Below are 55981 nucleotides of genomic sequence, written 5' to 3' on the forward strand. Positions count from 1 at the left end.
CAGGCTGGCACGTCGATGGCGACGGCATTCTGAAGAAGAACGGCCGGCCCTTCAGTTTCGAGATCGTGCTGCAACAGGGCGCGGCCGAGACCCAGAGCGTCGTCGATATCTATGTCGAGGCGCTCAAGAAGCTCGGGATCTTCCCGAAAGTCACGGTGATCGACGATGCGCAATATTCGCAGCGCACCAACGCCTATGATTTCGACATGGCCTGGTATTGGCGCGCGCTCTCGCTGAGCCCCGGCAACGAACAGATGCTCTACTGGGGGTCGAAAGGCGTGACCGAGCCCGGGTCGCGAAACTGGATGGGGATGAACTCTCCCGCCGCCGAGGCGATGATCCGGGCGATGCTGAATGCGCGCAGTCACGAGGATTTCGTGGCCGCGACCCGTGCGCTCGACCGCATCCTCACGGCGGGGCGCTACGTGATCCCGATCTGGTATGCACCGGTTGACCGCATCGCGCATATCAAGCAACTTCATTTCCCGGAGAAGACCCCGCTCTACGGGGCTTGGCCCGGGTTTCAACCCGATGTTTGGTGGTATGACGAGGCAGGACAATGAAGAAACTGATCCTTTTCGCCGCGCTGGCCGCGGCATTGGCTGGGTGCAACACGGTCGCGGGCGTGGGCGACGACGTCTCTTCGGGCGCGCGCACGGTCCAGAGCTGGTTCTGATAACCGTCCGGTGAGCCGGACGCGATGGAACCAAGCAACCGATAATTTCCTTTTGCCTTGCAAACCTGCCCGCGCGATCCTTTCTCAGGAAAGGAAGGCGCGTCAGCCGCGCTCTGCGCTCAGGATGGAGAACACACATGAAATGGCATCATATCGAGGAAAACTGGGCGGCCTTCTACGAGGCGATCGTCGACAAATGGCCCGAGGCCGACGAGGCCGAACTGGACGAGATCGACGGTGACCAGCGCGCCTTCGTGAAATATATCGCAGAGCTCACCGAGCAGGAACTGGCCGACGCACGCGAAGAGATCCTCGATTGGATGCGCGGCGAGCTGCCTTCCGACGTGGTGATGGATCCGGGCCATGACGGGCATTCGATCTCGCTTTCCGCGAAATACGTGGGCGAAGGCGAGGACGAATATGACGACGACGCACGCTTCGGAGATGACGAGAAGGAGTGAGCGGCGTCCCGGCGGAGAGGTCGAGGGGGCGCTGCCCCCGCATGCGTTCCGCATGCCCCCCGGGATATTTTCACCAATTCGAAGGGGCATGGCGCTTGCTCGCACGCAGCGCCCGGCCTAGCTAGGCGCTATGGACTCGCTTTATCGCACCGCCCCGATCCCCGCCCCGCCAGCCGCCTTCAACATGGCAGCCCATGTGTTGTCCGCTGGCATGTCCACGCCCGACAAGCTCGCGATGCAGATCGTGAAGCCTTCGGGGGCCGAGCGCTGGTCCTATGCGCGGCTGAACGCTGCGGTGCGAGGCGCCGGAACGGTATTCCTGCGCGCAGGGCTTGTGCCCGGTGACCGGGTCCTCCTGCGGCTGGGGAACGGGCCTGAATTCCCGGTGGCCTTTCTCGGCGCGATCGCGGCGGGTCTGGTTCCCGTGCCCTCCTCGTCGCAGCTGACCGGGCCCGAGATCACCAAGCTTGCGCGTGACCTCGCACCCTCGGCCGTCGTTGCGGGCGCGGGTATCGCGCTGCCCGATCATCCGGCGCAGGTGATCGGTGCCGATGCATTGCGGCGCGCCGAGGAGATCGAGCCCTGCGCTTTTGATCTCGGCGATCCGAACCGTCTTGCCTACATGATCTTCACGTCGGGCACGGGCGGCTCGGCGCGCGCCGTGATGCATGCCCATCGCGCGATCTGGGCGCGGCAGATGATGTATCGCGGCTGGTACGGGATGGGGTCCGAAGACCGGCTGATGCATGCGGGCGCGTTCAACTGGACCTATACGCTCGGCACCGGGTTGATGGACCCCTGGACCCTGGGAGCAAGCGCGCTGATCCCCGCCGAGGGTGTCGAGGCGCGGGCGCTCCCTCTGTTGCTCAAGCGCTTCGATGCGACGATCTTCGCGGCCGCACCGGGGGTGTACCGTCAGATCCTCAAACATCACGAGCAACTGTCCTTGCCGAAGCTACGCCATGGGCTGAGCGCGGGCGAAGCCCTGCCCGAGCCCACGCGCGCAGCCTGGAATGCCGCGACCGGGACCAAGATCTACGAGGCGCTCGGAATGTCGGAATGCTCGACCTTCATCTCGGGCAGCCCCGATCATCCCGCGCCCCCCGGCACCACGGGCTATCCGCAGGAGGGGCGCACCGTTGCGGTGCTGGGCGAGAATGGCCAGCCCGTGCCGCGTGGCGAGCCGGGCCAGCTCGCGATCCATGAGAGCGATCCGGGGCTCTATCTCGGCTACTGGAACGCCCCCGAGGAAACAGCCGCCCGGCGCGTGGGTGAATGGTTCGTCACCGGCGACACGGTGTCGATGGCGGAAGATGGCGCGATCACCTATCTCGGGCGCGGCTATGACATGATGAATGCGGGCGGGTTCCGGGTCTCGCCGATCGAAGTTGAGGAAGCGATGCATGACTGCCCCGGCGCGGGTGACGTGGCCGCCGTCGAGGTCGCGGTGAAAGCCGATGCGACGGTGATCGCCCTGGCCTATACCGGCGAGGCCACGCCCGAGGCGCTGGAGGCCCATGCGCAACAGGTGCTGGCGCGGTACAAACAGCCGCGGATGTTCCGCCATGTGGACGCCCTGCCCCGCAACCGCAACGGCAAGATCCTGCGTTCGGAGATCCGCGCGCGGCTGCAAGAGGAGATGATCACGTGATCACGCTTGATATCTTCGCCGATCCGGTCTGCCCCTGGTGTTTCATCGGCAAGGCGCGGCTGGATCGCGCGCTGGAGCAGCGCCCCGGCCATTCCATCGTGCGCAGCTGGCAACCTTTCGAACTGAACCCGACAATGCCCGCCGAGGGCATATCGCGCGCAGCCTATCTGCAGGCGAAATTCGGGCAGGATGGCGCCGCGAAAATGCATGTGCAGCTCCTCGAGATCGCCGAAGCGGAAGGCTACGATTTTCACCCCGAGCGCGTCACCCATCAGCCCAACACCCGCGACGCGCATCGCCTGCTCTACTGGGCCGGGATCGAGGAAGCGCAGGAGGCGGTGATGGAAGGGCTGCTGAGCGCCCATTGGCGCGAGGGGCGCAATATCGGCGATCATGCGACGCTGGGCGCGATTGCCGAAGCCGCCGGGATGGACCGCCGAATGATCCAGCGCCTGCTGGCCTCGGATGCCGATCGCGACACGATCATCGCCAAGGAGGACTATGCTCGCGAGCGCGGCATCACCGCAGTCCCCAGCGTGATCGTCGCGAATGCCCATCTGGTGAGCGGGGCGCAGCCGACCGAGCTTTGGCTCAAAGTGATCGACGAGCTGTCCGGCGCCCCGCCCGAGGCCACGCGACACTGATGACCTCCGCGTGAGCGCACACGGGTCTGCGCGCCCTGCCCTCTGGCCTTTGGCACGGATTTGCCTATTGTCGCGCCCGTACCAATCCGTCTTGCGGAAAGATCCCCCGTCATGGCCCAGATGACCGACGCGCCGCGAGCGCGCACGCCCCTTTCGCTGCCTGAACTCACTGTGATGCTGGCTTCGCTCACCGCGACGGTGGCCTTTTCGATCGACGCGATGTTGCCCGCGCTGCCGCAGATCGCGGCCGAGCTGAGCCCCGACGCGATCAACCGCGCACAGCTGGTGCTGACCGCTTTCGTGCTGGGCATGGGCGTGGGCACGTTGTTCGCCGGACCGATCTCGGATGCGATCGGGCGCAAGAAGACGATCACGGGGGGAATCGCGATCTACCTCGTCGGCGCCTTCGTCGCGGCCCATGCCCAAAGTCTTGAGGCACTGCTTGCCGCGCGCCTTTTGCAAGGGATCGGCGCGGCCGGTCCGCGCATTACAGTGATGGCGCTGGTGCGCGACCTGTTTGCGGGACGCGAGATGGCGCGCGTGACCTCCTTCATCATGATGATCTTCATTCTCGTGCCGGCCGTGGCCCCGTCGATCGGCGCCATCGTGATCGGCTTCGCCGGATGGCGCGGCGTGTTCTGGGCCTTCATGGTCTTCGGTCTGGTCGGGGTGAGCTGGCTCAATATCCGTCAGCCCGAAACGCTTCCGCCCGAGTATCGCCGCCCGCTGAGCGTGAGCAAGCTTAGCGCCGCCGCGCGCGAGGTGCTCGCGCATTCCGACGTTCGCCTCTACATCATCACGATGACGCTGGGCTTCGGGCAGATGTTCGCGCTGCTTTCGTCCGCCCAACAGCTTTATGCCGCCCATGGCGTGACCGACACCTTCCCGGTCTGGTTCGCCATCGGCGCGCTGCTGGCGGGCACGGGTTCGATCTTCAATGCCCGCTTCGTGATGCATCTCGGGATGCGCAAGATCGTCAAGGGCAGCTACATCATGCAGATCATCGTCTCGGGCGTGATGCTGGTGCTGGTGCTGACCGGGATGACCGAAGGGGTGACGGGCTTTCCGCTGATCTTCCTCTACACGGTCAGCGTGTTCTGGATGGCGGGCGTGACCTTCGGCAATCTCAACGCACTGGCACTCGAACATATGGGCCATATCGCGGGCATGGCGGCCTCGATCGTCACCGCGATCGCCACGGTCGGCGCGGTGCTGATCGCCGCGCCCGTGGGGCTGGCCTTCAACGGCACGGCGCTGCCGATCGTGGTCGCGACCTTCCTGTGCTCGGCGCTGGCCTGGTGGCTGATGCGGAACACGAGCAGCGACAGCTGAACCCTCTGCCCCAGCGTCACAACTGCCGCGGGCTTGGGAGTTTGCCCGATCGTTGTTATCTTGGATCAAGGGAGACCGGAGATCCAATCATGACACGCCACCAATTGAGCCACAGTTTTCACGAGCATTTCGCCGACGGGATCGTCCATGTGCTGGGCGTCGTGTTCGCCGTGGCGGGCGTGAGTGCGCTGATCGTCTGGGCCTCGCTCGCAGCGCCTGCGGGGCGGATCTGGCCGCTAGCGATCTATTCGGTGGGCCTGATCGCGTCGTTTTCGCTCTCGGCGGCCTATAACCTCACGCTGCATGCACCCACCCGTGCGGTGCTGCGCCGCTTCGATCACGCCGCAATCTACCTGCTGATCGCGGGCACCTATACCCCGATGGCGCTGATCGGGCTCGCCGGGGTTGCCGGCTGGGTGCTGACCGCGACGGTTTGGGGGCTCGCGACGGTCGGGATCGTGATGAAGCTCGGCTTCTTTCACCGCTCGGAGCGCGCCGGGTTCTGGCTCTATCTCGCGATGGGCTGGCTTGGGATGATCGCGGTCTGGCCGCTGGTCTCGGCCCTGCCGCTGCCCGCGTTGATCCTTCTGGTCGCGGGCGGGCTGACCTACACGGTGGGCGTGATCTTCTACCATGTCGAGCGCATCCCCTTTTCGCGCGCAATCTGGCATACTCATGTGCTCGCCGCCGCCGCGACCCATTATGCGGCAGTGATCCTTATCTCGCATAACTGAGCGGACGCGGCCGTTTCTCCGTCCAGTTCCCTAGTGACGGGAACGCGGTCTGCGGAGACGCCTCAAGCGACGTTGCTGCGCGGGCTGAAAACCGGCAAACGCGTTTCGTTTTCCTGAAGATATTCGCGACGGACACTGGGCCCCTCAACGCCACACGGCTTCCCGGAGCCGGGAGCCCGCGCCCCGATCACCTGCGCCCGTCCCGACAATCCTTAGCGCGTGGCCACGAAGGTCACGCCCCGTCTAGCCAGATCAGAGCGGCTCGATATCACCCATCGCACGGGTCTCGTGGAACTCTGTCACGAAACGCGCAAGTTCGCCCTCAGTGATCGCCGCACGCAGGCCCGCCATCAGTTCCTGATAGTAGTGCAGGTTGTGCCAGGTCAGCAGCATGCCCGAGATCATCTCGCCGGCGCGGAAAACATGGTGCAGATAGGCGCGCGAGTAATTCGAGCAGGCCGGACAGCTGCAGGCCTCGTCGAGCGGACGCGGATCATCGGCATGGCGCGCGTTCTTGATATTGACCTGCCCGCGACGGGTCCAGGCCTGCCCGGTCCGCCCCGAGCGCGAGGGCAGCACGCAATCCATCATGTCGATACCGCGCTCGACCGCGCCGACGATATCATCGGGCTTGCCCACGCCCATCAGGTAGCGCGGCTTGTCGGCAGGCAACATCTCGGGAGCGTAATCGAGGACGCCGAACATCGCCTCCTGCCCCTCGCCCACCGCGAGACCGCCAACCGCATAACCGTCAAAGCCGATTTCCTTGAGTTTCTCGGCGCTTTCCTCGCGAAGCTCACGCGTCACGCCGCCCTGCTGGATTCCGAACAGCGCGTGACCCGGACGATCGCCGAAGGCATCGCGGCTCCGCTGCGCCCATCGCATCGAAAGCCGCATCGATTTCGCGACCTCTTCTTCCGTCGCGGGCAGCGCGGGACATTCGTCGAAACACATCACAATATCCGAGCCCAGAAGTTTCTGGATCTCCATCGAGCGTTCCGGGCTGAGCATGTGCTTGGAGCCATCGACATGGCTCGCGAAGGTCACGCCCTCTTCGGTCAGCTTGCGCAAGGAAGACAGGCTCATCACCTGGAACCCGCCCGAATCCGTCAGGATAGGTTTGTCCCAGTTCATGAATTTGTGCAGCCCGCCCAGACGCGCGATCCGCTCGGCGCCCGGACGCAGCATCAGATGATAGGTATTGCCCAGCAGGATATCGGCACCGGTCGCGGCCACGCTCTCGGGCATCATCGCCTTCACGGTCGCGGCGGTTCCCACGGGCATGAAGGCAGGCGTCTGGATCTCGCCGCGCGGGGTCGAGATCGTACCCGTGCGGGCTCGGCCATCGGTAGCCTTGAGAGTGAAGCTGAATTTCGTCATCCGGGCGCTCCTGAGCGGTCAGGGCGCGGGTTTAGACCGAAGTGGTGCGAAAGAAAAGCACCGGCAAGGATTGCGCCATTCCGCAGCGCGAAGTCGATTGACACGCCCGCGGGCCGTTCCGAGAATGCGGCCATGGCAATTTGACCCGCGCATCGGCCCTCCCGCTGATTTCCAAACCGGATTTTCGCCCCTCCGACGCGCCTTCACGAGCATATGATGGCAGAGACCTCCCCTCCCGAACAGCCGACGCAGGCGCATGCGATCTGTGTCCAGCAAGGGTTTGATCCCGCAGATGCGCTCAGCACGCAGTTCCTGCTCTGCGAAAACCCCGCCGAGACGCTTCCCGGTCTTGAGGCGATCGAGCTCGACCGTTTCACGCTCCAGCTCGGGCGCGAGATGCCGCGGGTCGAGATGCGCGACGAGAAAGGGCGCCTGTTCGGCGTGTTCATGGGGATCGGCGTCGATCCCGACGGCGCCTTGATCACGGATGGCAGCTTCAGCCGCTTCAACCTCGATGCGAAAGATTTCGTCACCGATCTCGAGGCCTATATCGCCTATAGCGCGGGCCGCTATGCGGTCGTCATCGACTGCCCCCGCGCCCACGAGATGCTGTTCGATCCGGTCGCCCATCTGAGCACCGTCTACGACCCGCAGACGCGGCGCGCGGCCTCATCGGTGATGCTCGCACTGACCCGGCCGATCATCGAGAACCCGCTTTTCGACACCACGGCGATCGGCAACGGGCGCGCGCGGGGCGATACGGAGATCGCCTATCTGCTCGGGCATAGCCGCGACGCGCAGGTGAAGTTCTGCATGCCCAACCACCGGCTGAACCTCGACAGTTTCACACCCGAGCGGATCTGGCCCTTGCCCGACAGTTTTCCGCCCTGCGCAGCCGATGAGCACGAAAAGCTCGTGGGCGAAATGGTCGAGCGGCTTCGCGCGATCCTGCATGCGCTCGTGGACAACCACCCTTCGATCATGCCGATCTCGGGCGGGACGGATTCGCGCAAGCTCGTCGCCTGCGTCACCGACAAGCTCGACCAGATCGGTGAACTCTTCGCCTTCCAGCACACCCGCTATGCCGATCTCGACGCAACGACGGGCGAATATGTCGTCACCGAACTGCTTGGCCAGCCCTTCCGGCGCTATACCGAACTCGATGCCGCCGATCACGCTGCCAAGCGCCCCTTCGAGAAACGTCAGGCGAAGCGACTCTTCTGGATGCGCACCTCCTCGGTCGCGCCGCCCCCGAACGAACACAGCCGTGGACTGACGTCACTGACGCCTCCGGGGCATCTGCACCTTCGCGGCAATGTGATGGATGTGATGCGCGGGGTCTGGTGGGGCAGCTTTGCCAATCGCGCCGAAATGGTGAGCCTCAATCTCGAACAGGAGATCGGCTCGCTCTTCCTCACGGGATCGCCCTCGAAGGAGGTGATCGCGAAATGGGCCGAGGACTATATTCGCTGGAAGCTGACGCTGCCGGAAAACGCGCAGGCGCTGGTCTATGATTTCATCTTCCTCGAGTTGTTCCTGCATGTCTCGAGCGCGAAATATTACGGCTATGAGCGCAATTTCTACATCTGCCCCTTCTCGGACCGAAAGCTGATCGAGACCTCGCTGCGCTTCCCCGTCGAGGTTCGTTTCGCCGGAACGCTCAACGAGATGTTCCTCGAAGCGGCCGATCCCCGACTTGCGAACCAGCCCTATCGCGGCGGGGTGCGCGATCTGATCAAGGCGGGGAAGTGGACGCCGAAAACGGCAATCCGAGAGGACGCCGCCGAATGAGAAACGCGCCCCGGAGCCCGCAAGGCCGCCGAGGCGCGTAAATTCATTCAAGTCCAGGTGAACAACTCTCAGAACGGCAGGAGCGATTTCTTCGGTTTGAACTCGACCCCGCAGCTTTCGAAGAACGCACGCACTTCCGGGGTGAGCATCCCCTTTCCGTTCGAATATTGCGGCAGGTCGAAGCCACCACCGGCATTGATTTCCACCACGACCGGACCATCCTCGGTGATCGCGATATCGGTCGACTGGTAGCGGATCGGGGCAAAGCTGCGCGCCGCACGTTCGTTGATTTCGAGAACTTCCGACCAGAACGGCAGGATCATCCCCATGAGCCCCGCCTGATCGGGGTGATCGTCGAGGAACTCGACCTCGATCCCGCGCCGCGCAACCGTCCGAATCCGCCCCGTCGCAACCTCGATCCCGCAGGCGAGGTTGCCCGGGCGCCAGAACGCATCCGCGATATTGTCGCCCTGCGGCAGCTTGATCGCCGCCATCGGCACGCGCAGCCCGTCATCGGTGATCAGGTTCACCATGCGGATCGTCGCAAGCGCGGAGGCAAACGGCCTCAGCGCGCTGTGGTTTTCGATGACCGGCTGAAGGATATAGGCGTTCTGCGCCAACGTTTGCGCCGCGAAATCCCCGTAGCTCATCGGTTCGTGACCGGAGCAATAGACCATCTCGGCATCGGCTTTCTCGATGCGGAACGCGCCGAAGCTGACCATCCCGTCATTGATCTTGCCGAAGAATTGCTGGCCCGGGCGCGCCAAAAGGAAGGCGCGAAGTTCGTCTGCCCCGGTGATCCGTTCGGCACCGCCGGGATAAATCCGCTGCGAGCTGTCGAGCACGGCAACGATCTCGGGCACCGGCACCCCGGCAGCACTCAGCAGCGTGGTCGCGACGGATTTATCTTCCGCCGCGCTATACCAGCCGCGATTGTTCACCTTGTTGGCGATCGGCCAGTGCAGGTCGTTGGAGAGGAATTCCGCGCGTGCCTGCGCCTCGAAGCGCGCCTGATCGTAAAGGCCGAAGCGGACATATTCGACGAGATTGATCCGGGTTTCCGATTTCGCCATCTGACGATAATCGCGCAGAACCTGAAGCACGGACCGGCCGGATTTCTTCGCCGCATAGACGAGAAGATCCTGGAAGGAACTGTCGCGCGCGGCCGTGTAGTTGCTTTCATCGAGGGTGGCGAGGGACATATCGGCTCCGATAGAAACAATCATGGGGGCATTGGGTTGATTTGATCCTAATGCGAAACACGGCAGAAATTGGGCGCCTCGATGTCATTTTACCGTTTCGGCTTCACAATGCGGGCGCACGAAATTGGGTTCTGAAGGCCTCGATAGACCGGAATCGGCTTTTTCGATTACGCTGGGTCAAAGGAGACCCGCCATGTTCCGAGTTGCCCTCACCCTGATATTCGCCCTGCTTGCCCCGCTGACGGTGCAGGCGCAAAGCCAGCGCATCAGCCATTGCATCGCGATCGCGCAATCCGCCCCCGGGATCGACTACCTGCACAAGGCCAGTTGGACCGACCCTGTGCCCGCGCAATCGGTACGGCTCCATTACATCGACCACTCGATGTTTCTCTTGCAAACCCAGGGCGGAATCACGGTCATCACCGATTACAATGGCTGGGTCGGCGGTTCGCGCTTCGCGCCCGATTACGTCACGATGAATCGCGCCCATTCGAGCCATATGAGCGAGGACGTCCCCGATGGCACGGTAGCGCTGAAAGGCTGGTCGGACCAGTTCGGCATCGCCGCCGAGCACTATCTCGACCTGGGCGAATTGCTGATCCGCAACGTGCCCACCGCGATCCGCAGCTTTGGTGGCGTCGAGGAGAACGGCAATTCGATCTTTATCTTCGAGGTGGCGGGGTTGTGCATCGGCCATCTGGGCCACCTCCATCACGAACCGAACGCGGCGCAATATGCGGCACTTGGGCGGCTCGACGTAGTGATGGCGGCGGTGGATGGGTCGATGACGGTCGATCAGCCCACGATGATCCGCATTCTCGAACGGCTGCGTTCCCGCATCGTGATCCCGATGCACTGGTTTGGCGAACCGACCTTGCAGAGCTTCCTTGACGGGATGCAGAGCGAATTCGTGATCGAGCGACCTTTGTCGAGTGATCTCGTGGTGTCCCTCAAGACACTCCCGCGAGAGCCGACCGTAATCGTGCTGGAGCCCGAGAGGCTGCGGTGATCCGCTCGAGCGTTGCGTGGGGCCAGATCGGAGGCCCCCATCGCCCTCTCAACTCTCCGCTTTCTTCTCCCAGCGGCCGCCCTCTTCGGACCAGTAGATCGCCTTCGCCCCCGCTCCGGTCAGCGCCTTCCACTGGCCGCGCGCATGTTGCACCGCCTCTGGGTCGTTGCCGTCGAAGAGGATCCAGAGCCGCTTATGCGCGTCCGTTTCCTCAGCGGCGATCTCGGCGCCATCGACGGCCATTATCGCTTCGCGCCCGTCACCCGCGGGCCTGGTGCCCAGCAGGATCGGTTGCAGCGCATCATGCGGGCCACCCGCGAGACCGTGCGGCAGGAAGCTCTCATCGCCCATCAGCCACAGTTTCTGGTCCAGCCAGTCGAGCCGATCGGGATTTCTCCCGCGCAATTCCACCTTCCAACCCTGCTCGAGCGCGCGCGAGGAGAGGTTGAGCACCACCTCCTCGACGCTCGAGTGGGTCAGATGGTAGAAATTGACCTGCCCCATCCCGGTCTCCGCCTCAGGCTTCGAACTTGTCGCGGATCAGCCGGTCGAGCGTGCGCACGCCCCAACCCGTCGGACCTTTCGGCGCAAGCGTGGTCTCGGAGGGCGGCAGGGCGACGCCCGCGATGTCGATATGGCACCACGGCACCTCGGGCTTCACGAAACGCTTGAGGAAAGCGGCCGCCGTGATCGAGCCGCCCCAACGCCCGCCCACGTTCTTCACATCCGCAAGGCGCGACTTGATCAGCTTGTCATAGGCGGGTTGGAGCGGCATGTGCCAGGCCCCTTCGCCCTCTGCCTTCGCCGCATCAAGAATATCCGCTACGAGTTTGTCATCATTGGCAAAAAGACCCGCATTCTCATGACCGAGCGCGACGATGATCGCGCCGGTCAGCGTGGCGAGGTTCACCATCGCCTTGGGCTTGAAGCGGTCCTGCGCATACCAGAGCACATCGGCCAGCACGAGGCGGCCTTCGGCATCGGTATTGATCACCTCGATCGTATCGCCCTTCATCGAGGTCACGATATCGCCGGGACGCTGAGCCTTGCCGTCGGGCATGTTCTCGACGAGCCCCACCAGCCCCACGACATTGGCCTTGGCCTTGCGCAGCGCCAGCGTGCGCATCACGCCCGAGACGACCCCGGCGCCGCCCATATCCATCGTCATCTCTTCCATGCCCGCGCCGGGCTTGAGCGAGATCCCACCGGTATCGAAGACCACGCCCTTGCCGACCAGCGCGAACGGGGCCTCCCCCTTGGCGCCGCCATTCCATTGCATGACAACGAGTTTCGACGGCATCTCGGAGCCCTGCCCCACGCCGAGCAACGCGCCCATCCCGAGCTTTTTCATGTCCTCTTCTTCGAGGATCTCGACGTCGAGGCCCAGTTCGTGCATCGCGGCGAGGCGGGCTGCGAAATCGTCGGTGGTGAGGATGTTCGTCGGCTCATTGATCAGATCGCGGGTGAAGAACACGCCCTCTGCCAGCGCCGCATGGGGGGCGGCGGCAGCGGCGACCTCCTCGGGCTTGGAGGCCATGATCGTCACCGGGCCGAAGCCCTTCTTGTCTTCGCCCGTGTGATAATCGAAGCGATAGGCGCGCAACGCGAGCCCGAGCGAGAGATCCGCCGCGCGGGGATGGCCCTGCGCCACGACGAGCGCGCCCTCCGCGCCCAGTTTTGCCCCGATCGCGGCACCGGCCTTGCGGGCTTCATCGGCGGAGGACTTGCGGTCGAGACGCACCACCTGCACCGCCTGCGCCTCGATCCCCGCGGGCCAGCTCAGCTCCATTGCCTCGCCCTGCCCCAGACCTTTGAACGCCTCAGAGCCGACCGCGCGGCTCAAAGCGCTCTTCATCGCACGGTCGAGCTTGCGTCCCGCAGGCCCGAGCTTGCCATCCCCGCCCACGATCAGCGCGATCCGGCCGGTTTGCGAGGCGAAAACCTCGGGATCGGTTTCCTTGAAGGCGATGGCGACAGGCTGTGTCATGGAGTTCTCCCTTGGCAGGCCGACCCGGTGCAGTCTGCACAGCGAACGGGCCCGCGATTGGCATCAATTTGCGCGCGAGCCTAACGGGGCGCCCGGAAAATGAAAAGCGCTCCGAACGTGGTCTTCCCTCACCCGATCCGACAGGCTAGAGAGAGGAGAAACCGCCGCGGGGATAGGAAAACAAGTGACGCGACTGGACAGATATGTCTTGTCAAAGCTGATGGCTCTGTTCGGGTTTTTCGCGCTCGTGCTGGTGTCGGTCTATTGGGTGAACCGGGCTGTGATGATGTTCGACAGCCTGATCTCGGATGGGCAGACGGCGGCAGTCGTACTGGAATTCACCGCCCTCACCTTGCCATACGTGATCCGCATCGTCCTGCCGGTGGCGGCCTTCGCGGCCACGATCTACGCGGTCAACCGGCTCGATCAGGACAGCGAACTGGTGGTGATGCGCGCGACCGGCACCTCGAACTGGCGCCTAGGGCGCCCGGTGCTGGTCTTCGGATTGATCGTGTCGCTGATGATGGCGGTTCTGGTGAATTTTCTCGTGCCCGCCGCCAAGGCCCGGCTTGCCGATCGCCAGCAGCAGGTGTCGCAGAACATGACCGCGAAGTTCCTCACCGAGGGCACCTTCCAGCACCCCGCCAGCGGCATCACGATCTATATCCGTCGGATCTCGGATCTGGGCGAGCTTTACGACCTGTTCCTCTCGGACCGGCGCAATCCGAAGGCGCACACGATCTACACTTCGGAAAAGGCGCTGATCGTCAAGACAGAGACCGGTCCGAAGCTGATCATGTTCGAAGGCATAGCCGAGACGCTGCGCCCGGATACGGGCCGCCTCGAGGTGACCCGGTTCTCCAATTTCACCTATGATATCGGCAGCTTCCTGAGCGGCGGCAAGGCCCGCAAACCTAACCTCGACGAGATGATGACGCCCGAGTTGCTAAAGGGCGGCGCCGCGATCGCGGCGCTTGGCGAGGGGGTTGAGCCGCGCGTGACGCTGGAGCTGGCACGTCGCATCGCGCAGCCGCTCCTTGCGCCGATCGCGGCGCTGATCGGATTCGCGGCCCTGATGATGGGAACCTTCTCGCGCTTCGGGATGTGGCGGCAGATGACGCTCGCGATCGGCGGGCTGATCTTCGTGCAGGTCCTGCAAAACGCCGCGGAAAGCGCGACCAACCGCGATCCGACGCTCTGGCCCGTGTTGTTCGTGCCGACGGTGGGTGGCGCGGTGATCGCGCTCTTCATGCTCTGGTGGTCGGGTCGGCCGCGACGCATCCGGGTCATACGGGAGGGCACCGCGTGACGATCGCTCTCTACCTCGCCCGCCGGTTTGCCAAAAGCTTCCTCGTCGTTGCAGGCAGCTTCTGGGGGATCCTCTTCCTGATCGACATCGTCGAGGAGATCCGGCGGTTTTCCGACGAGGGCCTGACGCTGGTGCAGCTGGCCGTTCTATCGGCGCTCAACATCCCTTCGACGGTCTACAATATCCTGCCTCTGATCGTGATGCTGTCGGCGGTGGCGCTGTTCATCGCGCTCGCGCGCAGCTCCGAGCTGGTGGTGATCCGCTCCGCCGGTCGCTCGGCACTGCGGATGCTTGCAGCCCCGCTGGGGGTCGCCCTGATCCTTGGGCTGCTTGCGCTTTTCGTCGGCAATCCGCTCGTCTCGGCCACGTCGAAACGCTACGAGAGCCTTGTCGATCACTACACGTCGGGCGGAAATTCCACCGTGTCGATCGGGCGCGAGGGGGTCTGGATGCGCCAGAGCGCGGGCCTCGGCTCTGACGGCAAATCGCTCGCACAGGCGGTCATTCACGCCGAAACCGCCAATGGCGATGCCACGACCCTGCGCAACGTGACCTTCCTGATCTTCGATCCCGAGCGCGGACCGGTGCGTCGGATCAATGCGAAAAAGGCCGTCCTCGAGCCCGGAGAATGGGTGCTGACGGATGCCAAGGACTGGGCGCTCGGCGCCTCGACCAACCCCGAGCGCGACGCCAAGGAAGTGGCGAGCCTGACGCTGCCTTCGGATCTGACAGTCGCGCGCATCCGCGACAGCTTCGGCAAGCCCTCCTCCGTGCCGATCTGGCAATTGCCGGGCTTCATCGCCTCTCTCGAAGAGGCAGGTTTCTCGGCCCGCCGCCATATCATGTGGTTCCAGATGGAGCTTGCGCTACCGGTGCTGCTGGTGGCGATGGTGATGGTCGCGGCGAGCTTCACGATGGATCACGCCCGCTTTGGCGGAACGGGGACGAAAGTTCTTTTAGCGCTCGCCGCTGGTCTGGGCTTGTTCTTCCTTCGCAATATCGCGCAAGTTCTGGGCGACAACGGACAGATTCCGATCCTTCTTGCGGCTTGGGCGCCGCCGGTGATCGGGCTGATGCTGCCGCTTGCGCGGCTCTTGCACCGGGAGGATGGTTGATGCGGTCGCGGTTGCGCTCTGAGCCCTGGGCGGGGCGGGTCAGTGCTCTGGCGCTTGCCTGCGTGCTCGGGCTTGTGGGGTTTGGCCCCGCCCCGGCGCAGGTCACCGACACCAAGGCCGCGCATGATGTCGCCGACCCTTCCGCCATTCCCGCGAGCGAGGAGCTTGCAACGCTGCTGGCCGATCGGGTGCGCATCGAGGATGGCGGAAAGCTCGTGGCCGAGGGCAATGTCGAGGTTTTCTACAAGTCGAACCGGCTCTCCGCGACGCGGGTGATCTACGATCAGAAGGAAGACAAGCTCTATCTCGAAGGGCCGATCCGGCTGGTGCAGCCGGGGCAGTCAAACGCGGTGATCCTCGCCTCGTCGGCGGAGCTGTCGACCGATCTGCAAAACGGTCTGTTGCTGAGCGCGCGCATGGTGATGGCGCGCGAATTGCAGCTCGCGGCGGCGAAGATCGAACGGCGCGACGGGCGGCTGACGGTGATGGACAAGGTCGTCGCCTCCTCGTGCCAGGTCTGTGCGAGCAACCCCACCCCGCTATGGGAGATCCGCGCGAGCCGCGTCATCCATGACGCGCAGACCCGCCAGATCGTCTTCCGCGACGCGCAGCTTCGCGCGATGGGCGTGCCGATCGCCTACATCCCGCGCCTGCGCATGCCCGAACCCGGCGTCAAGCGCATGTCGGGCTTCCTCCAGCCCGAGTTCCGCACCACTTCGGGCCTCGGGCCCGGCCTCAAGATCCCCTATTTTCTTGCGCTCGGCCCCAGCCGTGACCTGACGATCACGCCTTACGTGGCCACGTCGCGCACCCGTACGCTCGAGCTGCGCTACCGTCAGGCTTTCGAGTGGGGCAAGACGGAATGGTCGGGGGCGCTGAGCAAAGACGACATCATCGCCGACAAGACCCGCGGCTATCTTTTCGCAGATCTCGAGGCGCAGCTGCCGCGCGATTTCAAGCTTACGGCGCAACTGCGGCTGGTGAGTGACCGCTCCTACCTGCTCAATTACGGCATCTCCGACGAGGATCGTCTCTGGTCGGGCGTCACGCTGGAGCGGATCCGCGCCGACGAGATGATCTGGGCGCGGTTCGGCAACACCCATTCGATCCGCGACGGCGAGAGCAACGCAAGTCAGCCGATGCTGAGCGGCACCGCCGAATGGGTCAAACAATTTGAGCCAGCTACCCTTGGCGGGATCGCCACACTGCGGCTTTCGACGCTCGGCAGCCGGCGCGCGGCATCGAGCACGCTCGATACCGATGGCGACGGCATCCCGGACGGGCGCGATGTGCTGCGCGGCTCGCTCACCGCCGACTGGCGTCGCAACTGGCTCTTCGGGCCGGGGATGCTCGGCTCGATCGAGGCGCAATTTGCCGGCGACATCATCGAGACCAATGACGACCCCGCCTATCCGCAAACCGTGCTGCGCGGTCAGCCGACGCTCGCTGCCGAGCTGCGCTGGCCCTGGGTGAAGACGAGCGGACGCGCGGCCTATGTGATCGAGCCGATCGCGCAGATCGCCTGGGCCCCGAACCGTCTGAGCGCCTCGCCGAACGAAGACAGCCAGCTGCCCGAGTTCGACGAGGGCAACCTCTTCTCGCTCACCCGCTTCCCCGGCGAGGATCTGCGTGAAACGGGATTGCGCGCCAATCTCGGCCTGAGCTGGACGCGCTATGACAGCTCGGGCTGGTCGCTGGGCGTCGCGGCGGGCCGGATCTTCCGCCAGCGCGACCTCGACCAGTTCACCCCCGGCACCGGTCTTTCGGGGATCCGCTCGGACTGGTTGCTGTCGACCCATCTGAGCACGGCGAACGGGTTGACGCTCTCGAACCGGGCGCTTTTCGACGACACGCTCGCGATCTCGCGCGACGAATTGCGCCTCGCCTGGGCCACGGATCGCTATGACATTGCAGCGGGCTATCTCTGGCTCGAGGCGAACCCCGCCGAGGGGCGCGACACCGACATGTCAGAGCTGATGCTCGATACCGGCTGGAGCTGGGGCAATGGCTGGTCGGGCACCTTCGGCACCCGCTACGACTTCACCGCCGAGCGCGCCGCCAAGGCCAATCTGGGCCTGCGTTACACCAATGAATGCCTCGCGGTTGATCTTTCCCTCTCGCGCCGCTTCACTTCCTCCACTAGTGTAAGCCCCGAGACCGCATTCGGCCTCTCGGTCCAGTTGATCGGCTTCGGGGCGAGCGAAGGAGGCCCGGTCCGCCAGACCTGCGGACGCTGAGGCGAGACGAGTAGACAACAGGCCGGCCAGGCCGCGAATGAACGAGACGAAACGGACAGGCACGCGATGACGATGATGACCCGACTGCTCACCCTTCTGGCTCTGGTGCTCACCTTGCCGCTGGCACCGCGTGTCGCGATGGCGCAGGCCGGCAATTACGCCCCGGTGATCACCGTGAACGGCCTTGGCATCACCGATTACGAGATCAGCCAGCGCGAGAAATTCCTCAAGCTTCTGGGCACGCCCCAATCGACCCGCGAGGATGCCGAGAAAGCTCTGATCGAGGACCGCCTGCGGACCTGGGCAGGCAAGCAGCTCGGGATGAAGATGAATGAGGAGGCGCTCACGCGCGGCATGTCCGAATTCGCGAGCCGCGGAAACCTGTCGACCGAACAATTCATCACGCTGCTCGGCCAGAATGGCATCGACCCCAACACCTTCCGCGATTTCGTCGCCGCCGGCGTGATCTGGCGCGAGGTGGTGCGCGCGCGCTTCGCCCCCCTGATCAATGTCACCTCCGCCGATGTCGATCGCGCGATGATGCCCGAAAGCCAGACCGGCAAGGGCGTGAAAGTGCTGATCTCCGAAGCGATCGTCCCCGCCCCGGCCGGTCAGGAAGCCGCAGCGTTGGGTCAGGCCCGCCAGCTCTCGGCGGCGAAGGGCGAAGGCGCCTTTGCTGCATTGGCACGCAAATATTCCGCCGCGCCGACCCGTGATCGCGGCGGGCGTCTCGAATGGATGCCGATCGACAAGCTGCCCGCACAGCTGCGCGGTCCGATCCTCGCGCTCAAGCCCGGCACCGCGACCGGTCCGATCCAGCTCAACGGGGCTGTGGCGGTGTTCATGCTGCGCGCGATCGGCGATGGCGATGCGCCCTCGGCACCGCAGGATCTGAGCTACATGACCCTGAATCTCGGCGCGACTGGCAGCGCACAGGCCGCGAAGCTCGCAGCACAGGCCGCCGCCGATGCGCGCGTGTGCAATCAGCTCTATACCGTCGCAAAGGGCCTGCCCGAAAGCGCCATCACCCTTCACGAGAAGGTCGCGCAATCCGCCGTCCCGACCGACGAGGCGCTGGTTCTGGCCCAGCTCGATCCGGGCGAGACCCAGATCCTGCGTCGTGGCGGCAGTGACGTGCTGGTGATGCTGTGCTCGCGCGAGGTGGCCGACACCAAGGATCAGCCCGCGCCCGATCGCAAGACGGTGCGTTCCTCGCTCGAGGATCAGGCGCTCGGCGCCTATGCGACGGGCTATCTCGCCGATCTCGAGGCCGAAGCGGTGATCGTTCGGAAATGAGACCGCGCGACGCAGACCGCCCGGTCATTTTGAGCTGTGGCGATCCATCCGGCGTCGGGCCGGAACTCGCCGCGCGCGCCTGGGAGCATTTCGGCGCGCGACTGCCCTTCGTCTGGATCGGCGATCCGTCACACCTGCCGCGCGGCACCAAGATCCGCGAGATCGAGCGCGCCTCCGACGCCGTCACCCATGCCAGCGCGGGCCTGCCCGTGCTGCCGCATGCCTTCCCGGCCGCCGCCATTCCGGGTCAACCCGATCCGGCCAACGCGAAATCGGTCGTCGATGTGATCGCGCGGGGGGTCGATCTTGTGATGCGTGGCGAGGGTGTGGCGCTTACGACCGCGCCCATTAACAAGAAAGCGCTGCATGACGGGGCGGGCTTTGCCTTTCCCGGGCATACTGAATTTCTCGCCCATCTCGCGGGTGTCGAACGGGTGGTGATGATGCTCGCCAGTTCGCGCAGCACGCCGCCCTTGCGCGTCGTGCCCGCCACGATCCATATCGCGCTGCGCGATGTGCCCGAGGCCTTCACGCCGCAACTGTTGCGCGACACGGTGCGCATCACCGCCGAAGGGCTGCGCCGCGATTTCGCGCTCGACACGCCACGCATCGCGGTCGCAGGGCTCAACCCCCATGCCGGCGAAGGCGGCGCGATGGGGAGCGAGGAAGGCGACTGGATCGCCGACACGATCGCCGGGCTGCGCGAAGAGGGCTATGCGCTCGCCGGTCCCCTGCCAGCCGACACGCTCTTCCACGAGCGCGCGCGTCAGGGCTATGACGCGGCGATCTGCGCCTATCACGATCAGGCGCTGATCCCGATCAAGACGCTCGATTTCGACGGAGGCGTGAATGTCACGCTCGGCCTGCCCTTCATCCGCACCTCGCCCGATCATGGCACGGCCTACGATATTGCGGGTCAGGGGCGTGCGAACCCCGCCTCGCTGATCGCGGCGCTCGAGATGGCCTCGCGCATGGGCGCGGCGCGGAGGGCGTGAGATGGCCACGATCGACGGGCTGCCCCCGCTGCGCGAGGTACTGCGCACCCATGACCTCGTGGCCAAGAAAAGCCTCGGGCAGAACTTCCTGCTGGATCTGAACCTCACGGCCAAGATCGCGCGCTCGGCGGGCGATCTGACGGGGGCGGATGTGCTGGAGATCGGACCCGGACCCGGAGGTCTGACGCGCGGGCTTCTGGCCGAAGGCGCGCGCAAGGTGCTCGCGATCGAGAAGGACACGCGCTGCCTGCCCGCCCTGGCCGAGATCGCTGCCGCCTATCCGGGGCGGCTCGAGGTGATCAACGGCGATGCGCTGGAAATCGACCCGCTCTCCCATCTCACCCCCCCGATCAAGATCGCAGCGAACCTGCCCTATAACGTGGGCACCGAACTGCTGGTACGCTGGCTGACGCCGAAGAACTGGCCGCCCTTTTGGGAGAGCCTGACGCTGATGTTCCAGCGCGAGGTGGCTGAACGGATCGTCGCGAAACCCGGCAGCAACCATTACGGGCGCCTCGCGATCCTCGCGCAGTGGCGCGCCGAGGCGAAGATCGTGATGAGCCTGCCGCCCGAGGCCTTCACCCCGGCGCCCAAGGTTCATTCGGCGGTCGTGCATCTGCGCGCCCTGCCCGAGCCGCGCTACCCGGCCAATGCCGCGACCCTGAGCCGGGTCGTCGCGGCGGGCTTCAATCAGCGTCGCAAGATGTTGCGCGCCTCGCTCAAGGGCGTTGCGCCGGATATCGAGGCGAAACTGGAGAAGGCCGGGATCGCGCCCACGGAACGGGCCGAGAAGGTGACGCTGGAACAGTTCTGCCGACTGGCGCGGATCGTCGACGGTCAGGAATGATCCGCGCGGCCCGTGCGGAAGATCTCGATCGGATCGGGGCGATCCCCGACGCGGCCTTCCTCCCCTACATCGCGCGCATCGGTCGCCCGCCCGCGCCGATGGCGGCCGATCACCGCTCTGACCTCTCCCATCTCTGGGTCTGCGAACATGACGGAGACGTCGTGGGGTATATGGGCCTGATTGCCCGAGACGGGCCCCAGATTGCCTTGCAGATCGAGCCGATTGCGGTCGATCCAGACGTGCAGGGAAAGGGGATCGGAGGGCGCTTGATCGCCTTCGCCGAAGCGCAAGCCCGATCTCTCGGGGTCGAACGGCTGACTCTCTACGTCAATGCCGCGATGATCGAGACCCGTGCGATCTATGCGCATCTCGGCTTTCTCGAGACCGATCGCCGTGTGGAAGACGGGTTTGACCGGGTTTTTCTCGAAAAATCCCTGCCTCGCTGACCCGAGGCGATGCGCGACATCAAAAAGGCCCGCCAATCCGGCGGGCCTTTTATCTGGTTCGTCAGGATAACCGCTTATTCGCCCGATGCCTCGGGGGGCGCGGTTTCCACTGCCACCTCAGCCTTTTCAGCTTTGGGCACACGCGGTTTACGCGGCGCGCGCGAGCGTTTCGGCTTCTCGGCTTTTTCCGCCTTCTCGGCGGGAGCCTCTGCCGGAGCGGCTTCGGCGCGGCTTTCGGGGGTTTCGACGAGGCTCGAGCCGTCTTCTTCAGGCTCGGGCATCGGCGGCATCATCGAGGCGCTCTGATCGGCGTTCTCCTGGCTGCGCTCCTCGCGCTCGGGGCGCTCGTTGCGATGGCCGTCCTGAGCGTTGCCGCCCTGACCGTTCGCCTGATGGCTTTGCTGGTTCTGCTGACGCTGCTGGTTGCGCGCTTCCTGTTCGCGGGCCTGCTCTTTCTGGGCCTCGCCCAGCATGCGGGTATAATGCTCGGCATGCTGAAGGAAGTTCTGCTCGGCCACACGGTCGTTGCCAAGTTGCGCGTCACGGGCGAGCGCAAGGTATTTGTCAATGATCTGCTGGGGCGTGCCACGCACTTTGCCCTCGGGACCGGAGCTGTCAAACACCCGGTTGACGATGTTGCCCATCGACCGCTGACGGTTCGACTTGTTACGCGAACGGGATTTCGAAGATCTCATGGCTTTCGTTTTTCTGGCCCGGTCACGCCGGGCTTGAGGAATCTGGCCGAAGGGATTTGGCCTTGCGAGAGGAAGAGCCGCCCTGAGCATTATTGCCCGGTTTGGCATCGTCACCCGCGCTGTGAAGCTGAGCCGTGCGGGGGATATCGATCCGCCCTGCACAGGCTTGACTAAACATGTGCGGAGTGGGCTTTCAAGTCGGAAAATGTGTCAAATCCACGTTTTCCCCGGATTTTCCCAGGTTTTGCGCGAATTTGCGCTCAACTGGCACCACAATCGCCAGCGTCACCGGGCTTCTGCGCCACAATGACGCGGTCGCGCCCATCGAGGTCCTGCCGGGTCTCGATCTGTTCGAACCCCTGCGCAGCAAGCAGCTCCGTCACAGCCGAAGCCTGGGTCGGCCCGATTTCGAGCACGATCCGCCCGCCCGCCATAAGCCGCGCCGGAGCCCCAAGCGCAATCGCGCGATAGGCATCGAGACCGTCACCGCCGGGGGTCAGGGCCGAGTGTGGCTCCCATTCGCGAACATCGCGCGACAGCCCCGCCATCTCGTCCTGCGCGATATAGGGCGGGTTCGACACGATCAGATCGAAGCGTCCCGGAACGGCGGAAAACCAGTCGGACAGCAGGAATTTCGCCCGTTTCCCGACGCCGAGCGCGTCCGCGTTCCCTTTGGCGACGTCCAGAGCCGCGGAAGAAAGATCGGTACCCGTTCCCGCCGCGAAGGGCATGGATTTCAGAAGCGAAATCAGGATGCAGCCGGTGCCGGTGCCAAGGTCAAGCGCATGAATGAAAGGGCGTTCGAGCGCCACTTGCACGAGGATCTCTGTCTCCGGGCGCGGATCGAGCGTGTCGCGGGTGACGCGGAACTCATGTCCCCAAAACAGACGCTTTCCGGTGATCTGGGCGACGGGCTGGTGTTGCATACGGGCCGCGATCGCGGCGTCAAGGCGAGTGGCCGCGTCATCGGGCAGCGGATCGTGCAGCGCGAGCGTCAGCCGCTCGGGCGCAATGCCGAGCGCATGCGCCAGAAGCCTGCGCGCATCGCCCGACGCGCCCTCGATCCCGGCCTCTTTCAGGCGCCGGGTGGCGGCGATCAGCGCTTCTTGCGCCCTCACCCGTCCATCTCCGCGAGCTTGGCCGCCTGATCGTCCGAAATCAGCGCGTCGATCACCTCTTCGATCTCACCTTCCATAACCTTATCAAGGGAATAGAGGGTGAGGTTGATGCGGTGATCGGTCAGGCGCCCTTGCGGGAAATTATAGGTTCGGATGCGTTCCGAACGATCGCCCGACCCCACCTGGGACTTCCGCGTCTCGGCGCGTTCCGAGGCCGCGCGGTCGCGTTCGGCCTCGTAAAGCCGCGCGCGCAGCACCGCCATCGCATTGGCGCGGTTCTGGTGCTGGGATTTCTCGGAGCTCGTGACCACGATGCCGGTCGGCAGGTGCGTGATGCGCACCGCCGAGTCGGTGGTATTCACGTGCTGGCCGCCCGCACCCGACGCGCGCATCGTGTCGATCCGGATATCGGAGGCAGGAATGTCGATATCGACCTCCTCGGCCTCGGGCAGAACGGCGACGGTGGCTGCGGATGTATGGATGCGCCCACCGGCTTCGGTCTCGGGCACACGCTGAACCCGGTGCACGCCGGACTCGAATTTCATCCGCGCAAAGACGCCCTCGCCCTCGATCCGCGCCACCGCTTCCTTGACGCCGCCGAGCTCGGTCTCGGTCAGGTCCATCAGGTCGAACCGCCAGCCGTGTTTCTCGGCGTATTTCTGATACATGCGCAGCAGATCGCCCGCGAAAAGCGCGGCTTCCTCGCCGCCCGTGCCGGGGCGGATTTCAAGGATCGCGGGGCGCGCATCGGCGGCATCTTTCGGCAAAAGCGCAAGGCGCAGCGCCTGTTCCATCTCGGGGATGCGGGCCTTGAGGCGCGGCAGCTCTTCCTCGGCCAGCCCTTTCATCTCGGGATCGCTCAGCCAGCCCTCCGCCTCGGCAAGATCGGCCCGCGCCTGACGCCAGGCCTCGACCTCGGTCACGACCGGTTTGAGCTCGGAATATTCGCGGCTAATCTCGGCGATCTTTGCGGGATCCGCGCCCGCGTTGAGCTGCGCCTCGAGGTACTCGAAGCGTGCAAGGATCTGGTCGAGTTTCTCTTCGGGCAACATGAGGCTCGGTTTGGCGTGAAGCGCGGGGGGCGTCAAGCGCAGAGCGGTGCAACAGCCCTGTGACGCAGGGTGTTTGCCGCTCGGGCACACCCGATCCGGGGCGCGGCGATCCGCATGTAACAAACAGATGACGCGCGTCCGGCCCTTTGATAAACCGCGCGCCGGGAGAGATCCGAGGGAGAGAGATGATGATCCGCAACCTGATCATGACGAGCCTGCTCGTGCTGGGCACCACGCCCGCGCTCGCACAGGACCGCGACGCCGCCATCGAGGCGATGAACGACTACATGATGTTCTCGGGCTATGAGGACGGGATCATCCTGCCCGAACAGATCGACAGGGAGGTCTTCGAGAATGTCCTCTTCGTGGACACCCGCGATCCCGCGCAATTCGCCCGGGAAACCATTCCGGGGGCCGTGAACATCGAATGGCGCGAGGTGCTCGACCGGATCGACGAGATCCCCGAGACGCAAAAGACCATCCTGTTTTGCAACACCGGCACGCTGAGTTCGATGGCGACCTTCGCGCTACGCACGGCGGGGCGCAAGAATGTCGTGGTGCTGCAAACCGGGATCGACGGCTGGCGGGACTGGGCGGCCTACAAACCCGAGTGACGCAATCCGGGGCCGCGCGATCACAACTTGGCCGGGCGCGACGGTGCGTCCCTTTACGCCTCTCGCGCAATGACCTAGATAAACAGTCGAGAAATAGACGCCCCCTGATTGCCGCCCTCTCGGGCGCGAACCGCGAAAGAGGCCCCGATGACCGCCACGCCCGAAGAGCCGCTCGAAGGCACGCCGCTGATCAAGCCCTCGACCACCGACCATCCGCTCTATGATAAGGTCGTGGAGGCCTGCCGTACGGTCTACGACCCGGAAATCCCGGTCAACATCTACGATCTGGGCCTTGTCTACACGATCGAGATCAGCCCCGAGAACGACGCGAAGGTGATCATGACGCTCACCGCGCCCGGCTGCCCCGTGGCAGGCGAGATGCCCGGCTGGGTGCATGATGCGGTGGCCTGCGTCGAAGGGCTGCGCGACGTCGACATCGAGATGACCTTCGATCCGCAATGGGGCATGGACATGATGTCGGACGAGGCGCGGCTGGAACTGGGCTTCATGTGATCGGTTGGAGGGCGGCTCGGGCCCCGTCGCGGGGCGGCAGGTCCTGAACGGGAGGGGGGCGCTGCCCCCGCTCGCGTCCCGCGAGCCCCCCGAGATATTTTCGTCAAGAAGAAGGGGGCGGTCGTGCTCCCTTTTTGCATTTTCGCACAAGGGGTCGCGCGCGGGCGCGCTTGTCCTCGCCCCGCCCCGCCCCATCTCAACGGACCGATGCGCAAACCTGAGAAGAGGACTTGCATGACCGATACGCCTTTCACCCCCGCCAAACTCGGTGCGATCGAGATCGCCAACCGTTTCGTGATGGCCCCCCTCACCCGCAACCGCGCGCCCGATCTGGTGCCGACCGATCTGACGGTCGAATATTACCGCCAGCGCGCAGGCGCCGGGATGATCGTGACCGAGGGCACGCAGATCTCGCCGATGGGCCAGGGCTATGCCTGGACGCCGGGGATCTACAATGACGATCAGGTCGCGGGCTGGAAGAAAGTCACCGAGGCCGTGCATGGCGCGGGCGGCAAGATCGTGGCGCAGCTCTGGCATGTCGGCCGGATCTCGGTGCCGCAGCTTCTGGGCGGGCGCGATCCGGTGGCCCCCTCGGCGATCTCCGCCGCGTCGAAGACCTTCGACGGCGAGGGGTTCGTCGAGACCACCACGCCGCATGCCCTGAGCGTCGAGGAGATCGCCGCGACCATCGAGGATTACCGCAAGGCGGCCGCGAATGCGAAAGCTGCGGGTTTCGACGGGGTCGAGATCCATGCCGCGAATGGCTACCTGATCGACCAGTTCCTGCGCGACACCTCGAATACGCGCGAGGATGCCTATGGCGGGTCGATCGAGAACCGCACGCGCTTCCTGCGCGAAGCGGTCTCGGCGGTCGTGAGCGTCTGGGGGCCGGGCCGGGTCGGTATCCGTCTCTCGCCCTGGTCGAATGCGAACAATGTCGGCATCGACAGCGATACGCCGGCGCTTTTCGGGGCCGTGGTCGATTTCCTCAACACGCAGGACATGGCCTTCGTGCATCTCGTCGAGGGGCAGACCGGCGGCCCGCGTGACTGGCCCGAGGGTGGGATCGAGACGCTGCGCGCGAAGATCCGGGCGCCCTATATCGCCAATAATGGCTATAGCAAGGAGATGGCCGAGGCCGCGCTGGCCGACGGGGCCACGGCGGTGGCCTTCGGGAAACTCTTCATCGCGAACCCCGATCTGCCGAAGCGTTTCGAGACCGGGGCGGCGCTCAACGAACCGAACCCGGCGACGTTCTATGGCGGCGGGGCCGAGGGCTATACGGATTATCCCTTTCTCGACTGAGACCGTCTGAGTGATTGAGCGATGCGGGCCTGCGGGCCCGCATTTTCATTGTGTCCACGGGTTTGGCGCGTCACGTCACGGGTTTGTCGGCCGGACCGCCGAGGATCCCGATCGCAGCATCGACCGACTGGAAGACGAATTTCTCGCCCAGGGTCGAAAGCAGACCGCTTCGGGCGAGGTCGTCTTGCGCATGGGGGGCTTCGAGCCGCGCGAGCGCCACGACGAGGCCGCGCCCGCGCAACTCCTCGATCAGCGCGCCAAGCCGGTCCGCCCCGGTCAGATCGACCGCCAGCACGCCCGCGCATTCCAGAACCACGAGATGGGCCCCGGGCATCGCGGCGACGTGGCGGCGGATGCCGTTCATGATTCCGGAAGCATTCGCGAAACTGATCGGCGAGGTGATGCCCAGAACCAGCACGCCCTCGTAACGCTCGGGCTCCTCGTCGCTTGCGGGTCGGCGCCACCAGACCGTGGTGCCGGGGACGTTATGCAATTCGACGACCTGCGACTGGAAAAGCGGCATCGAGGCATAGACGAGCGAGAGCAGGATCGCGAGCGGCAAGCCGTATTGCAGCGGCAACAGGAACACGAGCCCGGCGGTCGCCAACGCGATCGCCCCTTCGGAGGAACTGCGGCGGATCAGGTCGTGCAATCGGGCCGAACTCAGCAGATGCAGGGCGATATAGCTCAGAACGCCGGCCAGAGCGGCGGCGGGCAGGTTGCTGAGCACCCCCGCGCCCAGACCGAGCAGCGCCAACCCGATCAAAGCGGCACCCAGCCCCGCGAGCTGGGAACCCGCCCCGCTTTCACGCAGGATCTGGGTCCGGGGCGGGCTCGAGTTGACACCGAACCCGCCTCCCGCGGCCGTGGCCAGATTTGCCAGCGCCAGCGCGCCGAAGGCGTTGCGGCGCTCGGGCGCGCTATCGGCGCCGCTCGTGCGCAGAACGACCGTGGTCTGCGAGAGGCACAGGAAGGTGATGGAGAGCGCGGTGGGCAGCAGGTCGATCGCGCGTGCGGCGGACAAAGCGGGCCAGTGCAGCCCCGCATCGCCCGCCACTCCCCGGATGCGCGGGAAGATCTCGCCCGAGGGATCCGCGAAGGCGGCCACGGCAATCGCACAGACCAGCGCGCTCAGGGGGATCGGCAAGCGACGGTTCACCGCCGCTCCGATCACGCAGGCCAGCGTGATCAGAGCGGCCATGACGAAAGGCGCGAGTCTGGCCTGCCCGGAGGCGTCCCAAAGCGCGGGAACGGTCTCGATCGGGCTTCCGGGCGGCAGGGACAGCCCCAGGGCGACCGGCAGTCGGCCCACGAAGATATGGACCGCGATCCCCGCGAGCATCCCGGAGGTCACGGGTTTCGACAAGAGCTCGGCCATCCATTCGAGCCGCAACAGCCAGACGACAAACAGCATCGCGCCCACCATCGCGGCCAGAAGCGCCGGATCCCCGGGCATCGCGCCCATCGCGGCAAGTGCAGTGGCGATGAGGGGTGCGATGGTCGAATCCGCGCCTACCGAAAGCGTCGGGTTTCGCCCGACCAGCACCATCACCACCGAGGCCACGGCGAAAACGATCAGCCCCTGCGCCGCGGGAAGGCCCGCAAGCTGCGCAGTCGCGAGCTGTTCGGGGATCGCGATCGCGGCCAAAGTCAGCGCCGCAAACAGATCCGCGCGCGGCGCAAAGCTGGGCAGGCTCGGGAAAAGGGGCAGGCTCGGGCGCATGTCTCAGGCGGTCTCCGCGACGATCGGTGGGTCTTTCTCCTTCCGTGTTAGGCCATCGTGCGACACGGGTCCATCGCCCGGGCGCGCGCACCCGCGCTGTGCGTCCCTGTCCCGGAGGCGCCCTTGGAAATCCCGGCCGCGCGCATTAGGTTGTTGCACGAAGGAGACCGCGCCCCATGTTCAACGTTCCCGGACAAGATCCCGTTACCCTGACCGATGCCGCCGTCGCGCAGATTGCCAAGCTGATGGCGCGCGAAAATGCGGCCGGTTTCCGCATCGGCGTCAAGAAGGGCGGCTGCGCGGGGATGGAATACACGATGGAAGTCGCGGCCGAGGCCGGTCCGATGGATATCGTGGTCGAGAAAGGCCCCGCGCGGGTTCTGATCGCGCCGATGGCGCAGATGTTCATGCTCGGCACCGAGATCGACTACGAGACCGGCCTTCTGGAAAGCGGCTTCAAATTTCGCAATCCGAACGTGGTCGAGGCCTGCGGCTGCGGCGAGTCGATCAAGTTTCGCGACGTCGACGCCGACGAGACCACCTGAGCCACCGCGCAGGTCCGCCCTGCCCCGCGCCAATTTGCCCTTTGCGAGCAGCCGCGCCCTGGCCTAATCTCCCGCGCAATGACATCAGGGAGAGAGAAACCACATGCGCAAGAAACTTGCTGCCGGCAACTGGAAGATGAACGGGCTCAAGGGCGACCTGCACGAGGTCTCGGCGCTCATCGAAGCCCATCCCCACCCGAAATGCGACGTTCTGCTCTGCCCGCCCGCGACGCTGATCGCAGGCATGTCGATGACGGCGGCGGGCCGGATCGCTGTGGGGGGCCAGGATTGCCACATGCGCAGCTCGGGGGCGCATACCGGCGACATTTCCGCGCAGATGATCCGCGATGCGGGCGGCTCCTACGTGATCCTCGGGCATTCCGAACGCCGCGCCGATCACCATGAGAGCGACGTGATCGTGCGCGCCAAGACCGAGGCCGCGATCGAGGCGGATCTTGTCGCGGTGGTCTGCGTGGGCGAGACGGAGGCGCAGCGTGACGCGGGCGAGACGCTGACCCTGATCGGCAACCAGCTCAAGGGTTCGCTGCCCGATCATGCAAGCGCCGCCAATACCGTCATCGCCTACGAACCCGTCTGGGCGATTGGCACCGGCCGTACCCCGACGCTTGAGCAGATCGCGGAAGTCCACGATTTCATGAGAGAACAGCTGATCAAGCGTTTCGGAGCCGAGGGCGACGGGATGCGTCTGCTCTATGGCGGATCGGTCAAACCCTCGAACGCCGCCGAGATCTTCGCGGTCTCGAATGTCGATGGCGCGCTGGTTGGCGGGGCCTCGCTCAAGGCCGCTGATTTCGGCGCGATCATCGAGGCGCTTGCGGCCAGTTGAGCCGCGCCCGACCATTGCAGATACCAATTCGCCGCCCGGTCTCCATGCCGGGCGGTTTTTCCATGTCCCCGGCAGAACCGACCCGCTCCAACTCGGGTATGACCGAAGATGTCAAAGCACATATCGGTCTCGCCAAGTCAAATCTCTTCGCCCATAGTGCCGTCAGGGTCATGCAACAGGGCGGAAAAGACAGATGACGACAGCGGGCGGGTACGTTCGGCGGGTTTTGATGGTCGCTGTGCCGGCGGCACTTGGGGTGTTCGCGATCTATTACGCAGGCAATCTCAAGAGCTTGCCCGAACCCACTGAAACGAAGCGCAATCCGACGCCGGTTCGGGTCATCACGCTTGAACCGATCGATCTCGTTCCGCGGGTCAGCGGCTACGGCACGATCGCGCCGGTGCGCGAATGGCGCGCGGTGGCGCGGATCGAGGGAGAGGTCACCGAAGTCGCCCACCCGCTCGCCCCCGGCGACATCGTGCCCGCTGGGACGCTCGTGTTCCGCATCGACGACAGCGATCTGAAACTCGATCTGGCGAATATCGACGCGCAGCTCGCCGCCTCGAAGGTGAAGGATGAGACCGTCAAGGCGAGCCTTGCGCTGGCGCAATCCGACCTCGCGCTGATGCAGGAAGATCTCAAGCGTCAGGAGCGGCTCAACAGTCAGGGCGTGGTGACGCAAGCGGCACTGGAGGCCACGCGCCGCCAGGAGCTGACCGCGCGCACCAAGGTCACCGAGCTTGAAAACCAGATCACCTTGAATGGCGCGGAACGCGAAGTTCTGGGCACGCAGCGCAGCTCGCTCGAACGCTCGATCGGTTTTGCCGAGATCCGCGCGCCCTATGAGCTTCGCGTGGCCTCGATCAGCGCCGATCTGGGGCAATATGTCAGCCGGGGTCAGGTGATGCTGACCGGCGAAGGCACCGAAGCGGTCGATATCTCGGCGCAATTCCCGATCGGACGGATCGGCCCGCTGCTGCGTCTGGCTGGCGAAGGCACCGAGGTTACCGATCTCAAGGCCAAGGTGAAACTGCCCGCGCCCGAGCATCAGGTCGACTGGCCCGCCACGGTCGAGCGCATGGGTGAGGCGATCGACGAGCGCACGCAAAGCGCGCCGGTCGTGGTGCGCGTCGACGACCCGCAAAGCCAGAGCGTCGCAGGTCAACGCCCGCCGCTGCGGCGCAACATGGTCGTCGAAGTCGAGCTTTCCGCCCCCAAGCGCAAGGCGCTCGTGGTGCCGGTCGAGGCGGTGCAAAACGGCTTGGCGCTCGTTGTCTCGGCCGAAGGCGTGCTCGAGAAGCGCCCCGTGACGACCGGTTTCGTCTCGGGCGATATCGCGGTGGTGGCGAACGGGCTCAAGCCGGGCGATCAGCTCGTCGTAACGGACCCTTCGATCGCGGTCCCGGGCATGGCGGTGAAGCCGCTCGAGGATGATGCGCGCAAGGCCGAGATCCTCGCCGAGGCGCTCGGTCAGGCGGCGGAGGCCCCCAAGCCCGGCTCGGGCGGCGGCGCAGGCGGCGGCAAGAACAAAGAGGCCGCGCAATGATCCGTCTGTTCGCGGGCCACCGCACGGCGGCCAATATCCTGATGATCGCGATCTCGGGGCTGGGGCTGCTCGCCCTGCCGATGATGCAGCGCGACACCTTCCCCGAGACGCCGCCTTCGGATGTCTCGGTGCGCATCACCTATCCGGGCGCGGCCCCCGCCGAGGTGGAGACCGGGATCTGCACCGTGCTCGATCCGGTGTTGATGAAGGTCGAGAACCTCGCCAAGCTCACCTGCCTTGCACGCGAAAACGCGGCCCAGGTCACCGCCGAGATGATCGAAGGCGCGGACATGACGCGCTTTTACAACGACATCAAGGATGCGGTGGACGGGGTGACCTCCTTCCCCACCAAGGCCGATGATCCGGTGACGCAGATCGTCGAGCGTGTGGCATCGGTTTCCTCGGTCGCGGTGACCGGGCCGAAGGATCCGGCGGTGCTTTACGCCTATGCCCAGCATCTCGCCGATCAGCTGCGCGCCGACCCGGCAATTTCGCAGGTCGATGTGAACGGGTTCTCGGATCGCGAGATCGCCATCGAATTCGACCGCGCGGCGCTGGAGCGCTACGGGCTCGACATGACCGAGATCGGCACGGGGCTCGCGCGCTACAGCCTCGACATGCCCGCAGGTACGCTAGAGGGACGCTCGGGCGACACCGCGATCCGCTTCCTTGGCGAAAAACGCACCCCGCAAGAGCTGGGCCAGATCCCGATCGCGGGCAGCGCGACGGGCGGCGAAGTGCGGCTGGGCGACGTGGCCAAGATCACCGCCGGGTTCTCCGATCCCGCGCAGGCCACCTATTTCGACGGCCAGCGCGCGGCGATCGTGGCAGTATCGAAGACCGGTTCGCAGGATGCGCTGAAGGTGAAGGCCGCCCTCGATCGCCAGCTCGACAAGGCCCGCGCCGAGGCGCCGGGCAATATCACCCTCTCGATCTCGCAAGATTCCACCCAGAACATCCGCGAGCGCCTGCGGATCATCGGCACGAACGGCTTTCAGGGCCTCATTCTCGTCCTCGTGGCGATGTGGCTCTTCTTTGGGCTGCGCATGTCCTTCTGGGTCGCGATGGGCCTGCCGGTCAGCTTCCTCGGCGCGATCTTCGCCATGCAGATGCTGGGCTACACGATCAACATGATGACGATGGTGGCACTTCTGGTCGCGACGGGTCTGTTGATGGACGATGCGATCGTGATCTCGGAGAACATCGTGCGCCGGCGACAGAAGGGCGAAAGCGCGCATGAAGCCGCGGTCAACGGCGTGCTGCAGGTCGGTCCCGGCGTGCTGGCCTCGTTCCTCACAACCGCGATGATCATCGGGCCGCTGAGTTTCCTGTCCGGCAATATCGGGGCGCTTCTGAAATACATCCCGATCGTGCTTTTGCTCACGCTCACGATCTCGCTGGTCGAGGCGTTCCTGATCCTGCCCGCCCATATGCGCCACTCGCTCCATGGCGATCTGCGCCCGGGCCGGGTCAGCCGTGCGGTCAATGGAGCGTTCGACAAGCTGCGCGACGGGGTCATCGTGCCGCTGGCCGAGCGCGCGCTGCGCTATCGCTACCTCACGATCGGGCTTGCGATCTTCATCGTGGCCCTGTCGGTCGCCCCCTTCACCGGCGGGTTCATCAAGTACCAGAGCTTCCCGACGCTGGAGAGCGACACGGTCGAGGCGCGGCTCTTGCTCGCGGAAGGCTCGCCGCTTGCCCGCACCGAGGCGCGGGTCGCCAAGGTGGTCAAGGCGCTTGAACAGCTCAACGCAGAGCTGACCCCCGAGCAACCCGACGGCCAGCAACTCGTGCAGAGCTATACGATCACATATGGCGCCAATGCCGACAGCCCGAGCAGCGGTCCGAACATGGCCACCGTCAGCGCCGCACTGCTGCCTGCGGGTACGCGCTCGACCGAGGTGGGCGTGATCCTCGATACCTGGAAGAAGCTCGTAGGGCAGATGCCCGACATGGCGGCCTTCCGCGTCACCGACAAGGAACGCGGTGCCGGGGGCAAGCCGATCGACCTTCTCCTCGAAGGCGACAATCTGGACGATCTCGCGATCACCGCACGCGAGCTTCGCAAGTTCTTCCGGGGCTTCGACGGCGTGCGCGACGTGACTTTCGATCTGCAACCCGGCAAACCCGAGATCGTGGTGAGGATGCGCCCGGCGGCGGCCAACCTGCTGGGCGTGACCCCGCAGGCGCTTGCAACCGAGCTGCGCGCGGCCTTCCGGGGAGACAGCGCGGTGAGCTTCGCCGATGCCTATGGACAGGTCGACGTGGTGGCGCGCTTGGCGCCCTCCGAACGTCAGACATTGGGCGATGTGCTGGCGCTGCGCGTGCCGGGTACGAATGGCGCGCTGGTTCCACTCTCTGCGGTGGCGGATGTCACCGAGACGCGCGGTTTCAACACGATCACCCATGTGAACGGGCAGCGCGCCGTCTCGGTGCAGGGCTCGATCAACGCCGCGGTCGCCAATGCGCGCGAGCTTATGGCCGCGATGCGCGCCGATTACCTGCCGCAGCTGGCGCAGAAACGTCCCGGCATCAAGGTTATCGTGCTGGGTGAAGAGGAAGATACGGCGACGACGGGTGCCTCGCTGGCGCGCTACATGACGGCGGGTGTCGTGGGCGTCTATCTTCTGCTGGCTTTCTACATGTCGAGTTTCATCCGTCCCATCGCGGTCATCGCGGCGGTCCCCTTGAGCCTTGTGGGCGTGATGTGGGGCCATATGGCGCTTGGCATGCAGATCTCGCTGCCGAGCCTCGTGGGCCTCGCAACCCTGGCCGGCGTCGTGGTGAACGACTCGATCCTGCTGGATGCGTTCATCGGCGAACGCCGCGCGGCGGGTTCCGATATCATCGAGGCGGGCCGCGAGGCGGTGCGCGATCGTTTCCGTGCGATCTTCCTGACCTCGCTGACGACGATCGTGGGGCTCGGACCGCTCCTTCTCGAACAAAGCACCCAGGCGCAGTTCCTTCGGCCTATCGTCGCGAGCCTCGCCTTCGGTATGACCGCCGCGACGGTCCTGTCGCTCTTCGTGACCCCGGCGCTGCTGGCGATCCTCGAAGATTTCGGCCTCAATCTCGCCACCAAAGAGGCTGAGGAGGACAGCGCCGCGCCGCTGACCGAGCCCGCCACGAAGACTTGACACGTCCCGCTCTTCGCGCGGCGCCGATTGCATGGCGCCGCGCGGCACCTATATCCGCCTCGCTTGGGATCACGTCAGGTGAGAGGACGCGAAAGAGAATGGGATACGTCAAGACCGCGATTCTGATGGCCGCGCTGACGGCCTTGTTCATGGGGCTCGGATACCTGCTTGGCGGGACCGGGGGCGCGCTGATCGCATTGGTCGTGGCTGCCGGGATGAACGCCTTTTCGTGGTGGAATTCCGACAAGATGGTCCTGCGGATGCACAATGCGCAGCCGGTCGGACCGAATGACCGCTCGGGACTGACGGAGCTTGTGGGCGAACTGGCCCGCAATGCCGGGCTGCCGATGCCCGCGGTCTACTTGCTCGACACAGCTCAACCCAACGCTTTCGCCACCGGTCGCAACCCGGAAAACGCAGCCGTCGCGGTGACGGCGGGCCTGATGCAGAGCCTCTCGCGCGAGGAACTCGCCGGGGTGATCGCCCATGAGCTTGCCCATATCCGCAACCGCGACACCGCGATCATGACTGTGACGGCGACTTTCGCCGGTGCCATCGGCATGCTGGCGAATTTCGCGCTGTTCTTCGGCGGCTCGCGTGAGCGGATGGGAATCTTGGGCACGCTCGCAATGATGATCCTCGCGCCGCTGGCAGCCGCACTCGTTCAGATGGCAATCTCGAGGACGCGCGAATATGCCGCCGACAAGGCAGGTGCCGAGATCTGCCGCAACCCGCTCTGGCTGGCCTCGGCGCTCGAGCGGATCGAGGCGGGCGCGGCGCGCGTCGACAATATCGCAGCAGAGCGCAACCCGGCCACGGCCCATATGTTCATCATCAACCCGCTGCATGGTCAGGGCGCGGATAACCTTTTCGCAACCCACCCCTCGACCGCGAACCGCGTTGCGGCGCTGCGCCAGCTGGCGGGCGGTTCGGGCCCCCGCTCGACGCAGCCCCGCCCCGCTCCGCAGCCCGAGATGACGGGATTCCGCGACAGCTCCGTGCCGCCGGTGCGGCGCAAGGATCGCTCCGGCCCCTGGAACTGATCAAGCCACCACCGCAAAGCAAGAGCGCCCGACCGAATGAACGATCGGGTGCCTCCTTGGCCTTAATCGCGAAACACGAGACAGCGACGCGAACGCGCCGAAGTCTCAGTAGGTCAGGCGGCGATACATGTGCCAGCTCGCATGGCCGAGCACCGGCAGCACCACCAAAAGCCCAAGGAACATCGGGATCATCCCGATGAACAGGCTCAGCGCGATCGTCAGCCCCCAGATCCCCATCGAGACCGGGTTCGCGATCACCGCGCGCATCGAGGTCAGGATCGCCGTGATGATGTCGATCTCGCGCTCCATCAGGAGCGGCAGGCCGACCACGGTGAAGGAAAACAACGTCAGTGCGAAGATCGCGCCGATGATCGAGCCGATCGCCAGCATCGCAAGCCCGTTCCCGGTGAAGAGGATCTCGGGCGACGAACTGACATTGGTGAAGGCCGACAACCCCATGAACAGCGCGAAGGTGGTATGGGCCACGAAGACCCAGAACATGAACATCATCAGGATCAGCATCGCCATGGACGGGATCTGCCGGTCCTTTTGCGAAATGCAGCAGGCCATCACCTCCCCCCAGACCAAGGGCTCCCCTCCCTCGATCCGGCGGCTGATCTCGTAAAGCCCGATCGCCGCGAAGGGCGCGAGCAGCGGAAAACCAAGCGCGAAGGGAATGAGCCACCATTCCTCGCCGCGTGCCGAAAACACCATCCAGAGCACGATCCCGCCGAGGACATAAAAGCCCGAAAACATCAGCCCGAAAGCGGGCGCGCGCAGGAAATCGCGCCACCCCTCACGCAGCACCTCCGGGATCGCCGAGACCGGCATGTCGCGAAAATGCGGCAGCTCGGACGGCTCAGACATCACTTGTTGCATTCTTCTCTCCCTGACAGACAGGCCCTCTCCCCAGAGCCTGTTCACTCACGTTGCGTCACGCATCCGTGATCTGTCGAGAAAAACCTCTGCCGCAGAGCAGCAATGCAGATGCAAAAAACAGGCTTCAAGCGTCGCGAAAACGGGACAGTTCTCGGATTGGGCCCCAATTTCGACGTCGACCCAGCACATTCCCGACACAATTGAAAATCAGACCGATCATCTTAAGTGTGCAGGACCGAAATCGGTGTCGGCTCCGGCAAACCTGCTCGCGACAAAGACAGACTGAACGCGATGACCACCTACAGCCTCAAGATCTTTTCGCTGGATTCGGCGACGACCAGCGCCGCCGGCATCCTCGAGCAAAGCCCGTCCGGCGCCCAATGGGGCTGGTATTCCTCCCCCACACTCACGGTGAACACCGGCGCCGCGCCAACCCAGGTTGAGATCTCCGACACCGATGGCTCGAGCGGCACGCTCGACGATGACAGCGAGGGGCAAGTTCTCACCCAGGACACGGTGATCGGGGGTGTAACCTATGCCGCGGGCTCGATGCTTCAGGACGAATACGAGGTCTCGTTGACCGACGGCACGAATACGTATCGTCTCGTCGCGATCTCGGTGCGAACCTATTCCGACCCCTATACCTATAATGACCAGATCATCGGCTTTTCCTGGGAAGGCGATGCCCCGCCCGAAGGCGTCACTCTCACCTACGTCGCCTCGAGCAATCAGGATTACGCATCGATGGTGCCCTGCTTCACGCCGGGCACGCAGATAGAGACGCCTGACGGCCCCCGCCCGGTCGAGAGCCTTCGGGTGGGAGATGCGGTCCTGACCCTGGACCACGGTGCGCAACCGCTTCGCTGGATCGCCCGGCGGCATCTGAACGCGGGCGATATCGACCTGCGCCCCGAACTCTGTCCGATCCGGATCGCCGCAGGGGCGCTCGGGCCGGGGCGGCCCGCACAGGATCTGGTGGTATCGCCACAACACCGCATCTTGCTGCGTTCGCTTATCGTCGAGCGGATGACAGCCGAACCGGAGGTCCTGATCGCCGCGCGCCACCTCACCGCCCTGCCCGGGATCTCGGTGCTGCGCGACGCATGTGAACCCGCGTATATCCATCTGCTCTTCGATCGCCACGAGGTGGTCATCGCAAACGGCACGGAAGCTGAGACACTGCTGCTCGGCCCGGAGGTGACACGCACCCTGCCCCGCGCCACCCGGCAGGCCTGGCATCGGCTCCTGCCCGATCTCGATCCGACGAATCCGCCGCCACCCGCGCGGCCGCTGGTGACGGGAAAAAAGGCGCGCAATCTCGTGGCGCGCCACCACCGCAACGCCAAGGCCCTGCAGGATGCCCTCGTGACGGTGATCTAGCCGCGCGTGCTGAGTGTCGCGAGCACTGTGGAGACCAGATCCTCGATCGGGCGCGCGCCCGAGAGGTTCAGCACCGGCTCGGATCGTCCCGCCAGCCACTCCCGGTGGCGCGACAGCGAACGCCCCGAGAAATAGGGATCGTCATAGTTCGACGCCCATTTCAGAAAGGCGGCGTGGTTATGAAACAGATCGCCTCCCGTCCGGATCCTCTCACCGAACTTGAGCGCCTCGCGTTTGCGGATGCGGGCCAGACGGATCGGTGTCGGGGCGCTGAGGAAGACGATCAAATCCGCCCCTTCGATCACCGGCTCCCCCCAGCCATCGAGCGAACCGGAAATCACCCATCCCTCGGGTGCTTTCGCCTCTTCCATCAGTTGAAGCCGCTCTTCGGGCGGGCGTTTGACGGTATAGGGCGGATCGCTCGGCGCCCAGAAGAACGCGTCAGTGTCGAGATGGGGCACATCAAGACGCTCGGCAATCCCCCGTCCGAGGGACGAGGTTCCAGACCCTGCGGCGCCGGTGATATGAACCCGCGCCGCCATCGGCTCAGTCCGCCGCCTGTGCGTCGGCTCGGGATTTGCCCTCGACCCCCATGGCCAGCGTCGCCGCCATGAGCCCGTCGAGATCTCCATCGAGCACGCCCTGCGTATCCGAAGTCTCGAACCCGGTGCGCAGGTCCTTCACCATCTGATAGGGCTGAAGCACATAGGACCGGATCTGGTTGCCCCAGCCCGCCTCGCCCTTGTTCTCGTGAGCCTCGTTGATCGCAGCGGTACGCTTGTCGAGCTCCATCTGGTAGAGGCGCGACTTCAGCGCGTTCATCGCGATCTCGCGGTTCTGGTGCTGCGATTTCATCGAGGAGGTCACTACGATCCCGGTCGGGATGTGGGTGATCCGCACCGCCGAGTCGGTCGTGTTCACGTGCTGACCGCCGGCGCCCGAGGACCGGTAGGTGTCGACACGGATATCGGAAGGGTTCACCACGATGTCGATATTGTCGTCGACCACCGGATAGACCCAGACCGAACTGAACGAGGTGTGACGGCGCGCCGCCGAGTCATAGGGCGAGATCCGAACGAGACGGTGCACGCCCGATTCCGATTTCAGCCAGCCATAGGCATTGGGGCCCGAGATCTTGTAGGTCGCCGATTTGATCCCGGCCTCTTCGCCCGGGCTCTCGGATTCGAGCTCGACCGTGTACCCCTTCTTCTCGGCCCAGCGGACATACATCCGCGCCAGCATCGAGGCCCAGTCGCAGCTTTCCGTGCCACCCGCGCCGGAATGCACTTCGAGATAGGTATCGTTGCCATCCGCCTCGCCATCGAGAAGCGCCTCGAGCTCCTTGCCCGCGGCCTCCTCTTTCAGCGCCTTGAGCGATTTCTCGGCCTCGGAGACGATCTCGGCATCGTCTTCCATCTCGCCCAGTTCGATCAGCTCGACATTGTCGGTGAGCTCCTGCTCGATGCGCTGATAGGTCTCGAATTTGTCCATCAGTTGCTGACGATCGCGCATCAGCTTCTGCGCGCGCGCCTGATCGTCCCACAAGGTGGGATCCTCGATCATGGCGTTGAATTCCTCGATCCGGTGCGGCGCGGTCTCGAGATCCATGCGCTGGCCCAGCAGGGCAAGCGATTTGCGGATCTGCTCCACGATATTCTGCGTCTCGGCGCGCATATGTCGTCCTTCGTGATATCTTGGTGCGGGTGATACGAAATCGACAGCCCGCCCGCAAGCACCGGCGTCGCAAGAGGCGGCGGAGGGGCGCTCGGAAAGGGGCGCTGCCCCCGCCTGCCCTTCGGCAGGCTCCCCCGAGATATTTGGATCAAGAAGAAGGAAAAATCGTGCCTGTTTCTTCTTGATGGAAATATCTCGGGGGAATCCGCGTCAGCGGATGGGGGCAGCGCCCCCGTTTCAGCCGATCGGCAAGGCGCGCTCGGCCAACCGCGCGAGGAAGGACGCGCCCATCGGGGCGGCCTCGTCGTTGAAATCGTAACGCGGGTGATGGAGGCCGTGGCCCTCGCCCGTTCCCATGAAGAGATAGGCGCCCGGGCGGGTCTCCAGCATGTAGGAGAAATCCTCCGCCCCCATTTCGCGCGCGGCGCGACGCTCGACCCGGCCGGTGCCGGCGATTTCCTCGGCGACCGTCGCGGCGAACTCGGCCTCATCCGCGTCATTGACCGTGGGCGGGTAGCCGCGCTCATAGGTGATCTCGATCTCGACGCCATGCGCCGCGGCAAGCCCCGACACGATGTCACGAAAACGGCTTTCCGCCAGATCGCGGATCGCGGGATCGAAGGCGCGGATCGTGGCGCAGAACCATCCCTCTTCGGGAATGATGTTCGAAGCAGAACCGACATGGATCTGGGTGACGGAAATCACCAGCTCGTCGCCCGCACCGACATTGCGCGCCACCACCGTCTGCAGAGCGTTGACCATGCCGGTGATCGCGACGATCGGGTCGATGCAATCTTGCGGCGTGGCGCCATGCCCGCCCTTGCCGCGCACCGTGACCCAGGCGGTATCGACCGAGGCCATATAGGGGCCCGGCGTGGTGTAGAAATGGCCGAACGGCAGGCCCGGCGCGTTATGGATGGCGAAAACGCGGGCGATCTTGAAACGGTCCATGACGCCCTCGCGCACCATTACCTCGCCGCCGCCGCCCTCTTCTTCGGCGGGCTGGAAGATCAGCGCCACGGTGCCTGCGAAATTGCGCGTCTCGGCGAGGTAGGCGGCCGCGCCCAGAAGCATCGTGGTATGCCCGTCATGACCGCAGGCATGCATCTTGCCTTCCGTCTCGGAGGCGTAATCCGCGCCGGTCTCCTCGGTGATCGGCAGCGCGTCCATATCGGCGCGCAGCCCCACCACCGGGCCCGGCGCGCGCCCCTTGATCAGCGCCACGATACCGCTTTGGGCGATGCCTTCATGGATCTCGTCGACACCGATCTCGCGCAGGCGTTCAGCCACGAAGGCGGAGGTCTGCGGCAGGTCGAATTCAAGTTCGGGATGGCGATGCAGCCAGCGCCGCCATTCGGTCATCCGGTCTCCGAGATCGGCGATTCGATTGATGACGGGCATGGTGGACTTCCCTCGCGCGGATGGTTAGGCCAGAGCCAATCGCATGGCAGGAGGCAAGCTGCAATGGCCAAACCCGATGACGCGCTGATCTTTGACGAGAGCGGGGAGGCCGCGCATCAGTTCGACCGGCTGATCGCGATCATGGCCTGTCTGCGCGACCCGAAAACGGGCTGCCCCTGGGATCTCGAACAGGATTTCGCCTCCATCGCCCCCTACACGATCGAGGAGGCCCATGAGGTCGCCGATGCGATCGCGCGGCAGGCCTGGGAAGAGCTGCCCGGAGAGCTGGGCGATCTGGCCCTGCAGGTGGTCTATCACGCGCAGATGGCCTCGGAAGAGGGCCGGTTCGACATCGCCGATGTACTGCGGGCGATCAACGCCAAGATGGTGGCGCGCCACCCCCATGTATTCGGCAATGAGAGCCGCGACAAATCCGCGGCGCAGCAAACCGCGGATTGGGAAAAGATCAAGGCGGCCGAGCGGGCCGCGGCGGGCAAGACCGAGCGCGTCGGGGTTCTCGATGGAGTCGCGCTGGGGCTGCCCGCGCTGACCCGGGCGATCAAATTGCAGAACCGTGCGGCGCGGGTCGGGTTCGACTGGCCCTCGACCGACGAGGTGCTGGAAAAGATCGTCGAGGAGGCGCGCGAGCTGGAAGAGGCGCGCGACCAGCTCGGGCCCGAAGAGCTGGCCGAGGAATATGGCGACCTGCTTTTCGTGATGGTCAATCTCGGACGGCATCTCGAGCTCGATCCGGAGGGCGCTCTGCGCGCGGCAAATCTGAAATTCACCAATCGCTTCAATTATATCGAGCGTGAACTCGAGGCGCGCGGCAAGGCTCCGAAGGATAGCGATCTGGACGAGATGGACGCGCTCTGGAACGCGGCGAAAGCGCGGGGGATCAAGTGACCGGAGAGGGCTCTGCCACCGCGCTGTCGCGCCCCCCGAGGTATTTCGGGCAAGCTGAAAGGCTCAGAGAAACGCCTTGCGCAGCATGTTCAGCGCGACCAGCATCAGGAAGACCGCAAAGACGCGCTTGAGCTTCTTCGGATCGAGCTTATGCGCCAGCGCGGCACCCAGCGGCGCGGTGAAGGTGGTCATCGCGATCACGATCAGGAAGGCGGGGATGTTCACCGCCCCGATCGAATAGGGCGGCGCATCGGCCACGGGCGTGAGCAGGAAGCCGATCGCCGAGGGCAGAGCGATGGTCACGCCGAAGCCCGCCGAGGTCGCGACCGCGCGGTGGATCGGGATGCCGTGCAACGTCTGCATGGGTGTGCCGATCGAACCGCCGCCAATCCCCAGCAGAACCGACAGAAACCCCATCAGTGGCCCGAACCAGGCGCGGAACAGCCCGCCCGGCAGCCCGTCCGAGATCCGCCAGCTCGATTTGCCGAACATCATGTAAAGCGCGATCACCATCACCATCACCGCGAAGATGATCTGCATGGTGGAGGAACGCAGCTGATGCACCACCAGCACGCCGATCACCGCGCCGATGGCGATCGGCACCACCCATTGCTTGAGGATCACCCAGTCGACCGCGCCCTTGCGGTTATGCGCCATGACCGAGCGGATCGAGGTCACGATGATCGTCGCCAGAGAGGTCGCCACACAGACCTGCATCAGATCGTCGGACGCATAGCCCAAGCCGTTGAAAAGATAGAAGAAGGCGGGGACCAGAACGATCCCGCCGCCGACGCCCAGAAGGCCCGCGAGAACCCCCGCGAAAGCGCCCACCCCCATCAGGATCAGCACGAGGGGCACAAGGGTGGACAGATCGGGCATGGGCGGAAACTCCTTGATTTCCGCTCAGTTAACCCGTTCACGCAGCGCTGACAACGCGCTCTCGAAAAGTTCAACCCCGGCGCCCTCGCGCGTGGCCCCCTCGGAGAGGATCTGGCGGAAGCGGCGCGCGCCGGGCTTGCCGTGGAAGAGGCCCAGCATGTGGCGGGTGATCTGATGCAGGCGTCCCCCCTTCGCAAGGTGATCGGAAATATAGGGGATCATCGCCTCGGCCACCTCAAAGGCGTCGCGCGCCTCGCCCTGCCTCCAGAGCCGCGCATCGGCTGCGCCCAGAACCTCCATCGGCTGGTGATAGGCCGCACGCCCGACCATCACCCCGTCGATCCCCTGCCCGAGTTGCGCCTCGGCGGCGACCAGATCCGCAATGCCGCCATTGATCGAGATATGGAGCTGCGGGAAGGCCGCTTTCATCGCGTGGACCAGCGGGTAATCGAGCGGCGGGATCTCGCGGTTATCTTTGGGCGAGAGGCCTTGCAGCCAAGCCTTGCGGGCATGAATGGTGACACGGGTGACACCGGCCGCAGCGATCTTTTCCAGAAATGCGGGCAGCACCTCCTGCGGCTCCTGATCATCCACCCCGATCCGGCATTTCACCGTGACCTCGACAGGTTGCGCGGCGATCATCGCGGCACAACACTCGGCCACCAGATCGGGGGTCTTCATCAAAACCGCACCGAAGGCGCCCGATTGCACCCGATCCGACGGGCAGCCGCAATTGAGGTTTATCTCGTCATAGCCGAAATCCGCGCCGATCGTCGCGGCCTCGGCCAATTCGCCCGGATCCGAACCGCCAAGCTGCAACGCCACCGGATGCTCGGCATCGTCAAAGCCCAGAAGCCGCGCGCGATCGCCGTGGATCACCGCAGGCGCCGTCACCATTTCCGTATAGAGCAGCACCTGAGAACTGATCTGACGATGGAAATAGCGGCAATGCCGGTCGGTCCAGTCCATCATCGGCGCGACCGAGAGGCGCGCGGCGCGGGACAGGGCGTCGGATGTCGTCATGGCGGTTTGCCTCTTGGACCGTCTCTAATGCGTCGCCCTCGCCCCCGAGGCGTAAAGTCTACCGGTGAGAGGGAGGTGGCGCACCCGACAGGATTCGAACCTGTGGCCTCTGCCTTCGGAGGGCAGCGCTCTATCCAGCTGAGCTACGGGTGCCTGAGCGCGGATATAGAGAAGCCGTGCGCGCGCCGCAACTGCGAATTCTCAGCGCTTCGCGGCCAGAGCGTCGTCGAGAACGCCCGCGAGCACCTCGCGCGGCACGTCAGAGGTGACGAAGGCCTGCCCGATGCCACGCGCGAGGATGAAGCGCAGCTTGCCGTCGAGCACTTTTTTGTCCTGCGCCATCAGCGCGATCAGCCCATCGGTATCCGGCAGATCGCCAGGAATATCGGCCAGATCGACCTTCATCCCCATGTCGCGCAGATGGGCGCGCACGCGGCTGGGCGCCTCCTGCGAACACAGGCCGAGGCGCTGTGAAAGCTCAAAGGCCAGCGCGCAGCCGATCGCGACGCCCTCGCCATGCAGCAGCCGGTCGGAAAACCCCGTCGCGGCCTCGAGCGCGTGGCAGAAGGTGTGACCGAGGTTCAGAAGCGCCCGGTCGCCCTCTTCGGTCTCGTCGCGCGCGACGATCTCGGCCTTCATCTCGACCGAGCGTTTCACCGCGTGCAGGCGCTTGTCCATGTCGCCCGCCGCCATCGCGGGTGCGTTCGCCTCGAGCCAGTCGAAGAAACCTGCATCGCCCAGCAGCCCGTATTTCACCACCTCGCCATAGCCCGCGAGGAAATCGCGCGGCTTGAGCGTGCCCAGCACGCCCAGATCGGCCAGCACCAGCGAGGGCTGATGGAAAGCGCCGATCAGGTTCTTGCCCTGCGGTGCGTTGATCCCGGTCTTGCCGCCGACCGAGCTGTCCACCTGCGCCAGAAGCGAGGTCGGAATCTGCACGAAACGCACACCCCGGCGCAGCACGGCGGCCGCGAATCCCACCAGATCGCCGATCACGCCGCCGCCAAGGGCGATGACGATATCCTTGCGCTCGACCTTCTGCTCCAGCAGCCATTCGACGGTGCGGGTGAACTGCGGCCAGCTTTTCGTGGCCTCGCCCGGAGGCAGGGTCAGCGCGACCATCTCGATCTCGCCCAGGCCCTTGCGCAGCGTCTCAAGATGCAGATCGGCCACCGTCTGATCGGCGACGACGGCGACGCGCGGGCGGCGCAGCAAGGGCGCGATCTCGGCGCCTGCATTTTCCAGCAGCCCGGTGCCGATGCGCACCTCGTAGGAGCGTTCGCCCAGTTCGACCGGAACGATCTCACGCATCTTTCACCTCTTCGATCAAACCATCGACCTCGCGCAAATGCGCGATCACCTTGCGCGCCATGTCCGGCACCGAGAGCCCCGGCTCCGCCTCGACTGCGACCTGCGCTTTCGAATAATGCGGCAGGCGCTGCGCGAGCAGATCGGTCAGCGTCCGTTTGGGATCGGCGGTGCGCAGCAGAGGTCGCGTATTCTTGTGGCGCACACGTTGCCAAAGCAGCTCCAGATCGGCCTTGAGCCAGACCGAAACGCCAAGCCGCGCGATCATCTCGCGATTGGCTTCTGACAGGAACGCCCCGCCCCCCGTCGAGATCACGCCCGGCGGCCCGGATAGCAACCTTTCGAGCACTTCCGATTCGCGCGCCCGGAAGAACGGCTCGCCATCGCGGGCGAAAATCTCGGCCACGCTCATCTGGGCGGCGCGCTCGATTTCGTGGTCGCTGTCGAGAAAGGGGGCGTCGAGCATCCGCGCCAGCGCGGTGCCCACAGCCGTCTTGCCCGAGCCCATCATGCCCACAAGCACGATCGAACGCGTCAGATGCCCCAGCACCGGTTGATCCTGCTCTGCCCCGGCTCTCACCTTGTCAATCCCGTCTTCCGGTCCCATCTCACACATCGGCGGACCCTTGCACAAACGTGAGGCAAGCCCCCTTGAATGGCGTGAACTTCCCTGAAATGCCATATATGATCAACGCGAAACCGCAACCAAGAACGGCCCGCCCGACCCGGAAGGGGCCGCGACAGACGGCAGAAAAGAGAGAAAATGGGGCGCATCTTCAAGCTCATCGTCATCCTTCTGATCCTTGGCACGATCGGCGTGATAGGCTTCGCCTATCTCGGAGACATGAGCCCGGACAGCCAGGAGCAACGTATCGAGGTCACCTTGCCCGGAGGGGTCGGTGCTGGCAGCGGGGGAACGGGTGGGAACTGAGCGCCGCGCGCTCGCGGCGAGCCTTGCCGGTTTGCTGATCCTCGCTCCGGCCAGCGTGCTGCGGGCCGAGGTCGATCAACCCATGTCCGCGATCGACTGGCTCTCGCATTCGGTGGCCAATGCGCCGCACAATGAGACGCCTGCCCCGAAGGAGCGGATCACTGGCGCGGGCGGGATCGAGGATATCGCCGTGCTCTCGCTCGATGCGCCCTCGGCCGACACGCTGGGGTTGCTGCCGGCCGAGCGCACGGGCCTGCCTCGCACGCTCTGGGGCAAGACGCCCGAGCCGGAACTGGCCCGGGCATTGCGCGCGATGCCCCTCGACCAGCTCCCCGCGCTCCAAAGCCTGACGATGACGCTGCTGCTGACCGAGCTGAACCCGCCGGAGATTGCCGCGTCCGCGCAACGCAACCAGCTCTTTCTCGCCCGGGTCGATCGGCTGCTCGACATGGGCGCGCTCGATCAGGCCCATGCGCTGCTGTCGCAGGCGGCAACGAACGATCCCGAGATTTTCCGGCGCAGTTTCGACGTGGCGCTGCTGCTGGGGCAGGAACGTCGCGCCTGCAAGATCATCGAACGCAGCCCCTCGATCGCGCCCTCCTACGCGGCGCGGATCTTCTGCCTTGCGCGCAACGGACAATGGGATCTCGCTGAGCTTACCTTCGGTACCGGCAAGGTTCTGGGTCAGATCCCGGCCTCCGAGGTGAGCTTGCTCGAGCAGTTCCTCGACCCGATGCTGGCCGAGGGCGCCGAGGATATGCCCCCGCCCGATCCGGTCACGCCGCTGAGCTACAAGATGATGGAGGCGATCGGCCAACCGCTGCCAACCTCGGTTCTGCCGCTGGCTTTCGCGCAAGCCGATCTGACCGAGAACAACGGCTGGAAATCCCAGCTTGAGGCGGCGGAACGGCTGGCGCGTGCGGGCGTGCTCGATCCCAATCGCCTTCTGGGCCTTTATACGGAACGCAAGGCGGCCGCGTCGGGGGCGCTGTGGGACCGGGTTTCGGCGGTGTCCGAACTCGATAAGGCGCTGGCCGCGGGCGACACGAAAGCCGTCTCGCGCGCCCTGCCCCGCGCTTACAAGGCGATGGCGGAAAACGAACTCGAGCCGGTCCTCGCCGCGCTTTTCGGCGATCAGCTTTCGGGCATGACGCTCTCGGGCAAGGCCGCGCGGCTGGCTTTCGAGCTGAGCCTGCTGACCCCGAACTATGAGGAGAACGCACGCATCGGCGCCGAGGCAGATCCCCGCGGAGATCTGCTCGCGGGGCTGGCACAGGGCGACACCTCTCAAATGCGTACACGCGACAGTCTCGGCCGCACCCTCAAGGTGGTGTTCGACGCCCCCCCGACTGCGGCCGCGGATCGCTATGAGGGGCTTTTGCCAGACCAGCTCGGCCTCGCGATCATCGAGGCGATCGGCGACGTCACCGAAGGCGCGAAGGGCGATTACCCGCGGCTTCAGGACGGGCTGCGACTGCTGCGCCTCGTCGGGCTGGAATCGACCGCGCGGCGCACTGCAATCGAACTTATGGTGCTGGAGCGGCGCGGATGAACGACGCGCCGCCCGATGCACGCTGGCTGCCCGCCTTTCTCGAAGCGCAAGCCGCCGAAGCGGGGGCCGCGCGCAACACGATCCTCGGATATGGGCGTGACCTCAATGACTTCGCGGGCTTTCTTCAAGCGAAAGGCCTGAGCTACGCGACCCTTACTCGCGAGAATATCGAGACCTACCTGATCCGCTGTGAGGCCGACGGGCTCGCGAAATCGACCCGCGCGCGACGTCTGAGCGCGATCCGGCAGCTTTTTCGTTTTGCCTATGAAGAGGGCTGGCGCGCCGACAATCCCGCGATCCGCATCTCCGGCCCGGGCCGCGCGAAACGCTTGCCCAAGACGCTTTCGCTCGAAGAGGTCGAAGCCTTGCTGGAGGCCGCCCGCGATCAGGGACGTTCCGCCCGCGACCAGATCCGCAACCGCTGCCTGATGGAATTGCTCTATGCCACGGGGATGCGAGTTTCCGAGCTCGTCTCCCTACCCGTCTCTGCCGCGCGGGGCGATCCGCGGATGCTTCTGGTGCGCGGCAAGGGTGACAAGGAACGCATGGTGCCACTCTCACCGCCCGCGCGTGAGGCGCTGGCCGACTGGCTCAGAGCACGCGATGCCGCCGAGGAAGAGGCGCATGTCCGACACCGTGCCCCCTCCTCTCGGTTTCTCTTTCCCTCGCCGGGAAAGGAAGGCCACCTGACCCGGCAATCCTTTCACCGATTGCTCAAGGATATCGCGGTGAATGCGGGGATCAGCCCCGCCAAGGTCACGCCCCATGTGCTGCGCCACGCCTTCGCGACTCATCTTCTGCAAGGCGGGGCCGATCTGCGCGCGATCCAGATGCTGCTGGGCCATGCCGATCTCTCGACCACCGAGATCTATACCCATGTGCTCGACGAGCGGCTCAAGGAACTGGTGCTTCAGCATCACCCGCTAGCCAAACCGCGCGGCAATCGGCACGGCGACGCTTGAATGCGCCACGGCGCGGCCCCATAACCTAAGCCCATGGAAAACACTCTCGATATTGCCTTCTGGATCACCGCCGGCGCGATCGTTCTGCTTCTGGCGCTCTCGGCCTTCTTCTCGGGCTCTGAAACCGCGCTGACGGCCGCGAGCCGCGCCAAGCTGCGTGCGCAGGCCGACAAGGGCGAAACGGGCGCGAAGACCGCGCTGGAGGTCACCGAAGACAGCGAGCGGCTGATCGGTGCGATCCTGCTGGGCAATAACGTGGTCAACATCCTCTCGGCGGCGCTGGCCACCGCGCTTCTGACCCGGATCTTCGGGCAATCGGGCGTGGCCCTCGCGACGGTGGTGATGACGCTCCTTGTGCTGATCTTCTCCGAAGTCCTGCCGAAGACCTACGCGATCACCCTGCCCGAAAAAGTCGCCGCCAAGGTCGCCGGTCCGATCCGCGTCGTGACCTTCGTGCTCGCCCCCATCGTCGCTGTGGTACGGATGATCGTGCGCGGCATCCTTTATGCCTTCGGCATGCGCACCGACAAGAACACCCATATGTTCTCGATCCACGAGGAGATCGCGGGCGCACTGGCGCTGGGTCAGTCCGAGGGAACGGTCGACAAGGAAGACCGAGACCGCCTGCTGGGCGCGCTCGATCTGGGCAATCGCACGGTCGAGGAGATCATGCTGCACCGCTCGCAGATCGAGATGCTCGATATCGAGCAGGACCCGGATTCGATCCTCACGGCGGTGCTTTCCTCGCCCCATACACGCCTGCCCCTCTATCGCGGCGAGCGCGAGAACGTGGTTGGCGTGATCCATTCGAAAGACCTGCTGCGCGCGGTGGAGAAAGTCATGCGCGGAGGCGACGGCACACTCGAGAGCATCTCCGATCTCGACCTCACCAAGGTGATGATGAAGCCCTATTTCGTGCCCGAGACGACGCCTCTCGACGAGCAGATGCAGGAATTCCTCAAGCGTCGCACCCATTTCGCGCTGGTGGTGGACGAGTATGGCGACCTGCGCGGATTGCTGACGCTCGAGGACATCCTCGAGGAAATCGTGGGCGAGATCACCGATGAATTCGACCCCAAGGCCGAGCGCAACCTCAAGCCCACCGAAAGCGGCGATTACATAGTCGACGGTTCGATGACGATCCGCGATCTCAACCGCGAGACCGACTGGAGCCTGCCCGATGACGAGGCCAACACGATCGCGGGCCTGGTGATCCACGAGGCGCAGACGATCCCGACGGAAGGTCAGGTCTTCTCCTTCCATGGCTTCCGCTTCGAGGTGCTGACGCGCAAGGACAACCGGCTGACCCGCCTCAAGATCCGCCCGCTGATCCCCGGCGCGTGAGGGGGCGCTGCCCCCCGCTGCGCTGACGCGCTGCCCCCGGGATATTTATGTCCAAGTCGAAGGTGCGCGATCAATCGCAGGCGCAGCCCGGCCCCTTGTGGCAGGCTTTCGAGCGGCTGATGCAACTGTCGCCGCAAGCCTTCCCCTTCGAGCAGTGCTTGCAGCATTTCGCATGGACCACGCCTGTCTGATGAGCGATCTGGAACAGCGCATCCCTGGTCCCGACCGCGGAACGATCTCGTTCGGGAGCCGTTTGCGCAGCTCCCACGGACGCCGCCAAGACGAATGCGACGATACTTGCCGTGACTTTGGACATCTGTCCTCCCCCTTGACCGCTTCCCACGTTAACGATGGTTAATTATGGGCCGTATGGGGTCAAGTGCGCGCTCGGGGCCTGCTGCCCTCTTGCCAAGAAGCCGCGCCGGCCCTAATGGCAAAGCCATGACACAGCACCAGCGCCTCCTCATCATCGACTTCGGCTCCCAGGTCACGCAGCTGATCGCGCGTCGCCTTCGCGAGCTCAATGTCTATTGCGAAATCCATCCCTATCAGAACGTGACGGATGCCTTCCTCAAGGAGTTCGCCCCGAAGGCGATCATCTTCTCGGGCGGGCCCGACAGCGTGACGCGCGAGGGATCGCCGCGTCCGCCGCAAAGCGCCTATGAGATGGGCGTGCCGATCCTCGGGATCTGCTATGGCCAGCAGGTGATGATGCAGGATCTGGGCGGGTTGGTGGAGGCTGGCCAAAGCCACACCGCCGAGTTCGGCCGCGCCTATGTGACGCCGACCGAGACGCGGATCGATCTGCTCAATGGCTGGTTCATGGATGGCACGGGCCGCGAACAGGTCTGGATGAGCCATGGCGACCATGTCAGCAAGCTCGCACCGGGCTTCGAGGTCTTCGGGACCTCGCCGGGTGCGCCTTATGCGATCACCGCCGATCTGAGCCGCCGGTTCTACGCGGTGCAATTCCACCCGGAAGTGCATCACACGCCGAACGGAAAGACCCTCTACGAGAATTTCATCCGTGACGCGGGCTTCACCGGTGACTGGACGATGGCGGGCTATCGCCAGCAGGCGATCGACGCGATCCGCGAGCAGGTCGGCGACGCGCATGTGATCTGCGGGTTGTCGGGCGGCGTGGACAGCTCGGTCACCGCGATATTGCTGCATGAGGCGATCGGCGACCAGCTGACCTGCGTTTTCGTCGATCACGGCCTGCTGCGGATGAACGAGGCCGACGAAGTGGTCACGATGTTCCGCGACCATTACAACATCAAGCTGATCCATGCCGACGAGTCCGAGCTGTTCCTCGGCGAGCTGGAAGGCGTCACCGACCCCGAGGTCAAGCGCAAGACGATCGGTCGTCTCTTCATCGACGTGTTCCAGAAATACGCCAACCAGATCGAGGACGCTGAATTCCTCGCTCAGGGCACGCTCTACCCCGATGTCATTGAATCGGTGAGCTTCTCGGGCGGCCCTTCGGTCACGATCAAGTCGCACCACAATGTGGGCGGCCTGCCCGAGAAGATGGGTCTCAAGCTGGTCGAGCCGCTGCGCGAGCTGTTCAAGGACGAAGTGCGCGCGCTTGGTCATGAGCTGGGCCTGCCGGCCTCCTTCATCGGCCGCCACCCCTTCCCGGGGCCCGGCCTTGCCATTCGCTGCCCCGGAGAGATCACCCGCGACAAGCTCGAGATCCTGCGCAAGGCGGATGCGGTCTATATCGACCAGATCCGCAAGCACGGGCTCTATGACGAGATCTGGCAGGCCTTCGTCGCCATCCTTCCCGTCCGCACCGTCGGCGTGATGGGCGACGGGCGCACCTATGACTATGCCTGCGCGCTGCGCGCGGTAACCTCGGTCGATGGCATGACCGCCGATTACTACCCGTTCAGCCACGAGTTCCTCGGCGAGACCGCGACGCGGATCATCAACGAGGTGAAGGGCATCAACCGGGTGACCTATGACATCACCTCGAAGCCCCCGGGCACGATCGAGTGGGAATGACATGAGAGAGGGGGCGCTGCCCCCTCTTTTCCTTTCAGGAAAATTCACCCCCGGGATATTTTCGCCAATTCGAATGCGCGAAACGACGTCTTAACCGGAATGGGCATAGCGAGATCTGGCGGTACGGGCGGGGACACCGATGACCGCCCAAGGCGAGCTTGTCCGGCTCGCCGCCTCTTTGTGGATCGAGGCGTGAAAATCCTCCTCCCTTCTTCTTGAGATAAATATCTCGGGGGAGAGGCGCGGAACGCGCCGAGGGGGCAGCGCCCCCTGATCCCTGGACGAGAAACCTGCCGCTCGCGAAGCGCGATCGACATTCTGTGCACTGCTCTCGCGCAAGACTGACATGTTCGGGAGCACGAAAACGTATCTCGCCACGAGGTTTCATTGCGACTGACCCGCAGGGTTTCCCCTGGCGATCACGATGAAAGCCAAGTCATTTCGCTCGAGCGTCAGTCCTGCCCTCCCTTGGCCTCAATAGAACCAAAGCCGAACAAGCCGTTCACCATTTTGACGGTGAGCCGTCCGCAAACACGCCTGACGATGGTGATGTCGGCGCGCATGAAAAGCGCCGAAGCGCGGGTTTTGCGGGGGAGAAACGCCACCCGCGCGAGTATGACCTCTGACGCACGCGACGACACGGGCTCCGGGAGCGTTGCGGCGCGCGCTATGGGGGCGCGCTTTCCACTCTCCGCGCTCTGGACAGGACGAGGGCGCCACGCATAGGCTCATCCTGTTCCACGAAGCGCCGCACGGGGATGGCCTCCATCCCGGCGCTTCCATTTCCATGGAGATGGCACATGGCCCTTTCGCTCACCGGTCGGCTGATCTGTACCACTGAGGCTCAGGCCGAGATCGTGCGAGGCTACCTGCCCGAGCATATCCGGCTCACGCGCGCGGAGCCCGGATGCGAGCTCTTCGAGGTCACGCAAGGCGATGATCCAATGGTCTGGGACCTGAACGAACGTTTCGCGAGCCGGGACGATTTCGAGGCGCATCAGGCGCGCACCAAGGCCTCCGCCTGGGGGCGCGCGACGCAAGGGATCACGCGCGATTTCCAGATTTCCGAAGGCTGATCAGCCCAGCAGCGAGCAGATCCGGCGCGTCGCCAGCGCATAGCCCTCGATCCCGAAGCCCGCAAGCACCCCGTCGGCACGCAGCGAGACATAGGAGTGATGGCGGAAGGCCTCGCGCTTGTGCACGTTCGAGATATGGCACTCGAAAACCGGCCCGTCGAAGGCGTTGAGCGAATCGAGGATCGCAACCGAAGTATGGGTGTAGGCGCCCGGATTGATCACGATGGCGCAGGCCTTCTCGCGCGCCTCGTGGATCTGATCGACGATCGTGCCCTCGTGGTTCGACTGGAAAAGCGCGATCTCGAAGCCCTTCTGCGCGGCCACCGCCTTGCAGATACGCTCGACATCATCGAGCGTGTCAGAGCCGTAGATCTCCGGCTGACGCTTGCCCAGCAGGTTCAGGTTGGGGCCGTTCAGGATGTAGATCAGGCGCGACATCGGGTCCTCGGGGTGATTTCCGCCCCAATTGGCCCCAAATGCCGCGTTGATACAAGCCTTTGCACGCAGATCGCGCGCAAGCGCGACCCGCAGGCCTCACATGAAGGCGTCGGGCTCGGCCGCTTTCTTGCGCGCGACATAGTCGGTGAGCGCCTCGGCGATGCCGGGATCGAGCGCGGGCGGCTGATAATCGCCCAGCATCTTCGCCACGCGCTTCTCGGCCAGCGCCATCGTATCGAGCCCGCCCTGCTCTTCCCAGGTCTCGAAGGGCCGGTAATCGAGCAGGTTCGTGCGCCAGAAGGCGTCCTTGAAATTGGCCTGGGTATGGGCGCAGCCGAGATAATGGCCGCCCGGACCAACCTCGCGGATCGCATCCATCGCCTGCCCGTTCTCGGTCACATCGACGCCCTGGGCGAGCCGGTGAAGAACGCCGAGCTGGTCGGCATCCATCACGTATTTCTCGTAGGAAGAGACGAGGCCCCCTTCGAGCCAGCCGCAAGCGTGGAGCATGAAGTTCACGCCCGCATAGAGCCCGTTATTGAGCGTGTTCGCACTCTCGTAGGCGGCTTGCGCGTCGGGCAGTTTCGAGCCGGTGAAGCCCCCTGCCGAGCGATAGGGCAGCCCGAGCCGCCGCGCGAGCTGGCCCGCGCCAAGTGTGATCAGCGAGGCTTCGGGCGTGCCGAAGGTGGGTGCGCCCGAATTCATGTCGATCGAGGTCACGAAGGCGCCGAAGATCACAGGCGCGCCGGGACGGATCAGCTGACTATAGGCCACGCCTGCCAGCACCTCGGCCAGAACCTGCGTGAGCGTGCCCGCGACCGAGACCGGCGCCATTGCGCCGCCCACGATGAAGGGCGAGATGATGCAGGCCTGATTGGCGCGCGCATAGACCTCCAGCGCCCCCATCATCGTCGCATCGAATGTCAGCGGCGAGTTGATGTTGATGAGCGAGGTCATCACCGTGTTCTGGTCGACGAAATCGGAGCCGAAGAGAATCTTCGACATCTCGACACTGTCGGCGGCGCGTGAGGGCTCGGTGACCGAGCCCATATAGGGCTTGTCTGACAGCGTCATATGCGCGTGGAGCATGTCGAGATGGCGCTTGTTCACCGGCACGTCGGTCGGTTCGCAAACGGTCCCGCCCGAATGGTGAAGCCATTTCGACATCTGACCGAGTTTCACGAAGTTGCGGAAATCGGTGATCGTGGCGTAGCGGCGTCCGCCATGGTTGTCGCGCACAAAGGGCGGGCCATAGACCGGGGCGAGCACGAGGTTGCGCCCGCCGATCTCGACATTGCGCTCGGGGTTGCGGGCCGCCTGGGTGAATTGCGAGGGCGCGGTGGCGCAGAGCTTGCGGGCAAGGCCGCGCGGGATGCGCACGCGCTCCCCCTCGATATCGGCGCCGGCCTCGCGCCAAAGGTCGAGGGCCGCCGGGTTCTCTACGAAATTGACGCCGATCTCCTCGAGCACGGTTTCCGCGTTATGCTCGATGATCTGGAGCGCTTCCTCGTTCAGGATCTCCATGTCGGGGATGTTGCGCGTGATGTAGCGCGCGAATTCCACCCGCACCGCCGTGCGCTCGGCCCTGCGGGCTGCCCCGCCACCACCACGGGCGCGACGGCCCACACGTTCTGCCTGTTCCGAATCGGCCATGACATCCTCCGCCCGTAATTCCGACCCCAAACTAACGGCGGGAGGGATGCACGATGTCTTGTTTGCGTCCGTCAGCGGTAGAGAAGCGACCGCCCGTCCGCAAAGAGATGCACCTTCGCCGGATCCGCACTGAGCGAGAGCTGCGAATGGCGGCGGTCGTGATGGATGCCCGGCAGCTTCGCGATCACCGGCGCGGCATCGCCCTCGGGCTGGAAATAGAGCAGCGTGACCTCCCCCAGAGCCTCGACGATATCGACATGACCGGTATAGATCGCCTCGCCTTCGGCGGGCACGAAATCCTCGGGACGCACGCCGATATTGACCTTCAGCCCCATATCCTCGGGGCGCGTGGGCACGGTGGATCTGGCGACACCGCCGCGCGCGAGCTTCACCGTGGTCACCTCGCCCGTCTCCACCACCTCGCCCGGCAGCAGGTTCATCGAGGGGCTGCCGATGAACTGCGCGACGAACTCGTTTTCGGGGCGTTCGTAGAGGTCAAGCGGCGTGCCGACCTGCGCGATCCCCTTGTTGGCGAGCACCACGATGCGGCTTGCGAGCGTCATCGCCTCGACCTGATCGTGGGTCACGTAGATCATCGTGCGGTCGGGCATCGCCTCTTTGAGCTGGGCGATCTCGATCCTTGTCGCCACACGCAGCGCCGCGTCGAGGTTCGAGAGCGGTTCGTCGAACAGGTAGACCTTGGGGTCGCGCACGATGGCGCGCCCGATCGCGACCCGCTGACGCTGTCCGCCCGAGAGCGCCTTGGGCAGACGATCCAGATAGGGTTCGAGCTGCAGCATCTTCGCGGCCTTCTCGACGGCGGCGTCGATCTCTTCCTTGCTCATCTTCGCGATCTTGAGCGCGAAGGCCATGTTGTCGCGCACGGTCATGTGCGGATAAAGCGCATAGGACTGGAACACCATCGCGATCCCGCGGTTCGCGGGGGGCACCTCGTTCATCCGCACCCCGTCGATCTCGAGCGTGCCGCCCGAGATCTTCTCGAGCCCCGCGATCATCCGCAAAAGCGTCGATTTCCCGCAGCCCGAAGGGCCGACGAAGACGATCAACTCGCCTGCCTTGATGTCGAGGTTGATGTCCTTGAGGACAGAGACCTCGCCATAGCTCTTCGCGATGTTTTCCAGTTTCAGATCGGCCATCTTCCCCCCTCAGGCCCCGTGATCGTCGAGGCGCAAAATGCTTGGCTGCCACGGGCCCAGATGCAGCGTGTGATCGGGCATCGGACGGATCGAGCCCAGCTCACCCGCGATCGTCACCCAGTTGCCCGGCGGCACGGTCGCATTCACCGGCTGGTCGGACA

At 64.9% G+C, this 55981-nt stretch carries 53 protein-coding genes and 1 tRNA gene (2 of these 54 only partly in view); 33 read left to right on the forward strand and 21 right to left on the reverse strand.

Annotated features, from left to right (window positions below):
- The 7 genes from BMG00_RS00820 to trhA form a co-directional block, all read left to right on the forward strand.
- Positions 1–563: the end of an extracellular solute-binding protein gene (locus BMG00_RS00820; protein WP_078573097.1), read on the forward strand. 1258 nt of this gene lie to the left of the window's left edge; the window shows 563 of its 1821 coding nt (coding positions 1259–1821); its start codon lies beyond the left edge, outside the window; its stop codon occupies positions 561–563.
- The gene (locus BMG00_RS17370; RefSeq protein WP_093469850.1) at positions 560–676 is read left to right on the forward strand and encodes a lipoprotein; all 117 of its coding nucleotides are present in this window, start codon (positions 560–562) and stop codon (positions 674–676) included. Before BMG00_RS00820 ends, BMG00_RS17370 begins: the two co-directional genes overlap by 4 nt.
- 137 nt (positions 677–813) lie before the next feature.
- Entirely contained in the window at positions 814–1137 is a 324-nt protein-coding gene (locus BMG00_RS00825) for a hypothetical protein (RefSeq protein ID WP_078527539.1), read from the forward strand.
- Positions 1138–1267: 130 nt separating this feature from the next.
- A complete protein-coding gene (locus BMG00_RS00830) occupies positions 1268–2788 on the forward strand; it encodes a class I adenylate-forming enzyme family protein (RefSeq protein ID WP_078573098.1) in 1521 nt (506 codons plus the stop codon).
- On the forward strand, positions 2785–3432 hold the full coding sequence (locus BMG00_RS00835; protein ID WP_078573099.1) for a DsbA family oxidoreductase: 648 nt from the start codon (positions 2785–2787) through the stop codon (positions 3430–3432). The genes BMG00_RS00830 and BMG00_RS00835 overlap by 4 nt, the downstream gene beginning before the upstream one ends.
- Before the next feature lie 111 nt (positions 3433–3543).
- The gene (locus BMG00_RS00840; RefSeq protein WP_342745828.1) at positions 3544–4764 is read left to right on the forward strand and encodes a multidrug effflux MFS transporter; all 1221 of its coding nucleotides are present in this window, start codon (positions 3544–3546) and stop codon (positions 4762–4764) included.
- A gap of 89 nt (positions 4765–4853) precedes the next feature.
- On the forward strand, positions 4854–5498 hold the full coding sequence (gene trhA, locus BMG00_RS00845; protein ID WP_078573100.1) for a PAQR family membrane homeostasis protein TrhA: 645 nt from the start codon (positions 4854–4856) through the stop codon (positions 5496–5498).
- 252 nt (positions 5499–5750) lie between these two features.
- Here trhA and tgt read toward each other — a convergent pair whose 3' ends face one another.
- A complete protein-coding gene (gene tgt / locus BMG00_RS00850) occupies positions 5751–6878 on the reverse strand; it encodes a tRNA guanosine(34) transglycosylase Tgt (RefSeq protein WP_078573101.1) in 1128 nt (375 codons plus the stop codon).
- Positions 6879–7094: 216 nt separating this feature from the next.
- On the opposite strand from tgt, the gene BMG00_RS00855 reads away from it, so the two are divergent.
- Positions 7095–8669: a hypothetical protein gene (locus tag BMG00_RS00855; RefSeq protein WP_146642522.1), complete on the forward strand. Its 1575-nt coding sequence runs from the start codon at positions 7095–7097 to the stop codon at positions 8667–8669.
- Between the two features lie 68 nt (positions 8670–8737).
- On the opposite strand, the gene BMG00_RS00860 is transcribed toward BMG00_RS00855, so the two are convergent.
- Entirely contained in the window at positions 8738–9871 is a 1134-nt protein-coding gene (locus BMG00_RS00860) for a sugar-transfer associated ATP-grasp domain-containing protein (RefSeq protein WP_158521659.1), read from the reverse strand.
- A gap of 193 nt (positions 9872–10064) precedes the next feature.
- Between BMG00_RS00860 and BMG00_RS00865 the strand changes: the two genes are divergently transcribed.
- Complete coding sequence (locus BMG00_RS00865; RefSeq protein WP_078527552.1) at positions 10065–10880, forward strand: MBL fold metallo-hydrolase; 816 nt, start codon at positions 10065–10067, stop codon at positions 10878–10880.
- 48 nt (positions 10881–10928) lie between these two features.
- On the opposite strand, the gene BMG00_RS00870 is transcribed toward BMG00_RS00865, so the two are convergent.
- Together BMG00_RS00870 and BMG00_RS00875 are read right to left on the reverse strand one after the other, a co-directional pair.
- The gene (locus BMG00_RS00870) at positions 10929–11384 is read right to left on the reverse strand and encodes a DNA polymerase III subunit chi (protein ID WP_078527553.1); all 456 of its coding nucleotides are present in this window, start codon (positions 11382–11384) and stop codon (positions 10929–10931) included.
- Positions 11385–11397: 13 nt separating this feature from the next.
- Positions 11398–12867, reverse strand: a complete 1470-nt coding sequence (locus BMG00_RS00875; protein ID WP_078573104.1) for a leucyl aminopeptidase — start codon at positions 12865–12867, stop codon at positions 11398–11400.
- Positions 12868–13051: 184 nt separating this feature from the next.
- On the opposite strand from BMG00_RS00875, the gene lptF reads away from it, so the two are divergent.
- From lptF to BMG00_RS00910, 7 genes are all read left to right on the forward strand, one after another.
- Positions 13052–14176: an LPS export ABC transporter permease LptF gene (lptF, locus tag BMG00_RS00880; protein WP_078573105.1), complete on the forward strand. Its 1125-nt coding sequence runs from the start codon at positions 13052–13054 to the stop codon at positions 14174–14176.
- A complete protein-coding gene (gene lptG, locus BMG00_RS00885) occupies positions 14173–15291 on the forward strand; it encodes an LPS export ABC transporter permease LptG (protein ID WP_078527559.1) in 1119 nt (372 codons plus the stop codon). The genes lptF and lptG overlap by 4 nt, the downstream gene beginning before the upstream one ends.
- On the forward strand, positions 15291–17528 hold the full coding sequence (locus BMG00_RS00890) for an LPS-assembly protein LptD (RefSeq protein ID WP_078573106.1): 2238 nt from the start codon (positions 15291–15293) through the stop codon (positions 17526–17528). Before lptG ends, BMG00_RS00890 begins: the two co-directional genes overlap by 1 nt.
- Positions 17529–17594: 66 nt before the next feature.
- Entirely contained in the window at positions 17595–18824 is a 1230-nt protein-coding gene (locus BMG00_RS00895; protein ID WP_078573107.1) for a peptidylprolyl isomerase, read from the forward strand.
- Positions 18821–19819, forward strand: a complete 999-nt coding sequence (gene pdxA, locus BMG00_RS00900; protein ID WP_078573108.1) for a 4-hydroxythreonine-4-phosphate dehydrogenase PdxA — start codon at positions 18821–18823, stop codon at positions 19817–19819. The genes BMG00_RS00895 and pdxA overlap by 4 nt, the downstream gene beginning before the upstream one ends.
- Before the next feature lies 1 nt (position 19820).
- Complete coding sequence (gene rsmA / locus BMG00_RS00905) at positions 19821–20666, forward strand: 16S rRNA (adenine(1518)-N(6)/adenine(1519)-N(6))-dimethyltransferase RsmA (protein ID WP_078573109.1); 846 nt, start codon at positions 19821–19823, stop codon at positions 20664–20666.
- Positions 20663–21112 (forward strand): GNAT family N-acetyltransferase, encoded by a 450-nt coding sequence (locus BMG00_RS00910; protein ID WP_078573110.1) that lies wholly within the window; start codon positions 20663–20665, stop codon positions 21110–21112. Before rsmA ends, BMG00_RS00910 begins: the two co-directional genes overlap by 4 nt.
- 74 nt (positions 21113–21186) lie before the next feature.
- Here the strand turns inward: BMG00_RS00910 and BMG00_RS00915 are convergent, their stop codons facing one another.
- From BMG00_RS00915 to prfA, 3 genes are all read right to left on the reverse strand, one after another.
- A complete protein-coding gene (locus BMG00_RS00915) occupies positions 21187–21807 on the reverse strand; it encodes a DUF4167 domain-containing protein (RefSeq protein ID WP_078573111.1) in 621 nt (206 codons plus the stop codon).
- Positions 21808–22067: 260 nt separating this feature from the next.
- Positions 22068–22925: a peptide chain release factor N(5)-glutamine methyltransferase gene (gene prmC, locus BMG00_RS00920; protein ID WP_078527573.1), complete on the reverse strand. Its 858-nt coding sequence runs from the start codon at positions 22923–22925 to the stop codon at positions 22068–22070.
- Positions 22922–23977 carry a peptide chain release factor 1 gene (prfA, locus tag BMG00_RS00925; protein WP_078573112.1) on the reverse strand — a complete coding sequence of 352 codons (1056 nt, stop codon included), beginning with the start codon at positions 23975–23977 and terminating at the stop codon, positions 22922–22924. The genes prmC and prfA overlap by 4 nt, the downstream gene beginning before the upstream one ends.
- A gap of 188 nt (positions 23978–24165) precedes the next feature.
- Between prfA and BMG00_RS00930 the strand changes: the two genes are divergently transcribed.
- The 3 genes from BMG00_RS00930 to BMG00_RS00940 all read left to right on the forward strand — a co-directional run bounded on the left by BMG00_RS00930 (position 24166) and on the right by BMG00_RS00940 (position 26409).
- A complete protein-coding gene (locus BMG00_RS00930) occupies positions 24166–24591 on the forward strand; it encodes a rhodanese-like domain-containing protein (protein ID WP_245794921.1) in 426 nt (141 codons plus the stop codon).
- 147 nt (positions 24592–24738) lie between these two features.
- The gene (locus BMG00_RS00935; RefSeq protein ID WP_078573114.1) at positions 24739–25104 is read left to right on the forward strand and encodes an SUF system Fe-S cluster assembly protein; all 366 of its coding nucleotides are present in this window, start codon (positions 24739–24741) and stop codon (positions 25102–25104) included.
- Between the two features lie 234 nt (positions 25105–25338).
- Positions 25339–26409, forward strand: a complete 1071-nt coding sequence (locus BMG00_RS00940; RefSeq protein WP_078573115.1) for an alkene reductase — start codon at positions 25339–25341, stop codon at positions 26407–26409.
- 70 nt (positions 26410–26479) lie between these two features.
- On the opposite strand, the gene BMG00_RS00945 is transcribed toward BMG00_RS00940, so the two are convergent.
- Positions 26480–28132 (reverse strand): SulP family inorganic anion transporter, encoded by a 1653-nt coding sequence (locus tag BMG00_RS00945; RefSeq protein WP_078573116.1) that lies wholly within the window; start codon positions 28130–28132, stop codon positions 26480–26482.
- A gap of 176 nt (positions 28133–28308) precedes the next feature.
- Here BMG00_RS00945 and BMG00_RS00950 point away from each other — a divergent pair, with 176 nt between their 5' ends.
- From BMG00_RS00950 to htpX, 5 genes are all read left to right on the forward strand, one after another.
- Entirely contained in the window at positions 28309–28677 is a 369-nt protein-coding gene (locus tag BMG00_RS00950; RefSeq protein ID WP_078527583.1) for a HesB/IscA family protein, read from the forward strand.
- A 103-nt stretch (positions 28678–28780) separates the two neighbouring features.
- The gene (tpiA, locus tag BMG00_RS00955) at positions 28781–29524 is read left to right on the forward strand and encodes a triose-phosphate isomerase (protein WP_078527585.1); all 744 of its coding nucleotides are present in this window, start codon (positions 28781–28783) and stop codon (positions 29522–29524) included.
- A 229-nt stretch (positions 29525–29753) separates the two neighbouring features.
- Positions 29754–31070 (forward strand): efflux RND transporter periplasmic adaptor subunit, encoded by a 1317-nt coding sequence (locus tag BMG00_RS00960; protein ID WP_158521660.1) that lies wholly within the window; start codon positions 29754–29756, stop codon positions 31068–31070.
- Positions 31067–34207, forward strand: a complete 3141-nt coding sequence (locus tag BMG00_RS00965) for an efflux RND transporter permease subunit (protein WP_078573118.1) — start codon at positions 31067–31069, stop codon at positions 34205–34207. Before BMG00_RS00960 ends, BMG00_RS00965 begins: the two co-directional genes overlap by 4 nt.
- A gap of 98 nt (positions 34208–34305) precedes the next feature.
- On the forward strand, positions 34306–35250 hold the full coding sequence (gene htpX / locus BMG00_RS00970) for a zinc metalloprotease HtpX (protein ID WP_078573119.1): 945 nt from the start codon (positions 34306–34308) through the stop codon (positions 35248–35250).
- A gap of 105 nt (positions 35251–35355) precedes the next feature.
- On the opposite strand, the gene BMG00_RS00975 is transcribed toward htpX, so the two are convergent.
- Positions 35356–36129, reverse strand: coding sequence for a DUF2189 domain-containing protein (locus BMG00_RS00975; RefSeq protein WP_078527593.1), 774 nt, complete (start codon positions 36127–36129; stop codon positions 35356–35358).
- A gap of 291 nt (positions 36130–36420) precedes the next feature.
- Between BMG00_RS00975 and BMG00_RS00980 the strand changes: the two genes are divergently transcribed.
- Positions 36421–37509 carry a Hint domain-containing protein gene (locus BMG00_RS00980; protein ID WP_078573120.1) on the forward strand — a complete coding sequence of 363 codons (1089 nt, stop codon included), beginning with the start codon at positions 36421–36423 and terminating at the stop codon, positions 37507–37509.
- On the opposite strand, the gene BMG00_RS00985 is transcribed toward BMG00_RS00980, so the two are convergent.
- The 3 genes from BMG00_RS00985 to BMG00_RS00995 form a co-directional block, all read right to left on the reverse strand.
- Entirely contained in the window at positions 37506–38051 is a 546-nt protein-coding gene (locus BMG00_RS00985) for an AAA family ATPase (RefSeq protein WP_078573121.1), read from the reverse strand. The two genes, BMG00_RS00980 and BMG00_RS00985, sit on opposite strands and share 4 nt — an antisense overlap.
- Before the next feature lie 4 nt (positions 38052–38055).
- A complete protein-coding gene (gene prfB / locus BMG00_RS00990) occupies positions 38056–39183 on the reverse strand; it encodes a peptide chain release factor 2 (protein WP_078527599.1) in 1128 nt (375 codons plus the stop codon).
- A 237-nt stretch (positions 39184–39420) separates the two neighbouring features.
- Entirely contained in the window at positions 39421–40584 is a 1164-nt protein-coding gene (locus tag BMG00_RS00995; protein WP_078573122.1) for a M20 aminoacylase family protein, read from the reverse strand.
- Positions 40585–40647: 63 nt separating this feature from the next.
- On the opposite strand from BMG00_RS00995, the gene mazG reads away from it, so the two are divergent.
- A complete protein-coding gene (mazG, locus tag BMG00_RS01000; RefSeq protein ID WP_078527603.1) occupies positions 40648–41490 on the forward strand; it encodes a nucleoside triphosphate pyrophosphohydrolase in 843 nt (280 codons plus the stop codon).
- Positions 41491–41553: 63 nt separating this feature from the next.
- Here the strand turns inward: mazG and BMG00_RS01005 are convergent, their stop codons facing one another.
- From BMG00_RS01005 to BMG00_RS01025, 5 genes are all read right to left on the reverse strand, one after another.
- On the reverse strand, positions 41554–42369 hold the full coding sequence (locus BMG00_RS01005; RefSeq protein WP_078527605.1) for a sulfite exporter TauE/SafE family protein: 816 nt from the start codon (positions 42367–42369) through the stop codon (positions 41554–41556).
- Between the two features lie 24 nt (positions 42370–42393).
- Positions 42394–43392 carry a tRNA dihydrouridine(20/20a) synthase DusA gene (gene dusA / locus BMG00_RS01010; RefSeq protein ID WP_078573123.1) on the reverse strand — a complete coding sequence of 333 codons (999 nt, stop codon included), beginning with the start codon at positions 43390–43392 and terminating at the stop codon, positions 42394–42396.
- Positions 43393–43468: 76 nt separating this feature from the next.
- Positions 43469–43545: transfer RNA gene (locus BMG00_RS01015), tRNA-Arg, on the reverse strand.
- A gap of 48 nt (positions 43546–43593) precedes the next feature.
- Entirely contained in the window at positions 43594–44703 is a 1110-nt protein-coding gene (gene aroB / locus BMG00_RS01020; RefSeq protein ID WP_078573124.1) for a 3-dehydroquinate synthase, read from the reverse strand.
- Positions 44696–45316 (reverse strand): shikimate kinase, encoded by a 621-nt coding sequence (locus BMG00_RS01025; RefSeq protein WP_425443989.1) that lies wholly within the window; start codon positions 45314–45316, stop codon positions 44696–44698. The genes aroB and BMG00_RS01025 overlap by 8 nt, the downstream gene beginning before the upstream one ends.
- Before the next feature lie 147 nt (positions 45317–45463).
- Here BMG00_RS01025 and BMG00_RS17690 point away from each other — a divergent pair, with 147 nt between their 5' ends.
- The 7 genes from BMG00_RS17690 to BMG00_RS01050 all read left to right on the forward strand — a co-directional run bounded on the left by BMG00_RS17690 (position 45464) and on the right by BMG00_RS01050 (position 52572).
- Entirely contained in the window at positions 45464–45631 is a 168-nt protein-coding gene (locus BMG00_RS17690) for a hypothetical protein (RefSeq protein WP_096349013.1), read from the forward strand.
- Positions 45600–47183, forward strand: a complete 1584-nt coding sequence (locus tag BMG00_RS01030) for a hypothetical protein (protein ID WP_146642524.1) — start codon at positions 45600–45602, stop codon at positions 47181–47183. The genes BMG00_RS17690 and BMG00_RS01030 overlap by 32 nt, the downstream gene beginning before the upstream one ends.
- Complete coding sequence (locus BMG00_RS01035; RefSeq protein ID WP_078573126.1) at positions 47180–48145, forward strand: site-specific tyrosine recombinase XerD; 966 nt, start codon at positions 47180–47182, stop codon at positions 48143–48145. Before BMG00_RS01030 ends, BMG00_RS01035 begins: the two co-directional genes overlap by 4 nt.
- A 33-nt stretch (positions 48146–48178) precedes the next feature.
- Positions 48179–49489 carry an HlyC/CorC family transporter gene (locus BMG00_RS01040; RefSeq protein ID WP_078527741.1) on the forward strand — a complete coding sequence of 437 codons (1311 nt, stop codon included), beginning with the start codon at positions 48179–48181 and terminating at the stop codon, positions 49487–49489.
- Between the two features lie 47 nt (positions 49490–49536).
- Positions 49537–49680 (forward strand): hypothetical protein, encoded by a 144-nt coding sequence (locus BMG00_RS17550; protein WP_158521661.1) that lies wholly within the window; start codon positions 49537–49539, stop codon positions 49678–49680.
- A gap of 250 nt (positions 49681–49930) precedes the next feature.
- On the forward strand, positions 49931–51496 hold the full coding sequence (guaA, locus tag BMG00_RS01045; protein ID WP_078573127.1) for a glutamine-hydrolyzing GMP synthase: 1566 nt from the start codon (positions 49931–49933) through the stop codon (positions 51494–51496).
- A gap of 800 nt (positions 51497–52296) precedes the next feature.
- Positions 52297–52572 carry a putative quinol monooxygenase gene (locus tag BMG00_RS01050; RefSeq protein WP_078573128.1) on the forward strand — a complete coding sequence of 92 codons (276 nt, stop codon included), beginning with the start codon at positions 52297–52299 and terminating at the stop codon, positions 52570–52572.
- On the opposite strand, the gene aroQ is transcribed toward BMG00_RS01050, so the two are convergent.
- The 4 genes from aroQ to BMG00_RS01070 all read right to left on the reverse strand — a co-directional run.
- A complete protein-coding gene (gene aroQ, locus BMG00_RS01055) occupies positions 52573–53010 on the reverse strand; it encodes a type II 3-dehydroquinate dehydratase (RefSeq protein WP_078573129.1) in 438 nt (145 codons plus the stop codon). It lies immediately after the preceding gene.
- 96 nt (positions 53011–53106) lie between these two features.
- Positions 53107–54663: a trimethylamine methyltransferase family protein gene (locus tag BMG00_RS01060; protein WP_078573130.1), complete on the reverse strand. Its 1557-nt coding sequence runs from the start codon at positions 54661–54663 to the stop codon at positions 53107–53109.
- 71 nt (positions 54664–54734) lie between these two features.
- A complete protein-coding gene (locus tag BMG00_RS01065; protein WP_078573131.1) occupies positions 54735–55820 on the reverse strand; it encodes an ABC transporter ATP-binding protein in 1086 nt (361 codons plus the stop codon).
- 9 nt (positions 55821–55829) lie between these two features.
- Positions 55830–55981, reverse strand: the final stretch of a protein-coding gene (locus tag BMG00_RS01070) for an alpha-glucosidase (protein ID WP_078527753.1). 1489 nt of this gene lie beyond the right edge of the window; the window shows 152 of its 1641 coding nt (coding positions 1490–1641); its start codon lies off the right edge, out of view; its stop codon occupies positions 55830–55832.

This window comes from Thioclava marina, from assembly GCF_002020135.1.
Classification (GTDB): Bacteria; Pseudomonadota; Alphaproteobacteria; order Rhodobacterales; family Rhodobacteraceae; genus Thioclava; species Thioclava marina.

Excerpts from the sequence above, each read along its gene's own strand:
- BMG00_RS00945 (WP_078573116.1), bottom strand. The coding sequence starts at position 28,132 with ATGCGCCCGAGCCTGCCCCTTTTCCCGAGCCTGCCCAGCTTTGCGCCG.
- BMG00_RS00855 (WP_146642522.1), top strand. The coding sequence starts at position 7,095 with ATGGCAGAGACCTCCCCTCCCGAACAGCCGACGCAGGCGCATGCGATC.
- BMG00_RS00875 (WP_078573104.1), bottom strand. The coding sequence starts at position 12,867 with ATGACACAGCCTGTCGCCATCGCCTTCAAGGAAACCGATCCCGAGGTT.
- BMG00_RS01040 (WP_078527741.1), top strand. The coding sequence starts at position 48,179 with ATGGAAAACACTCTCGATATTGCCTTCTGGATCACCGCCGGCGCGATC.
- aroQ (WP_078573129.1), bottom strand. The coding sequence starts at position 53,010 with ATGTCGCGCCTGATCTACATCCTGAACGGCCCCAACCTGAACCTGCTG.
- BMG00_RS17550 (WP_158521661.1), top strand. The coding sequence starts at position 49,537 with ATGTCCAAGTCGAAGGTGCGCGATCAATCGCAGGCGCAGCCCGGCCCC.
- BMG00_RS01060 (WP_078573130.1), bottom strand. The coding sequence starts at position 54,663 with ATGGCCGATTCGGAACAGGCAGAACGTGTGGGCCGTCGCGCCCGTGGT.
- BMG00_RS00995 (WP_078573122.1), bottom strand. The coding sequence starts at position 40,584 with ATGCCCGTCATCAATCGAATCGCCGATCTCGGAGACCGGATGACCGAA.
- BMG00_RS00860 (WP_158521659.1), bottom strand. The coding sequence starts at position 9,871 with ATGTCCCTCGCCACCCTCGATGAAAGCAACTACACGGCCGCGCGCGAC.
- BMG00_RS00910 (WP_078573110.1), top strand. The coding sequence starts at position 20,663 with ATGATCCGCGCGGCCCGTGCGGAAGATCTCGATCGGATCGGGGCGATC.
- BMG00_RS00915 (WP_078573111.1), bottom strand. The coding sequence starts at position 21,807 with ATGAGATCTTCGAAATCCCGTTCGCGTAACAAGTCGAACCGTCAGCGG.
- BMG00_RS00975 (WP_078527593.1), bottom strand. The coding sequence starts at position 36,129 with ATGCAACAAGTGATGTCTGAGCCGTCCGAGCTGCCGCATTTTCGCGAC.
- pdxA (WP_078573108.1), top strand. The coding sequence starts at position 18,821 with ATGAGACCGCGCGACGCAGACCGCCCGGTCATTTTGAGCTGTGGCGAT.
- BMG00_RS00950 (WP_078527583.1), top strand. The coding sequence starts at position 28,309 with ATGTTCAACGTTCCCGGACAAGATCCCGTTACCCTGACCGATGCCGCC.
- dusA (WP_078573123.1), bottom strand. The coding sequence starts at position 43,392 with ATGACGACATCCGACGCCCTGTCCCGCGCCGCGCGCCTCTCGGTCGCG.
- BMG00_RS01025 (WP_425443989.1), bottom strand. The coding sequence starts at position 45,316 with ATGTGTGAGATGGGACCGGAAGACGGGATTGACAAGGTGAGAGCCGGG.
- tpiA (WP_078527585.1), top strand. The coding sequence starts at position 28,781 with ATGCGCAAGAAACTTGCTGCCGGCAACTGGAAGATGAACGGGCTCAAG.
- BMG00_RS00940 (WP_078573115.1), top strand. The coding sequence starts at position 25,339 with ATGACCGATACGCCTTTCACCCCCGCCAAACTCGGTGCGATCGAGATC.
- BMG00_RS00930 (WP_245794921.1), top strand. The coding sequence starts at position 24,166 with ATGATCCGCAACCTGATCATGACGAGCCTGCTCGTGCTGGGCACCACG.
- BMG00_RS01035 (WP_078573126.1), top strand. The coding sequence starts at position 47,180 with ATGAACGACGCGCCGCCCGATGCACGCTGGCTGCCCGCCTTTCTCGAA.
- htpX (WP_078573119.1), top strand. The coding sequence starts at position 34,306 with ATGGGATACGTCAAGACCGCGATTCTGATGGCCGCGCTGACGGCCTTG.
- BMG00_RS00870 (WP_078527553.1), bottom strand. The coding sequence starts at position 11,384 with ATGGGGCAGGTCAATTTCTACCATCTGACCCACTCGAGCGTCGAGGAG.
- BMG00_RS00935 (WP_078573114.1), top strand. The coding sequence starts at position 24,739 with ATGACCGCCACGCCCGAAGAGCCGCTCGAAGGCACGCCGCTGATCAAG.
- BMG00_RS00895 (WP_078573107.1), top strand. The coding sequence starts at position 17,595 with ATGACGATGATGACCCGACTGCTCACCCTTCTGGCTCTGGTGCTCACC.
- BMG00_RS00985 (WP_078573121.1), bottom strand. The coding sequence starts at position 38,051 with ATGGCGGCGCGGGTTCATATCACCGGCGCCGCAGGGTCTGGAACCTCG.
- aroB (WP_078573124.1), bottom strand. The coding sequence starts at position 44,703 with ATGCGTGAGATCGTTCCGGTCGAACTGGGCGAACGCTCCTACGAGGTG.
- guaA (WP_078573127.1), top strand. The coding sequence starts at position 49,931 with ATGACACAGCACCAGCGCCTCCTCATCATCGACTTCGGCTCCCAGGTC.
- rsmA (WP_078573109.1), top strand. The coding sequence starts at position 19,821 with ATGGCCACGATCGACGGGCTGCCCCCGCTGCGCGAGGTACTGCGCACC.
- BMG00_RS00865 (WP_078527552.1), top strand. The coding sequence starts at position 10,065 with ATGTTCCGAGTTGCCCTCACCCTGATATTCGCCCTGCTTGCCCCGCTG.
- BMG00_RS00840 (WP_342745828.1), top strand. The coding sequence starts at position 3,544 with ATGGCCCAGATGACCGACGCGCCGCGAGCGCGCACGCCCCTTTCGCTG.
- BMG00_RS00825 (WP_078527539.1), top strand. The coding sequence starts at position 814 with ATGAAATGGCATCATATCGAGGAAAACTGGGCGGCCTTCTACGAGGCG.
- BMG00_RS17690 (WP_096349013.1), top strand. The coding sequence starts at position 45,464 with ATGGGGCGCATCTTCAAGCTCATCGTCATCCTTCTGATCCTTGGCACG.
- BMG00_RS01005 (WP_078527605.1), bottom strand. The coding sequence starts at position 42,369 with ATGCCCGATCTGTCCACCCTTGTGCCCCTCGTGCTGATCCTGATGGGG.
- prfA (WP_078573112.1), bottom strand. The coding sequence starts at position 23,977 with ATGTTGCCCGAAGAGAAACTCGACCAGATCCTTGCACGCTTCGAGTAC.
- BMG00_RS00980 (WP_078573120.1), top strand. The coding sequence starts at position 36,421 with ATGACCACCTACAGCCTCAAGATCTTTTCGCTGGATTCGGCGACGACC.
- BMG00_RS01050 (WP_078573128.1), top strand. The coding sequence starts at position 52,297 with ATGGCCCTTTCGCTCACCGGTCGGCTGATCTGTACCACTGAGGCTCAG.
- mazG (WP_078527603.1), top strand. The coding sequence starts at position 40,648 with ATGGCCAAACCCGATGACGCGCTGATCTTTGACGAGAGCGGGGAGGCC.
- BMG00_RS00830 (WP_078573098.1), top strand. The coding sequence starts at position 1,268 with ATGGACTCGCTTTATCGCACCGCCCCGATCCCCGCCCCGCCAGCCGCC.
- BMG00_RS00890 (WP_078573106.1), top strand. The coding sequence starts at position 15,291 with ATGCGGTCGCGGTTGCGCTCTGAGCCCTGGGCGGGGCGGGTCAGTGCT.
- tgt (WP_078573101.1), bottom strand. The coding sequence starts at position 6,878 with ATGACGAAATTCAGCTTCACTCTCAAGGCTACCGATGGCCGAGCCCGC.
- BMG00_RS00965 (WP_078573118.1), top strand. The coding sequence starts at position 31,067 with ATGATCCGTCTGTTCGCGGGCCACCGCACGGCGGCCAATATCCTGATG.
- BMG00_RS00960 (WP_158521660.1), top strand. The coding sequence starts at position 29,754 with ATGGTCGCTGTGCCGGCGGCACTTGGGGTGTTCGCGATCTATTACGCA.
- BMG00_RS01065 (WP_078573131.1), bottom strand. The coding sequence starts at position 55,820 with ATGGCCGATCTGAAACTGGAAAACATCGCGAAGAGCTATGGCGAGGTC.
- trhA (WP_078573100.1), top strand. The coding sequence starts at position 4,854 with ATGACACGCCACCAATTGAGCCACAGTTTTCACGAGCATTTCGCCGAC.
- BMG00_RS17370 (WP_093469850.1), top strand. The coding sequence starts at position 560 with ATGAAGAAACTGATCCTTTTCGCCGCGCTGGCCGCGGCATTGGCTGGG.
- prfB (WP_078527599.1), bottom strand. The coding sequence starts at position 39,183 with ATGCGCGCCGAGACGCAGAATATCGTGGAGCAGATCCGCAAATCGCTT.